This window comes from Aequorivita marina (genome assembly GCF_031631895.2).
GTDB lineage: Bacteria > Bacteroidota > Bacteroidia > Flavobacteriales > Flavobacteriaceae > Aequorivita > Aequorivita marina.
Genome location: NZ_JAVMBW020000003.1, coordinates 173,015 through 230,685 on the forward strand (window position 1 = coordinate 173,015; position 57,671 = coordinate 230,685).

The 57,671-nt window shown below is 38.2% G+C and carries 54 protein-coding genes (2 of these 54 running past the window's edge); 24 read left to right on the forward strand and 30 right to left on the reverse strand.

The annotated features are described in order from the left end of the window. The 4 genes from QPK98_RS06530 to QPK98_RS06545 all read right to left on the reverse strand — a co-directional run. Nucleotides 1–39, reverse strand: the start of a protein-coding gene (locus tag QPK98_RS06530) for a glycosyltransferase family 4 protein (RefSeq protein WP_310992292.1). The gene continues 1,077 nt to the left of window position 1, outside the view; the window shows 39 of its 1,116 coding nt (coding positions 1–39); its start codon is at nt 37–39; its stop codon lies beyond the left edge, outside the window. A 45-nt stretch (nt 40–84) separates the two neighbouring features. After that, the gene (locus QPK98_RS06535; protein WP_310992293.1) at nt 85–1,011 is read right to left on the reverse strand and encodes a glycosyltransferase family 2 protein; all 927 of its coding nucleotides are present in this window, start codon (nt 1,009–1,011) and stop codon (nt 85–87) included. A gap of 25 nt (nt 1,012–1,036) precedes the next feature. Continuing rightward, nucleotides 1,037–2,020 (reverse strand): glycosyltransferase family 2 protein, encoded by a 984-nt coding sequence (locus tag QPK98_RS06540; protein ID WP_310992294.1) that lies wholly within the window; start codon nt 2,018–2,020, stop codon nt 1,037–1,039. Nucleotides 2,021–2,098: 78 nt separating this feature from the next. Next, nucleotides 2,099–3,031, reverse strand: a complete 933-nt coding sequence (locus QPK98_RS06545; RefSeq protein ID WP_310992295.1) for a glycosyltransferase family 2 protein — start codon at nt 3,029–3,031, stop codon at nt 2,099–2,101. 702 nt (nt 3,032–3,733) lie between these two features. On the opposite strand from QPK98_RS06545, the gene QPK98_RS06550 reads away from it, so the two are divergent. Then, nucleotides 3,734–4,375, forward strand: a complete 642-nt coding sequence (locus QPK98_RS06550) for a DUF6266 family protein (protein ID WP_310992296.1) — start codon at nt 3,734–3,736, stop codon at nt 4,373–4,375. Between the two features lie 570 nt (nt 4,376–4,945). Here the strand turns inward: QPK98_RS06550 and QPK98_RS06555 are convergent. The 15 genes from QPK98_RS06555 to QPK98_RS06625 form a co-directional block, all read right to left on the reverse strand. Next, on the reverse strand, nt 4,946–5,425 hold the full coding sequence (locus QPK98_RS06555) for a helix-turn-helix transcriptional regulator (protein ID WP_310992297.1): 480 nt from the start codon (nt 5,423–5,425) through the stop codon (nt 4,946–4,948). A gap of 306 nt (nt 5,426–5,731) precedes the next feature. Then, nucleotides 5,732–6,979 carry a glycosyltransferase family 4 protein gene (locus QPK98_RS06560; protein ID WP_310992298.1) on the reverse strand — a complete coding sequence of 416 codons (1,248 nt, stop codon included), beginning with the start codon at nt 6,977–6,979 and terminating at the stop codon, nt 5,732–5,734. 8 nt (nt 6,980–6,987) lie between these two features. Then, nucleotides 6,988–7,671 (reverse strand): class I SAM-dependent methyltransferase, encoded by a 684-nt coding sequence (locus QPK98_RS06565; protein WP_310992299.1) that lies wholly within the window; start codon nt 7,669–7,671, stop codon nt 6,988–6,990. A gap of 12 nt (nt 7,672–7,683) precedes the next feature. Beyond that, nucleotides 7,684–8,394 carry a sulfotransferase domain-containing protein gene (locus QPK98_RS06570; protein ID WP_310992300.1) on the reverse strand — a complete coding sequence of 237 codons (711 nt, stop codon included), beginning with the start codon at nt 8,392–8,394 and terminating at the stop codon, nt 7,684–7,686. Between the two features lie 12 nt (nt 8,395–8,406). Then, complete coding sequence (locus tag QPK98_RS06575) at nt 8,407–9,096, reverse strand: sulfotransferase family 2 domain-containing protein (RefSeq protein WP_310992301.1); 690 nt, start codon at nt 9,094–9,096, stop codon at nt 8,407–8,409. 2 nt (nt 9,097–9,098) lie between these two features. Beyond that, nucleotides 9,099–10,373 carry an ABC transporter ATP-binding protein gene (locus tag QPK98_RS06580; protein WP_435373091.1) on the reverse strand — a complete coding sequence of 425 codons (1,275 nt, stop codon included), beginning with the start codon at nt 10,371–10,373 and terminating at the stop codon, nt 9,099–9,101. A gap of 256 nt (nt 10,374–10,629) precedes the next feature. Further along, complete coding sequence (locus tag QPK98_RS06585; RefSeq protein WP_310992302.1) at nt 10,630–11,496, reverse strand: ABC transporter permease; 867 nt, start codon at nt 11,494–11,496, stop codon at nt 10,630–10,632. Nucleotides 11,497–11,912: 416 nt separating this feature from the next. Next, complete coding sequence (locus tag QPK98_RS06590) at nt 11,913–12,215, reverse strand: hypothetical protein (protein ID WP_310992303.1); 303 nt, start codon at nt 12,213–12,215, stop codon at nt 11,913–11,915. A gap of 14 nt (nt 12,216–12,229) precedes the next feature. Further along, entirely contained in the window at nt 12,230–12,961 is a 732-nt protein-coding gene (locus tag QPK98_RS06595) for a phage tail-like protein (RefSeq protein ID WP_310992305.1), read from the reverse strand. 28 nt (nt 12,962–12,989) lie between these two features. Continuing rightward, nucleotides 12,990–13,754, reverse strand: coding sequence for a phage tail-like protein (locus QPK98_RS06600; protein WP_310992306.1), 765 nt, complete (start codon nt 13,752–13,754; stop codon nt 12,990–12,992). A gap of 892 nt (nt 13,755–14,646) precedes the next feature. Then, complete coding sequence (locus QPK98_RS06605) at nt 14,647–15,378, reverse strand: hypothetical protein (RefSeq protein ID WP_310992308.1); 732 nt, start codon at nt 15,376–15,378, stop codon at nt 14,647–14,649. A 34-nt stretch (nt 15,379–15,412) separates the two neighbouring features. Further along, entirely contained in the window at nt 15,413–15,763 is a 351-nt protein-coding gene (locus QPK98_RS06610; protein ID WP_310992309.1) for a hypothetical protein, read from the reverse strand. 18 nt (nt 15,764–15,781) lie between these two features. Continuing rightward, nucleotides 15,782–16,504, reverse strand: coding sequence for a hypothetical protein (locus QPK98_RS06615; protein WP_310992310.1), 723 nt, complete (start codon nt 16,502–16,504; stop codon nt 15,782–15,784). A 666-nt stretch (nt 16,505–17,170) separates the two neighbouring features. Beyond that, the gene (locus QPK98_RS06620; protein WP_310992311.1) at nt 17,171–19,618 is read right to left on the reverse strand and encodes a GumC family protein; all 2,448 of its coding nucleotides are present in this window, start codon (nt 19,616–19,618) and stop codon (nt 17,171–17,173) included. Between the two features lie 4 nt (nt 19,619–19,622). Continuing rightward, the gene (locus QPK98_RS06625; RefSeq protein WP_310992312.1) at nt 19,623–20,417 is read right to left on the reverse strand and encodes a polysaccharide biosynthesis/export family protein; all 795 of its coding nucleotides are present in this window, start codon (nt 20,415–20,417) and stop codon (nt 19,623–19,625) included. A gap of 1,378 nt (nt 20,418–21,795) precedes the next feature. Here QPK98_RS06625 and QPK98_RS06630 point away from each other — a divergent pair. From QPK98_RS06630 to QPK98_RS06660, 7 genes are all read left to right on the forward strand, one after another. After that, complete coding sequence (locus QPK98_RS06630; RefSeq protein ID WP_310992439.1) at nt 21,796–23,664, forward strand: ABC-F family ATP-binding cassette domain-containing protein; 1,869 nt, start codon at nt 21,796–21,798, stop codon at nt 23,662–23,664. A 768-nt stretch (nt 23,665–24,432) separates the two neighbouring features. Continuing rightward, on the forward strand, nt 24,433–25,632 hold the full coding sequence (locus QPK98_RS06635) for an aspartate aminotransferase family protein (protein ID WP_310992313.1): 1,200 nt from the start codon (nt 24,433–24,435) through the stop codon (nt 25,630–25,632). A gap of 126 nt (nt 25,633–25,758) precedes the next feature. Then, complete coding sequence (locus tag QPK98_RS06640) at nt 25,759–27,159, forward strand: tetratricopeptide repeat protein (RefSeq protein ID WP_310992314.1); 1,401 nt, start codon at nt 25,759–25,761, stop codon at nt 27,157–27,159. Nucleotides 27,160–27,194: 35 nt separating this feature from the next. Further along, nucleotides 27,195–28,178: a DUF368 domain-containing protein gene (locus QPK98_RS06645; protein ID WP_310992315.1), complete on the forward strand. Its 984-nt coding sequence runs from the start codon at nt 27,195–27,197 to the stop codon at nt 28,176–28,178. A gap of 24 nt (nt 28,179–28,202) precedes the next feature. After that, nucleotides 28,203–29,228 (forward strand): DUF368 domain-containing protein, encoded by a 1,026-nt coding sequence (locus QPK98_RS06650; RefSeq protein WP_310992316.1) that lies wholly within the window; start codon nt 28,203–28,205, stop codon nt 29,226–29,228. Beyond that, nucleotides 29,221–29,952 (forward strand): shikimate dehydrogenase family protein, encoded by a 732-nt coding sequence (locus tag QPK98_RS06655; protein ID WP_310992317.1) that lies wholly within the window; start codon nt 29,221–29,223, stop codon nt 29,950–29,952. The genes QPK98_RS06650 and QPK98_RS06655 overlap by 8 nt, the downstream gene beginning before the upstream one ends. 102 nt (nt 29,953–30,054) lie before the next feature. Next, nucleotides 30,055–32,169, forward strand: coding sequence for a DUF349 domain-containing protein (locus tag QPK98_RS06660; protein ID WP_310992318.1), 2,115 nt, complete (start codon nt 30,055–30,057; stop codon nt 32,167–32,169). A gap of 850 nt (nt 32,170–33,019) precedes the next feature. Here the strand turns inward: QPK98_RS06660 and mazG are convergent. The 4 genes from mazG to ruvX form a co-directional block, all read right to left on the reverse strand. Beyond that, a complete protein-coding gene (gene mazG / locus QPK98_RS06665) occupies nt 33,020–33,796 on the reverse strand; it encodes a nucleoside triphosphate pyrophosphohydrolase (RefSeq protein WP_310992319.1) in 777 nt (258 codons plus the stop codon). A gap of 225 nt (nt 33,797–34,021) precedes the next feature. Beyond that, complete coding sequence (locus tag QPK98_RS06670; RefSeq protein ID WP_310992321.1) at nt 34,022–34,477, reverse strand: DUF5606 family protein; 456 nt, start codon at nt 34,475–34,477, stop codon at nt 34,022–34,024. A gap of 64 nt (nt 34,478–34,541) precedes the next feature. Continuing rightward, the gene (gene def / locus QPK98_RS06675) at nt 34,542–35,132 is read right to left on the reverse strand and encodes a peptide deformylase (protein ID WP_310992322.1); all 591 of its coding nucleotides are present in this window, start codon (nt 35,130–35,132) and stop codon (nt 34,542–34,544) included. A gap of 119 nt (nt 35,133–35,251) precedes the next feature. Next, the gene (gene ruvX, locus QPK98_RS06680; protein WP_310992323.1) at nt 35,252–35,662 is read right to left on the reverse strand and encodes a Holliday junction resolvase RuvX; all 411 of its coding nucleotides are present in this window, start codon (nt 35,660–35,662) and stop codon (nt 35,252–35,254) included. A gap of 170 nt (nt 35,663–35,832) precedes the next feature. On the opposite strand from ruvX, the gene QPK98_RS06685 reads away from it, so the two are divergent. Further along, nucleotides 35,833–36,663, forward strand: coding sequence for a 2,3,4,5-tetrahydropyridine-2,6-dicarboxylate N-succinyltransferase (locus QPK98_RS06685; protein ID WP_310992324.1), 831 nt, complete (start codon nt 35,833–35,835; stop codon nt 36,661–36,663). A gap of 57 nt (nt 36,664–36,720) precedes the next feature. Beyond that, nucleotides 36,721–37,236, forward strand: a complete 516-nt coding sequence (locus tag QPK98_RS06690; protein ID WP_310992325.1) for a hypothetical protein — start codon at nt 36,721–36,723, stop codon at nt 37,234–37,236. Nucleotides 37,237–37,309: 73 nt separating this feature from the next. Here the strand turns inward: QPK98_RS06690 and QPK98_RS06695 are convergent, their stop codons facing one another. Beyond that, nucleotides 37,310–38,059: a lipopolysaccharide kinase InaA family protein gene (locus QPK98_RS06695; RefSeq protein ID WP_310992326.1), complete on the reverse strand. Its 750-nt coding sequence runs from the start codon at nt 38,057–38,059 to the stop codon at nt 37,310–37,312. A gap of 127 nt (nt 38,060–38,186) precedes the next feature. Between QPK98_RS06695 and QPK98_RS06700 the strand changes: the two genes are divergently transcribed. Further along, a complete protein-coding gene (locus QPK98_RS06700) occupies nt 38,187–39,263 on the forward strand; it encodes a glycosyltransferase family 9 protein (protein WP_310992327.1) in 1,077 nt (358 codons plus the stop codon). An 89-nt stretch (nt 39,264–39,352) separates the two neighbouring features. Here QPK98_RS06700 and QPK98_RS06705 read toward each other — a convergent pair whose 3' ends face one another. Beyond that, a complete protein-coding gene (locus QPK98_RS06705) occupies nt 39,353–40,174 on the reverse strand; it encodes a glycosyltransferase family 2 protein (protein WP_310992328.1) in 822 nt (273 codons plus the stop codon). Between the two features lie 197 nt (nt 40,175–40,371). Here QPK98_RS06705 and QPK98_RS06710 point away from each other — a divergent pair, with 197 nt between their 5' ends. Then, the gene (locus QPK98_RS06710; RefSeq protein ID WP_310992330.1) at nt 40,372–41,109 is read left to right on the forward strand and encodes a glycosyltransferase family 2 protein; all 738 of its coding nucleotides are present in this window, start codon (nt 40,372–40,374) and stop codon (nt 41,107–41,109) included. A 42-nt stretch (nt 41,110–41,151) separates the two neighbouring features. Here QPK98_RS06710 and QPK98_RS06715 read toward each other — a convergent pair whose 3' ends face one another. After that, nucleotides 41,152–41,856 carry a polysaccharide deacetylase family protein gene (locus tag QPK98_RS06715; RefSeq protein ID WP_310992331.1) on the reverse strand — a complete coding sequence of 235 codons (705 nt, stop codon included), beginning with the start codon at nt 41,854–41,856 and terminating at the stop codon, nt 41,152–41,154. A gap of 54 nt (nt 41,857–41,910) precedes the next feature. Between QPK98_RS06715 and QPK98_RS06720 the strand changes: the two genes are divergently transcribed. Next, on the forward strand, nt 41,911–42,672 hold the full coding sequence (locus QPK98_RS06720) for a glycosyltransferase family 2 protein (protein ID WP_310992332.1): 762 nt from the start codon (nt 41,911–41,913) through the stop codon (nt 42,670–42,672). Between the two features lie 9 nt (nt 42,673–42,681). Here the strand turns inward: QPK98_RS06720 and QPK98_RS06725 are convergent, their stop codons facing one another. Both QPK98_RS06725 and QPK98_RS06730 read right to left on the reverse strand, forming a co-directional pair. After that, on the reverse strand, nt 42,682–43,467 hold the full coding sequence (locus QPK98_RS06725; protein ID WP_310992333.1) for a glycosyltransferase family 2 protein: 786 nt from the start codon (nt 43,465–43,467) through the stop codon (nt 42,682–42,684). Then, nucleotides 43,464–44,330 (reverse strand): hypothetical protein, encoded by an 867-nt coding sequence (locus tag QPK98_RS06730; protein WP_310992334.1) that lies wholly within the window; start codon nt 44,328–44,330, stop codon nt 43,464–43,466. The genes QPK98_RS06725 and QPK98_RS06730 overlap by 4 nt, the downstream gene beginning before the upstream one ends. 109 nt (nt 44,331–44,439) lie before the next feature. Here QPK98_RS06730 and QPK98_RS06735 point away from each other — a divergent pair, with 109 nt between their 5' ends. Beyond that, nucleotides 44,440–45,399 carry a WaaS/CpsH family glycosyltransferase gene (locus QPK98_RS06735; RefSeq protein WP_310992335.1) on the forward strand — a complete coding sequence of 320 codons (960 nt, stop codon included), beginning with the start codon at nt 44,440–44,442 and terminating at the stop codon, nt 45,397–45,399. Nucleotides 45,400–45,412: 13 nt separating this feature from the next. Here QPK98_RS06735 and QPK98_RS06740 read toward each other — a convergent pair whose 3' ends face one another. Continuing rightward, the gene (locus QPK98_RS06740) at nt 45,413–46,633 is read right to left on the reverse strand and encodes a glycosyltransferase (RefSeq protein WP_310992336.1); all 1,221 of its coding nucleotides are present in this window, start codon (nt 46,631–46,633) and stop codon (nt 45,413–45,415) included. A gap of 236 nt (nt 46,634–46,869) precedes the next feature. Here QPK98_RS06740 and QPK98_RS06745 point away from each other — a divergent pair, with 236 nt between their 5' ends. The 6 genes from QPK98_RS06745 (at nt 46,870) to QPK98_RS06770 (ending at nt 52,629) form a co-directional block, all read left to right on the forward strand. Beyond that, entirely contained in the window at nt 46,870–47,430 is a 561-nt protein-coding gene (locus tag QPK98_RS06745) for an L-threonylcarbamoyladenylate synthase (protein ID WP_310992337.1), read from the forward strand. Between the two features lie 151 nt (nt 47,431–47,581). Beyond that, nucleotides 47,582–47,719 (forward strand): GxxExxY protein, encoded by a 138-nt coding sequence (locus QPK98_RS06750; RefSeq protein WP_310992338.1) that lies wholly within the window; start codon nt 47,582–47,584, stop codon nt 47,717–47,719. Nucleotides 47,720–48,315: 596 nt separating this feature from the next. Beyond that, a complete protein-coding gene (locus QPK98_RS06755) occupies nt 48,316–49,746 on the forward strand; it encodes a CCA tRNA nucleotidyltransferase (protein WP_310992340.1) in 1,431 nt (476 codons plus the stop codon). A 127-nt stretch (nt 49,747–49,873) separates the two neighbouring features. Next, nucleotides 49,874–50,893, forward strand: a complete 1,020-nt coding sequence (locus QPK98_RS06760; protein ID WP_310992341.1) for a COX15/CtaA family protein — start codon at nt 49,874–49,876, stop codon at nt 50,891–50,893. Nucleotides 50,894–50,970: 77 nt separating this feature from the next. Further along, on the forward strand, nt 50,971–51,495 hold the full coding sequence (locus QPK98_RS06765; protein WP_310992342.1) for an IS1096 element passenger TnpR family protein: 525 nt from the start codon (nt 50,971–50,973) through the stop codon (nt 51,493–51,495). A 75-nt stretch (nt 51,496–51,570) separates the two neighbouring features. Beyond that, nucleotides 51,571–52,629 (forward strand): nucleoid-associated protein, encoded by a 1,059-nt coding sequence (locus QPK98_RS06770; RefSeq protein WP_310992343.1) that lies wholly within the window; start codon nt 51,571–51,573, stop codon nt 52,627–52,629. A 91-nt stretch (nt 52,630–52,720) separates the two neighbouring features. Here QPK98_RS06770 and recQ read toward each other — a convergent pair whose 3' ends face one another. After that, the gene (recQ, locus tag QPK98_RS06775) at nt 52,721–54,913 is read right to left on the reverse strand and encodes a DNA helicase RecQ (protein ID WP_310992345.1); all 2,193 of its coding nucleotides are present in this window, start codon (nt 54,911–54,913) and stop codon (nt 52,721–52,723) included. Nucleotides 54,914–55,114: 201 nt separating this feature from the next. Here recQ and QPK98_RS06780 point away from each other — a divergent pair, with 201 nt between their 5' ends. The 4 genes from QPK98_RS06780 to lptB form a co-directional block, all read left to right on the forward strand. Further along, nucleotides 55,115–56,080, forward strand: a complete 966-nt coding sequence (locus QPK98_RS06780; protein ID WP_310992346.1) for a KpsF/GutQ family sugar-phosphate isomerase — start codon at nt 55,115–55,117, stop codon at nt 56,078–56,080. Then, entirely contained in the window at nt 56,080–56,916 is an 837-nt protein-coding gene (tatC, locus tag QPK98_RS06785) for a twin-arginine translocase subunit TatC (protein ID WP_310992348.1), read from the forward strand. The genes QPK98_RS06780 and tatC overlap by 1 nt, the downstream gene beginning before the upstream one ends. A 52-nt stretch (nt 56,917–56,968) precedes the next feature. Next, a complete protein-coding gene (locus QPK98_RS06790) occupies nt 56,969–57,322 on the forward strand; it encodes a carboxymuconolactone decarboxylase family protein (RefSeq protein ID WP_310992350.1) in 354 nt (117 codons plus the stop codon). A gap of 85 nt (nt 57,323–57,407) precedes the next feature. Further along, nucleotides 57,408–57,671, forward strand: the start of a protein-coding gene (gene lptB / locus QPK98_RS06795) for an LPS export ABC transporter ATP-binding protein (protein WP_310992351.1). The gene runs 477 nt beyond the window's last position; 264 of the gene's 741 nt are visible here — the first part of the coding sequence; its start codon is at nt 57,408–57,410; the stop codon falls past the right edge of the window.

A 57,671-nucleotide genomic window follows, 5' to 3' on the forward strand; every position in this document is an offset into this window, starting at 1 on the left:
GAATAAAGGATAAGAATCAAAAACTTGATAAATTTTCATTGGTTAAAGCTTATATACTGAATAAATCATTACTATTTATAAGTTTTATGACTTAAGTTTTAAATAGAAAAAATAATATTTACCTAATAAAAAGTAGGTAGAAAATGCTGCGTAATAATATATTGTTTTCCATCCAAAAGATTTTACAATAGCGGCATTAAATCCTTTTGGTAACCTCCCTTGTTTTCCACTTTGAAAATAGGCAGACAAGCAAACTAATAGCGTGTATTTCTCGAATTGATTACTACGAGTTATTTTTATAACATCCTTATAATTAACCCAATATATTTCAAGCCTTGATTTAAAATAATTAAAATTATTCTCTCTTCTTTCGAAGCCTATGGAACTATCGTGATAACGACACATTGTTAACACTTTATCTATTTTTTTCAAGGAATTTGTTTCTAATAACAGCTTACACGAAAAATTGTATTCTTGACCCGCCTTTAAATTCTCATTAAATGAAACTTTTTCTGCTATGTTTCTTTTTAGAAAAAGATCAGGAGTAAACCAACTAATATGAGTAGTTGAATAAGAAAGAAAATTTACTTCCTCCTCTTTATAATTATACTGATATTCTTTAAAATTGTCTCTATTAAAATACTGAGTCTGACTAATTACGAAATCAACTTTATAGTCCAAGATCGTTTTTATTTTTATTGCCAATTTCTCTGGATGCATCAAATCATCACTATCAAACCACTGCACATACTCCCCTTTACTCATCTCAAACCCATAATTCCGAGCGGCATTGCCACCTGGCAATCTGTCTTTGGGTCTGTGGTGAAATTGAAACCGAGCATCTTTAGCTATGTATGCTGCCATCAGCTCTTCGGTATTGTCCGTACTGCCATCGTCCACCACAAGACACTCCCAGTTTTGGTAGGTTTGTGCCAACACCGAATCCAGCGTTTCACCGATTAAGTGAGCGCGGTTGTAGGTGGGGATGATGATGGAGATTAATGGGGTCATTTTTAATTGCTTTATTTCATTTTCATTAAACTTTATGTACTAGAAACGATTTAAACGTTTTCCTTTTCTTGGATGCTAAAAAGCTTAGAACTCGCATATTTCCAGAAATCTGATAAATAAAGAATCCCAGTTGTAGAAGTACTGTATTTTTTGTGGAAGAGCTTATTTTTAAGAATTCATTTTTCATTTTTTTAGCCATATCGACTTGATTATTTTGGAGCGAAATATACATCTGTTTAACCATTCTTCTCATAAGATCAGCTTTAGCTTCAGCACTGGCAAAGTTTTGAACTAACCTCAAAGAGTTAAAAGAGGCTTTGAAAGCAGAATAGGACTTTAATGGCTCATAGTTATCGTTTGATATTCTATCGGTATGAGTTCTTAAATACACGAGTGGCTTATTGGTATAAGCATAGTCGGAACTAATGTTTAACACCCTAATAAAGAATTCATATTCTTGAGCTTTCAATAGATTCTCATCAAATTTTAATTGGTTTTTATTTAAAAACGATTTTAAAAATATAGGCGCTTGAGTTAGCCACGTTATTTTAGATCGTATAAAATCATTTAAAGGATCGTCTGAAAATATATGTTTCTTTCTAAGACCTACTATATTTTCTAGCTTCTCATTAAAAACTAGGGTTTGGCATACACAGAACACCTTTTTGGATTGAACCAAAAGCTCAACTTGAAGTTTGAGTTTTTCCGGGTGCATCACATCATCACTATCAAACCAATTTACATACGCTCCCTTACTCATCTCAAACCCATAATTCCGAGCGGCATTGCCACCTGGTAATCGGTCTTTGGGTCTGTGGTGAAATTGAAATCGAGCATCTTTGGCTATGTATTCCGCCATTAGTTTTTCGGTATTGTCCGTACTGCCATCGTCCACCACAAGACACTCCCAGTTTTGGTAGGTTTGTGCCAAAACAGAATCCAACGTCTCCCCTATTAAATGGGCGCGGTTGTAGGTGGGGATAATGATGGAGATTAATGGTGTTTCCATTTTTGAGGATATATTGACAGTATTATGACATCTAAGATACTTTGATTTTTTGGAAGTCAAAAAAGCTTCAGAAAAATCTTATCCCGATCTAATCTGCTTTCTATAAATCTGGGATAAAAACTCCAAGAATCTCAACCGTTGGGATTCGGGCAGCTGTAAGACCGCTTTCCACATCCACCTCCCCAACAAACCATTCCAACGGATAAAAATTTTAGATACTAATTGTTTGTTATCTCGATTAGAACACGCTAAGAAATTCATCAGCAACACATAATGCATTGCCTTTTTAGTTTTGGCATTCCTCCGCCATTTGCGAGCATACAAGGCATCGGAAATATGCTGGAGGGATATTATTTTTTGTGCCATAAGATCTTCGGAAGTGGTTTCGGATAGTTTGTCTTTTCCTGAAATGTCGTAATACACTAATTTTTTCTCCAATCCGACTATGGAATTGTTTCCAATTGCCACATCAATATCAAAGGCATAATCTTCCCAAGTGCGAGAAGCAATCCATCGGATGTTTTGAATGTCTTTTTTACGCCACAGACAACCGCCTGTTCCCCAATGTCTGTTCACACTTAGAATTTCGGGCAAAATAGCGTCAACCTGTTTTATTTTATTTCTACGAACTCCCTGTATTTCTCCGTTTGCATCTACCTCATAGCCATTGGCGTAGGCCATGGCAGCAGCAGGGTTTTGAACAAGCACCGCTACAGTAGCTTCTAAAAAGGCTGAATCCCAGTAGTCATCGGAATCTAAAAAGGCTATAAATTCGCCTTTAGCATGGTATAGCCCCACATTACGGGAAGGACCTGGCCCCAAGTTTTTAGCATTGCGAATAACCCGAACCCTTGCATCTTTTGTGTATTCTAAAATATTGCTGGAGGCATCGTCTATCACTATAACCTCAATATGGGTATGGGTTTGCCCCAAAACCGATTGAAGACATCGCTGAAATTTCCTCGGACGGTTGTAGGTGGGGATAATAATGGAAACCAAAGGTGTTTTCAAAAGAATTGGGTATTTCTCAAAAATAGATAAAAATATTAGAAGCCGTTGAGATCAATAGTATTATTGTGGAGGTGAGAGGTGAGAGGTGAGAGGTGAGTGGGGAGTTAGTAGAGGGTAGTTTGGGCAGACTGCAAATCACTTCTCTGTGCCCTCTGTGCCTCTGTGGTGATTATTTATGAAGCAAGAACCAGGAGTCAAGAACCAGGACGGTTTGGGCTATTGGTTTATGTTTAGGTTGAGGATTTCAAATTTTTAATTCCAATTCAATTTTTAATTCCAATTCAATTTCAATTTCAATTTCGGTTTCGATTTCATGGGGTTCTCGCAGAGTAACGCGTTGTTTTTGAGATATTGTGAAAGTATGTGATTGGGATCGATTTCAATTTCAATTTCAATTTCGATTTCTCCAATCCCTGCCCGTCCAGTAGGTGGGTCTGTGATGCGTAGGGGCTTGTTGCAGATTTGTTCGGAAAAAATGTCTCCCCAAAAAAAGTATTGGATTTAAGCTGGTAGGAAACTGCTATGAAACTGCAAGAAAACCCCTGAAAAATCACTGGCTTGTTGCAGGAGGTTGCAATCACCTATCTTTTTGTTGTTCCTGGTATCAGTTGGTTTCCGTTGGTTGCATGTATTTGCCACACGTGGAAATAGCATTTATATTTAACCAAACAACTGAATATTAACATTTTAAACCTTATTATTATGGGAACATTTCAAAAAGGAATCTTAGGAGGATTCCGTGGAAAAGTGGGCAGCGTTGTAGGTGTCCGATGGAGAGATAAATACGTTATGCGTAGTTTACCAGAAACTAAAGATCGCCCTCCTACCGAGGAGCAAAGAAAGGTACGGGAAAGGTTTAGCCTTGTAGCCCGTTTTTTAAACCCAATGAAGCCTATTGTAGACAAGTATTTTGGGAAGAAACAAGGTGATAAATCACCATTTAACCTAGCTACTTCCTATCACATTCGTCAAGCTGTGCTAGAAGTAGGTCCAGACTTTGTAATGGACTATCAAAAGGTGCTCATTAGTAAAGGGGACCTTAGCGGATTGCAGTCTCCAGTTTTAACAGCGCCTGCTGCAAATACAATGCAGTTAGATTATGTGGACAATACCGGGCAAGGCTTTGCAAAAGCAGACGACCAATTACTGGTGGTGCTTTATGCAGCTGACCTCCATGAGTATCAGCTGTTCACCCCAGCAGGTATGCGCGATGAAACTGTTGTTAATTTACCCTTACCTCCATATTGGACGGGGCAAGCTATTAACGCTTGGGCTACCTTTGTGGATGCGGAAGAAAAACAGGTTGCAACTAGTTCATACCTAGGAGAGGTAACAGCCGTGTAAATGACGATTTGTGTTTATTAATCCAAAAAAGAAGACCCGCAGTTTTAAAATTGCGGGTTTTTAGTTATTAGTGGGGAGTAATTCAGTAATTCAGTAGTCAGTAGGCAGTAGTCAGTAGGCAGTAGTCAGTAATCAGTGGCCAAGTGGGCAGTATTCAGTAGCAAGTAGAATTAGTAAGCAACAAACCATTCCCCCTCGGGGGGTAAGGGGGACTTTTTTTCAGTAGTCAGTGAGTCAGTACGCAGTAGTCAGTAGTCAGTGGCCAAGTGGGCAGTATTCAGTAGCAAGTAGAATTAGTAAGCAACAAACCATTACCCCTCAGGGGGTTAGGGGGACTTTTTTTCAGTAGTCAGTAGTCCGTAGGCAGTAGTCAGTAGTCAGTAGTCAAACTGCAAACAACCCTCTGTGCCCTCTGTGCCTCTGTGGTGCTTAGTGATTAGTAACTAGAACAACCATAAACAACAAAAAAGACCTGTGAATTCGATAATCGCAGGTCTCGTAATGGGAGGTTAACGTAATTGTTATAATATAATGGGAAGTAATAAGTATTAGCTGCAAATGCATAAAAACTTAACCCGAATTAAAATAACCAGATTTAGTGAGTAATATATTGCAGATAACTCGTTTTAAATAAAATACACTCCGACCCATTTTTAAATGCGGAAGATGTTTTTTTTGTCGCCATCGGTATAAGGTTGCGCGACACACACAGAAAATCCGCATCATATCGGCTTCTGTTAAAAGTTCATTTTCATCTTCAAGCAATTTTGAATATAGTCTCAGACTCATATTCGTTATGTTTGCCTTTTGTTTCCTGTTAAAGCGGCTAGTTTTGCCTGCCTTTCCTTTCTTGATTAAATCTTCCATATAATATATATTTTTCGTTAACTTGTTAAATATAAGCATTTTATACAAATAATAAGCTAAAATCAACAGGAAAATGTATTCAATTGAGTTTTGTAAACAATCCTGTCCTAAATATTTAACCTGTTCATTTTTTCCATTGATGATTCCGATAGCTATCGGAACGAACCAAACCCCGATAGCCATCAGGGCTAGGCTTACGAAATTTTCTCTAAATTTTTTGTTCGTCCCCTAAATTTTAGGAACTCGCCTTTAAATCCAGTGCTTTGATGACTATCTTTGCTGGCTCAAACAGCCTAAAATTTTACGGGACCTTCACTTCAAATTTTACGATAAATTTTCGATAGGCCAAAAAACAAAAATTCTTAATTACAAACCCTTAAGCTACATACTATCTCTAAAGCCCCATTAAACAAAGGCATTCAAGGCTTGCCTTATAAACGTCAAGGCCGCTATTGTTTTGTAATACAATTGCATTAAAATAAACTGGTATTATTTAAGGATACGTTGGTAGATCTTCAAAAGCTTGAGGTACAAGACGGTGTTGTCATAATTAGCAACTACGTATTCACGTCCTTTTTGGCCCATTGACTTCCGTAGTTTCTCATTAACTAGTAGTGTTTCTATAGCATCGGCAAAGCCTTTTATATCATTTTCCGGCACTACAAACCCCGTTTCATTAGGTATCATCCCATATTTCATCCCACCTACATCTGATATAACCACTGGTAACTCCATGGCTTGAGCTTCTTGAATAACGAGGCCTTGAGTTTCTGCCCTTTTTGTTTTAGAATCATGGGTACCCGGCATTAATAAAACATTGGCCGCATCCATTTGGGCTTTTACGAACTCTTGCGAATGAGCGCCCTCTATACTTACAAAACGCTTCAAGTCCTCATCTTCAATTCTATTGGTAAGGGCATTTTTCAACTCTCCATCCCCTATTAAAGTAAGGTGAATGTGATTGTGCCCTCTATTCAAAAGCTCTACAAGAATATCAATGGCAATATCGGGGCCTTTCAGTTGTATAAGTCTTCCGCAAAAAAGTATATTGTAAGTAGGTTTTATCTCCCGCTGCCCTATTCTTTTAAAATAATCGGTATCAAGCCCCACAGGTAGGATATGAATATTCTTAGTTTTTAAATTGAGACGTTCCAAAATTCCTTTAAGATATTTGGAATTTACGGTAAAAGCGCTCGCTTCTTGTAATAAACTTTTATACCGAATGTTATAATCCATTTCATTATTAGGGATGAGATCAAAACCATGAAAAGTGACTATCAGCTTTCCATTTTTTAAAAAACCTTCAGATTTATGGTTTGCAATAGCAACGGCATTGGTAGCGAAGTGGACATGAATTATATCAAATTCCTTATTCAGAATAAAAAATTTACGTTTATAAAAAGCTTTAAGACTAATTGCTTTTTTCCCGTATTTTGAATAATTCAAGGACTTAAATAATAAGCGCCAATTAATTTGAAAGAAATTATTATAGATTAATTTCACAAAGCCATATAATCTTTTTGCCTTGTTGTAAACTGGTTTTTCTTTATACTCCACATAATCTAACAAGTTGTAGGCAGTAATCTTATTATGAACTATTGCTGTACTCCCCTTTTTTGAAGCCAATATTTTTACGGAATGACCTTCATCTATTAAAGAGGTTATTTGATTAACAATAAAGGTTTCGGAAACAGTAGGAAAAGCACCTACAACTATGGCGATGTTTAGTTTTTGCATGCCATGATTCATTTATTTTTTCTAAAAGCCAACATAATCTGCTTATCTGCCAATGGTTGATTAGAGTTATGGCCCAAATCCATTAACCGTCCAATTTCAATCATTTCAAGATTCGCATTTGCAGCTATTTTTTTATAAAATTTACGTGTTCTAAAAACTACAGGGAAGCCTTGCCAATTCCCTTCTTCATTGGACTCTATATTTACATTTGCATAAAAAAACCCTGAATTTGAGATATGTTTATTAACAAAATGAAAACACTCTTGCGCAATGGAATCTTCTAAATGAATCAGTACGGAAAACGCAAAAACAATATCAAAATCACCGTCAATTTCCAATGATGCAAAATCATTAAAAGAGATTAAATCAGGCATTTTCTCTTCCAAGCATTCCTGTTTTAATTCTTTACGAGCTTCTGCAAGAACATTTTCCCGGACATCAATACCACAATAATTACCTCTGTCCAGTTTCCGGATTATTGGTATTCCACCTCGTAAAGTACCACAACCAATATCTAAAAGTCTGTCTTCTCGCTTTAAACCCCGGCTATTCAAAAATAATATCTGAAAATCCTGTTTCATCTTCCACAAATTTGGAGGTCCAACAAGCTTATGACGCATTTCTTTTTGCGTCAAAATTTTCGTTTTTTTCGGTAAAGCAATTTTCTTTAGTTTTTTTAAGTATCTCTTCATCAAACATAATATTTAAACTTTGCGAAAATGAAGCTTTTCAGGAACTATACTAAAAAAATAAGCTTCATCCTCCTGACCAAACACTTCTCTCCAAGAGTCTTTTGTGCCTTTATTTGGCAAAAGTCCTAAAGGCTTCTTTACTTTATCTATTTTATCTTCTTTCAGTTTTTTACTTCTACTAAAAAACCTTGAATGTATTTTTAAATATTGTTCATATGGCAAATCTACTAAGTCCTCATAATGAATAACTAATAAATTAGTATCGGATTTAGCCAGTTTTAGCCAGCTTTCTGTATGTAAGACCCAATGTTCCAATATATTACAATCAGGTTCTACGGCATTTGAAGGAGAGCCTTTCCAATCAATTTTGGTTCTAAGAAAATCAGAAAACGATATCCCATCAAGGTCTTTATGAATAAAGTTATTTGTTTTCCACACAGAATAAGCTACGGCTCTAGCATCTCTAATTATATATATTTTAGGTTTGGTGTTTATATTTTGATTAGCAAAATAATGATTTCCAAAAAGTTTACCATAGGGATTTCCCTCTAACTTTTCTTTTCTATTAGACCAATGTCCCCACTTTACATTAGGAATATTTAAGTCTTTCTTCCTATAAAAATTTTGCGCTATAAAAGCTTCCAAGAAATGAGTGCCAGAACGCGGGTGAGAATATACCCTAACCAATTCAGGTTTTTTAATTAACTTTTTTAGAATCTCCAACTTCTTGAACCTTTAATATTTATAATCCATTAATTCACGCTCCCTCGCCCAGATTATATCAACCATTTGCCGATCTACAGGAGTTAAAATCTCTTTATAACTTCTTTTATCTTTTCTGAAGTTTGACTTCAACTTAACTTTTGGAAGCTCTAGTTTTGAGTCTAAGCTTAATTTGTTGGAAATAATGCTAAGTGCTCCATCTAAATTCTCTAATTTGAAAACATCATCTACCGCTACAACTTTATTGATTGTATATTGATCAAAACCCTTAATAATATTCAACTCTCCGGCTTTGATAAATGCTTCAATTGTGGGCCATTTTTTATATCCTCCTTGATGGTAAAACAATGAAATAAGCTTTTCGTACGGATTGCGCTCAAAGCAAAATTTATAGTAAGATCTAAATACTTTAGAGCCTACAAAGTTCTTTATTTCGGCACAAGACATATGGTTATACAATTCTTTTCTCTTTCCGCTTATCAAGAGTTCTAAATAATCGTGCTTTGTGTACTTACCAAATGGAATAACAAAATTAGTAGCAGTCTGAAACCCCAAAGACTTTCTATAATTCTCGTCATTGGTTGAAATGGGCGTGAGAATATCTGTTGCCGCGCATAATCCACTTAATGCAATCTCAATAGAAGTGCTAGCAGTTTTTTGCGTTTTTACAAATATAAATTTATGCTTATGGCAGATAATCATATTTATGGGTTTTGAAGTGTATATTCATAATCCACTAGTACGCCTTCTTTAGAGCGTTGTTCCCTTCCAGTTTTATAGAAGTCTCCGCCAACAACACTAAATTCAAAGGCGTCCTCTATATCGTCCTCTATCCCGTTTTCCGAAAAAGCACTCAATTGGATTGTATAAATTCCATTTGGCAACGGAAAATTGGGCACTGAGACGTCAATTAAATACCCTTCGTTTTTCTCAAGAGAGTAGTAATCATCAACAAAACAATTATTACATAAAAACCTAATTTTCCGATCTTTATCAATAAATCTAAGCCTAATGGAGACTTTCTCCAACTTCGATTTTATAGAAAAAAAAACTCTAAACACATAGTCCTCGCCAGATAGTATTTTTTGGAGGTTGCTTTTTGTTTGAGACCTTATCAAAATGTCAGTAAACCTAAAAAAACCTCCCCCTGCTCTGTCGTTTCGATCTTGTAATGATTTGTATTTTTCGCTTGTATTAGAAGCCAGATAATAATCTACAGCCACATCTACTTTTCCCTCAAATGCTGTTAATCCATTTTCCAATACAATAGCACGTGTACACAAACTTTTGACCGAGCCCATATTATGGCTCACAAACAACACCGTACGCCCCTGCCCTTTTGATATATCCTGCATTTTCCCAATGGCCTTTTTCTGAAATTCGGCATCGCCTACGGCAAGCACCTCATCTACCACCAAAATATCGGGTTCTAAATGGGCAGCTACAGCAAAGGCTAGACGTACTTTCATCCCGCTACTATAACGCTTTACGGGGGTATCTATATAGAGGTCGCAGCCTGAAAAACCAATAATTTCATCTAGTTTTGCGTTTATCTCGGTCTTGGTCATCCCTAGAATAGCACCATTAAGGTATATGTTTTCCCTACCCGTAAGCTCTGGGTGAAATCCTGTACCTACTTCTAATAAAGAAGCAATCCGTCCTTTTGTTTTAATAACACCAGTAGTTGGGCTAGTAACCCGAGAAAGTATTTTTAACAGGGTAGATTTTCCTGCGCCGTTCTTCCCGATAATCCCTAAAACCTCGCCCTGTTGCACTTCAAAATTGATATCGCGCAAGGCCCAAACGTATTCTTCTTTGGTCTTACTGCTTCTATCGTTTACCGCTCCTACTTTTAAATACGGATCTTCCTTCCCCCTGATTCTGTGCCAAAAACGGTTTAAATCATGCGAAAGCGTCCCCGTACCTACGTTGCCTAGGCGGTATTGTTTTGAGATGTTGGAGGCTTTTAGAATTGTCATCAGAGTCGTTTTTTAACCACAGAGACCACTAAGGGGGCACAAAGGCCGCAAAGAAAACTCTGTGATTTTTGTGCGTTCTCTGTGTACTTTTTGGTTAACCCATTCGAGTGGTAAATTAAACATTTTTATTATTTTAACCACGAAGAACGCAAAGAAAGCACAGAGTTCACAAAGAAAAACCTGTGTGCTTTGCGCCTTCTCCGTGTTCTTTGCGGTTAACCCGTTCTCATGTCTCAAATCTAACTTCTCACATCTATTACACCGTATCAATAAAACTCTTCTCCGTCCTATTAAAAATCACCAGTCCTGCTAAAAACATCACAATACTCACCACTAATGTATAGAAAAAACCCAACCAGCTAAAGCTACCTGTATTTAGCATCATAAACCGAAAGCCTTCAATAATCTGAGTCAACGGGTTATAAGCAACAAGATCAGCCACCCATCCTGGGAGTTTTTCCCGAGCTTCCGATAGCGGATATGGCACAGCGGAAACATACATCAATAAGGAAACAGCAAAGCCCACCAAGACTTTTAAATCGCGGTATTTTGTAGTCATGGAACTCACCGTCATTCCCAGTCCGAGGCCTAAAAGTGCCATCATAATTACATATACTGGAAAGAGCAATAGATGTAAGTTCGGACTCAGATCAAAACCCTGAAACAAAAAATAGCAATAGAAAATAACAAATATCAACAGTTGTATTCCAAACTTTAGCAAGTTAGAAATGGTAACAGACATGGGCATAATGACCCGCGGAAAATATACTTTTCCAAATATACCGGCATTGCTTCTAAAAGTATCGGAAGTACCGGTAAAGCAAGCTGTAAAATAGTTCCAAGCCGTGATTCCTGCCAAATTAAACAAAAATGGCGGAATACTTCCAGTACTAATGCTTCCTAAGTTATTAAACACCAAGGTAAATATTATAGAGGTAAAAAGCGGCTGAATAAAATACCATAGCGGCCCAAGAATCGTCTGTTTATAAACGGTAGTAATATCCCGCTTTACAAAAAGCACCAGCAGGTCGCGATAGCGCCAAACTTCTTTTAAATTAAGGTCTAAGGCTTTCTTTTCTGAGGATATCTCGTAGAGCCAGGTGTCGTTTTGATCGGGGGTCAATGAATTTAGGTTTAGGTAAGGGCTAATATAGGGAAAATTGAAATATTTAGAGTGGAAATTTGGTGTGGTTGTAAATTAACTAGTGTAGGATCCGCTTTGTCGCGTTTTGCCAGGCTTTGCCGCGCTTTACCTTTCATGCCATAAAGAGCGCAGGTGTTGACTAGGGTGAAAACTTTGGAGTCTCCATTCTCCCCTTTGGGGGTAGGGGAATGGCTGCATCTCTTGATTTAGAATTAACCGAAAATTGACAGTACCTCTAGACCACCAATTCTTCCAAAAACACGTAAAGTTATATATAATTCGGTTATTTGGATCCAAAGTAGTTTTAGAGTTTAAAGACTAAGACTGGACTCATACCGAAGAAGTCTAGAAATGTTATTAGCAGAAAGCCAAAGATTTAAAAGGCACCTAGTTTATTAATCCTGTTTATTTACATTGTCTTTCTTTAATAAATTCGTGCTATTTATTGAACTAGCACTATTATTTGTTGCTTTATAAAGTGAGTTTTCATTTATAGAAGTCGTATCTATTTTCAATTCTGTTTTTATCGACGATTTTTTTGAAAACATATTGCTTCGTAATTCGAGCTCGGCATTATTTGTCTTTTCAATTTTTGACATTAGAGTAGCTTTGGCTTCAGGAAGGTTATTAAAATCCTCACTTTGTGCAAACGAATTAAAGAAACTACTTAAAACCAGTATTAATGTTATTGTTCTCATTTCTAATTTTATTTTTAGTGAATCGCCGATAGAGTTAAATGACATGCTTCAGGCGTAGATGCAGCATCTATAACCATTGTACTACCATTATATATAGCTTCTGTACGAGCTCGCACCCTCAATCTATATTCTTGACCAATAGTTAACCCCGTTAACAATTTTGAAAAAGAAGCACTCCAAGTAGTTACCGTACCCCTTTGATCATCATAGTTTTGTATTTTAGTCATAGTACCCCCTATAAGCTCTCTCGGATTAACATCCCAATTTACAACTTGAAAATATACAGTCGACATTGAATTTGCAGATCCATAACCCGAACTAGTTAACAATAGATATACGGATGATTTTCTAGCTGTAAAAACTAAATCGTTCATTCCATTAGGTCTTCTGTAATTATTATTACTAAAAGTTAGGTCACCTACTAATGAAACACTATCAACAATATCAGAACCTTCAATACGTATCCATCTATTTCCATCATTATAGTACTTTCCTGGTTTTACGTCGTTTCTTGTTATAGTATTATATATGGTCATCCCTTGAATATGATCCGCTAATGGGGCAAAATTGGATGTGCGAACAAGTTCAACCCTCGGGGGCAACAATCCTCCATAGGTTTGAGATGCGTCTAATTCCAACAAGGCGTCATCATTAACGTCTGTAGTGCCAATACCCACTTGAGAAGCAATAACATTCAAATAGAACATGAAAAATGTTAAGACAAATAATTTTATATTAATTCTCATATAAAAGTTTCAATTAGTGCTTAAATATTTACTGAATGACAGATAGAGTTAAATGATTTCTAACAGGTTTTGAGGCAGCATTTATATTAGTACTATAAGTTCCAAGAATTCCGTCTACCATTCCATCCACTCGCAAAGTATATGTGGTGCCAATTGCTAAGCCTGTGTAAAGTTTTGAGAAAGAAGCACTCCATTCAGGAGATGTGTCACTAAAGGGAACACCTAGAAACGTAAATGTATCATAATTTTGAATTTTATTCATGGTACCTCCTATTAATTCAAATCCTCCCGGTGAGGTTTTTACAACTCTTAAATTAATATACGACATTGCGTCTTCTTCACCAAGACCCGAGCTGGTTAAAACTACTAAAACAGACGATTTTCTAGCGGTAAACTGTAAAGTCATCCCTGAAATTGGTGTAAAAGATGTATTAGAAATAGTTTGATCTGTGCTCAAAGAAACGCTCTCTACAGGGTCTGCTCCCGCAATTCGTATCCAGCGGCTTCCATTATTGTAATATTGCCCAGGTCTTACATCTCCGATTGTAGCTGTATTATATATCGTCATACCCTCGACATGAGCTGTTAAAGGAGAAGCGCTAATTGTAGATAATAATTTAACTCTAGGCAACAATAAACCACCAGGTTCAGCCACCGTAGAGGTAATATCTAGTTTTGCATTAGCATTGGGGTTGGTTGTCCCAATCCCAACTTGAGCAATAGCGCTATAAAAGAAGAATATAAAAAAGAGAGTAAAAAATAAAGCCCCACGATTGATGTAAAGGTTTTTCATAGTAATTGTTTATTAAGTATAGTTAAAATCGGGGATGGAACAATATTAACAATATTTTATAGAATTTCAAAGAAATACGTTAAAATAACAATTGATAGTATCGTTTTTTATTGGTGTACAGGTAATTAGTTGGTAGTGGGGAGTGGGGAGTGAGCAAAGCATTTTTACCAGTTAGGTTAAAGAAAACTCTCTGTGTCCTCTGTGGTGATTAGAGGTGAGAGGTGAGAGGTGAGTGGTGAGTGGGTAGAGGGTAGTTGGGTGTAACAAACCATTCCCCCTCGGGGGGCTAGGGGGACTCTTTTTCAGTGGTCGCTGAGTCAGTATGCAGTAGTCAGTGGTCAGTGGTCAGTAGTCAGTGAGTCAGTAGTCAGTGGTCAAACTGCAAAACACTTCTCTGTGTCCTCTGTGCCCCTGTGGTGATTAGAGGTGGGTGGGTAGAGGGTAGTTGGGTGTAACAAACATTCCCCCTCGGGGGGTTAGGGGGACTCTTTTTCAGTGGTCAGTGAGTCAGTAGTCAGTAGTCAGTGGTCAAACTGCAAAACACTTCTCTGTGTCCTCTGTGCCTCTGTGGTGATTATATTTGAGAAGCAGGACTAAAAGGAATCAAGAACCAGGAGCCAGGAAACAAAACGGCTTGGGCTGTTGGTTTAAGTTTAGACTAATAAATTTTTCATTTCGATTTCGTCCTCATGGTTCACGCAGAGAATCACAGAGTGAGTCGCAGCCTTACGCGGAGTGTTTTGGGGATGGTGTGAAAAGGATGTGATTGGGATCAAACCAGAAAACTCCCTATAGCTTTTGTATAAGAAACTATATTGAGCAACGTCGATTCTACTCCGAAGAGTTTATAAAGATATTTTTTGAAAGAAGAAATGCAATTTAAGAATCAACACTAATCGTTATAGAGCGTTATTGCAAATTGAACATAATAGTAGGAGGTAAATTTAGCATTATTCTTAACCCTGAAAATGAGCTGACCGCTTCTAGCCTCCTTGTACTCTATTGTGAGATCTTCGTCCATATCCCCTATCGAAGGCCCAGTAACGTTAATAGAAAATCCAGAATATTTAGTAACGTGTGGCAGCCCTCCCGTAAATGTTGTACTAGTGTTACTGTAAAGAGTTGATGGCGGGTAATACCATGTTTCCGCGTGGTTCAATTTATTTAAAAGAGACCATTTATTATTGTTTTTAGTATATTGAAAGGTTACGGAAGCATATTTACCTCTTACTATAAAATCCTTTACACCTGGCACAGTAATTCGATTAGGTCCTGCAGCACCAGGGCTTAAATGAATAATACTCATTACTTGATTAGTTGTATTTTGAAGTGTTACTATTTGACCATCTGGAACATCTACAGGCAATATTCCACCAATGGAGAAAGAACTCGTGGGTCCAATAATCCTGTAGAATGAATAAGGGTTGCTTCCTAGATTTATAGCATTGTTATTCCCATTTGTCAATGGGAGTGGAGTTCCTTCCCTTAGAGACAAAGCTGCATTTACATCTATTGTTGTTGTAGGGTCGTCGGTTTCTACACCCACCTGTGCTGAAATCTTTAATGAGATCATCAATAAAATGATGATGGACGGTATTATACGAGCCAGTTTACAAGTATTCATTCTGATAATTTATACATTTAGAAAAATAGGATAGTCAATTTCCAACCTTATAGTTCTCGGAACTCTTTTTCTCAACAATCTTGTTAGGTGTAGTTTCTATATCCTCGATAATGGTATCATTATTTTTATTTAAATAGTCAAATCCACGATTTGGACCCATTTTTTTACTAGGGTTATCAATTTTGGAAGCATTTATATTATCTTCTTTATTGCTATGGCCGTCTTTGAAATTATTCTCTGTTATATTCGGAGAGATACGAGCTTGGGGTTTTTTATTGGAAATCTCCTTAGTTAAATTTACAGGTTCTGCATAAACATTTTTTATTCCTTCCTGGGCATTGACCCAAAAACCGGCTAAAAAGAATATTGAGGTAATTATTTTCATTTCTTTAGAGTTTGCTTTTTATATTTTGTTTATAGAAATTACAATTCCCACATTATTCACACTGGAACCACTATTCCGAATCCGATAAGCAACTGAACCATTTCGAGATTCTATATATTCAATAAAAAGGTTATCTGGATTGGAAATGTTACCGGAAAAATTAACATTAACACTTGAACTTGTAGTTGCTCCTGCAATTGAAGTCGTATAAAGGTTGCTTCCATTAGCTATAGTTTTTGTATCCCGGTGAGTCTCAATATGATTCAATTTATTTAAAAGAATCCATCGCTCCAATTCCATGCTATATTGAAGCGTGATAGCAGTATATCGCCCCCTTAATTGTAAGTCGTTTTCGCCAGGAACATAAATCCTCCTATTAGCTGATGAACCTCCAGTATTATGCTTTATTGTCATTGCGGCGTTCCGGGTGTTAATAAGTGTCAGAATTTGGCCATCTGCATCGGGTTCGGGAATAATACTCCTCAATTCAAAATCATTATTCGAACCAGTAATCCTGTAAAAAGAATAAGGAGTTGTTCCTAGGTCAACATTATCTAAGTTACCAGGATTGCTATTAAAATTTAACGCAGGACCTTCTCTTAATGATAAGCCTCCATTTACATCCAATCCCGTTTGAGGATTAGTAGTCCCTATGCCAACCTGTGCAAATCCATTAAAAGCTAAGAAAGTAAAAAAGAGTGTAAGAAATAAAGCCCCACGATTGATGTATAGGTTTTTCATAGTAATTGTTTTAAAAGTAAAACTCTAATCAGGGCATAACAATATTACCGTTTTTTTATCAATTTACAAAACAAAACGTTAAATTATTGAGGTGATTTCATTCACACTCAACAATGCTTGAGTAATTATTTGGTAGCTGGTAAAATTAGGGAGCAAGAAACCATTCCCCCTCGGGGGGCTAGGGGGACTCTTTTTCAGTGGTCAGTGAGTCAGTATGCAGTGGTCAGTAGTCAGTGTTCAGTAGTCAGTGTTCAGTAGTCAGTGTTCAGTAGTCAGTAGTCAGTAGTCAGTGGCCAAACCGCAAAACATTACTCTGTGTCCTCTGTGCCCCTGTGGTGATTAGTGGTGGGTGGTGAGTGGGTAGAGCGTAGTTGGCCGAAACAAACCATTCCCCCTCGGGGGTTTAGGTGGACTCGCTTTCAGTAGTCCAGTAGTCCAGTAGTCCAGTAGTCCAGTAGTCCAGTAGTCAACCAAAAAAAACAGAACCACAAAACATTATCTCAGGAGGGTTTTTAGCCCTATTACTATTTATATAGCATTTGCTCAACGAGCGACTCTAATCTGGCTATTCTTTCCTCTTGTGTGGTTATTATTTCTTGTTGCTCTTGAATGGCTTCGGTAAGAATAGGGGTTAAACTTAGGTACCTTAAAACGTATTTCGCATGTTTATTTCCGCTTAAACATGGTTTTAATCCTACTGAGTAAGTTGGTGGGCACCGTTTCTGCTTCGTGATAGCCGTAACCGTATCCATAGCCATAGCCATACCCGTAGCTGTAGCCTCTACCCGACTTTTCAACATAATCGTTTAGCACCAAGCTGATGTGTTTTACCTCCCCAGTTTTATACTTTTCGTTTACAAAATTGAGCATGTTTCTATGGGTGTAATTAAAACGAACCAAATAAAGCATGGCGTCAACGTGCTTGGTTAACTCTAGAGCATCAGAAACAAGCCCTAAAGGCGGAGAGTCTAAAACTATATAGTCATAACGTTCCTTTAGGCCTGCTATTAATTCGTCTAGTTTTTCATCTGTCAAGAGTTCAGCGGGATTGGGTGGTATGGGGCCAGAAGAAATAATATCTAGATGCTCCAAATCGGTTTTTTGGATTACAGCATCAAGGGGTGCTTTATCTACCAAAAAACTAACAACTCCTGTATCGTTATTTACATTAAAGTCGCCAAATATCTTTGGTTTCCGAAGGTCTAAGCCTACCAGAACGGTCTTTTTTCCACTAAGGGCAAAAACGGAAGCGAGGTTAATGGAGCAGAAGGTTTTTCCCTCGCCACTCACTGAGCTTGTAATAAGCACAGTCTTGGCGCCTTGTACGCCCTGCTTTTTATAGATAAACTGTAAGCTAGACCGCAAAGCTCTAAAAGATTCGGAAATTGGTGACTTTGGTTGGGTAAGCACCGCCAGGTTAGTATCTACGTGACTTCTACCTACCACCCCGAGCAAGGAGATTGGAGTAATGCGGTCTAAATCGCTAACGTTCCTAATTTTAGGGTCAAAAAACCCACGGATAAAAACAAAGAGCACTGGAAGGAACAGCCCTAGCAATCCTGCCATTACATAATTGAGTTCGGTATTCGGACCTATTTTTCCGCCGCCGGTATCCTTGGCGATATCTATAATCATTACATCACTAACATTAGCGGCTTTTACCAAGCCTGCCTCGTTTCGCTTTGCCAAAAACAGGTTGTAGTTGCCTTCACTTAAATTATACCTGCGTTCAATATTTAAAAGACCTTGTTGCTCCTTGGGAAGCTTTCGTATTTCGGCTTCCAAACCAGCTATATTGCGGTTTATAATACTTAACTCTTCGGTTTTTAAACTTTTAGAAGAGCGTATGTTTTCTAAGAGAACGGTTTTAACTGCATCAATTTGCCTATCGATATCGCTAAAAACAGGGGCGCCTTCCTTAAATGAATACTGTAGCTTGTTGCGCTCTTCGGCTAGGGCCACAATACGCCCCACACCTGCAATAACGCTAGATTCGGAAATTCCCGCTACCGAAGGAGCCGGTACGTTTCGGTAATCAGATCGGTTTTCTAAATAATCTTGAAGGGTGTTAAAATAGCTCAACTCCCTATTTACGGTTTCCCGTTGAAGATCAAGGCCGCTTAGCTTCGCGTTTATTTCAGAGCCTTCACTGGCAAGGTCGAAGATGGCATTTTTATTTCGGTAGGTATTGAGTTCGTCTTCAACCGTAGAGAGCTCTTTAGACTTCTGCGCCAAGCTGCTGTCTATAAACTTAATAGTTTTGGTGGCAAATAGGTTTTTGCGCGCCAACATGTCTTCACTTAAAACTGAAACCGAGGTGTTGAGGTAATCTACCAATTTGGCTTTATTCTCACCTATAAGTCGCAATTTTAACACGGACGACCCCCTACTTACGGCAACCACCCCAATGTTTAGGTATCTTTTTACTACGTTGTCAAAGTTTCTAAACCCGATGTAATAGGCCGTGCCTGGTTTTGAAATTACATTTGGATTGGGCATAAAGGTTCCGTTAAAAAACGGCAAGCTTATGCGATCTCCAATTTTAAAGTCTTCGGAAAAAACTCCCTGCTGAACAAACTTGCTTGTTCTTTCCTTGGTACTGTAATTTTGAAGGGCAATGTTTCCGGCTTCTTCAAAATCTATACTCAGGTTGAAGTTTACCGAATCTGTAAAGACTACTTTTAATTGCTTATTCAGAATTTGTGGTTTTGTAGTATCTATTTCTACAAAAAATGGGGTCTGTTTATAGGCGTCTATCTGGTGGTATTTACCATCTCTGCGGTAGTCCATATAATACTGCAAACGCTCAACAACTTTCTCGTTATGGGTTCGCGATTTTAATGAAATAACGGCAGTGTTCACCTTGTCAGTAGTACCACCCCAATTAAACGTTAGGCTAGTATTGGTAGTGAAAAATGGGTTTTGATCGTCTTTGATAGAAACCAAGTTTTCCATTTCGTAAACGGCAGGTTTCCGAACATTAATATAAAAAGCGATTGAAAATGCGACAATAATTGACACCAAAAACAGAGGCCAGTGATCTACAAGCCGAAACAAGAAGCCTTTAAAGTCAAAGATAGTAGGGGTTTCAGAAATTTCGAAGTCCTCGCTCATAGTTTTATAATCTTGTAAACAACAGTATTAAGGTTCCTGTAGCTGTGATAAGGGAAGCAATGGTAGTAAACGTCTGTAACCCGGTGGTTCCCGTACCCAATGATTTTTGAGGCAATGGGTTGATTAAAATTAAGTCGTTGGGCTTTACGTAGTAATACGGTGAGCTCATGGCTTCTATGCTTGTAAGGTCTATATGATGCACTTTTTGACCGGCCGGGTACTGCCTAATAATAACCACATCGGTTCTATCGCCTTCTGTTGTAATATCGCCGCTGTTGGCAATAGCCTCCATAATACTCACTTGGTCGCGGTAAATAATATTAGAACCCGGAGATCCTATTTCGCCATTGATAGTATAACGGATGCCAGCCAATTTTACTGTAACAAAAATATTGGCCTCTGCCTTAAAATAGTCGCGCAAGAGAATTTCCTCTAGTTTTTCACGCACCTCATCTACGGTATATCCCAATACATTGAGTTCGCCCAAACTGGGAATGCGAATATTTCCGTGGTCGTCCACCACAAAGCCGTCATAGTATAAACGCTCCTCCCCTGTAGCATTTGGATTGGCATCGCTTATAGGGTTGAAGATACCTACCGTTTCCTGGTCAAGCGCCTTTACGCGTATGCTCAACAGGTCGTTTATCTGTAACCTGTAGGGCAGCTGTCTTTTTTTTAGTACGGTTGTAGTGTCATTTTCTGTAAGGCCTTCCTGTAAATAGGTAAGCTGCTTGGTAGATACGCAAGAAGTTGCAGATACTACAAGAATTAAGAAAAATATTACATAGGGAAACTTCATAAATACCAAAAGCTTAGCAAACAAATATATAGTTTCATAATTAATAATGAAACTAATTTTAATTGACTGTTACTTTGATTCGTGAACCAAGACCGCTTTGTTAAAGGAGTCAAGAACCCATACAAAAGGCTAACTGACTGAAAAACCGAAGCTTGGATTTATGTTGAATTATATTGAGTTATGCTGATTTATGGAAATAACTTTTTATTAGGGTTTTGAAATTCCTGCTGTTGTTTTAAATACGCTACGTGCGGGAAATTTGGGATTTGATGAACAAACTACAATCAATATAGAATCAAATATATAGTTTCGCTATTAATAAAGCTTGTTTTAATTGACTCTTGCTTTGATTAGTGAACTAAGACCGTTTTGCTAAAGAGGTCAAGAAACAGAACGGCTTAGGCTGTTGGTTTAGGTTGAGGATTTTAAATTCAATGCCAATTCAATTTCGATTTCAATTTCGCTTTCGATTTTATGGGGTTCACGCAGAGTTACGCGGAGTGAGTCGCAGAGTTACGCAGAGTGTTTTTTGGGATGATGATTAGAGGGTAGTTGGTAGTATTAATAAGCAACAAACCATTCCCCCTCGGGGAGTTAGGGGGTCTCGCTTTCAGTAGTCAGTAGTCAGTAGTCAGTAGTCAGACTACAAAAAACCCTCTGCGCCCTCTGTGCCTCTGTGGTGATTAACGGTCAGTAGTCAAACTACAAAACACTTCTCTGCGCCCTCTGTGCCTCTGTGGTGATTTTCTAAGAACCAGGAAACAGGATGGCTTGGGCTATTGATTTATGTTTAGGTTGAGGATTTCAAATTTTTAATTCCATTTCAATTTCAATTTCAATTTCGGTTTCGATTTCTCCCAACCCACCCCGTCCGTCGTGATTAAACTTTTGGCTGAAAGAGACAAACCCTTCCACGACGTCCACCCTTTGCATTCCTTTCGTTCGTGCCTCACTCGTCGGATGCAAGGAAAAAAGGAGGGGAGCACACACGGATTTTTGTTTTAATTTAGGCTGGGGTGTTCTATTTGTAACACAAAACTCTCTGTGCCCTCTGCGCCTCTGTGGTGATTAGCGGTCAGTAGTCAAACTACAAAACACTCTCTGTGCCCTCTGTGCCTCTGTGGTGAGTAGAATTGAGCAGTCAAACTACAAAACACTTCTCTGTGCCCTCTGTGCCTCTGTGGTGATTAGAGGTGAGTATTCAAACTACAAAAAACCCTCCGTGTCCTCTGTGCCTCTGTGGTGATTAATTAATAGTTGACAGCATTAGAAAGCAACAAACCATTCCCCTCAGAAAGCTAAAAGGTCTTCCCAGTTACAGCTAACAATTAACAGAGCAAGAAACTCCAAATTGACTACATTTGCCAAAAACACCAACGTGAATTACCTTTCAGTAGAAAATATATCCAAGTCTTTTGGGATGCGGGTTTTGTTTGAAGATATTTCCTTCGGAATAAACGAAGGACAAAAGATTGGCTTTGTAGCTAAAAATGGTACTGGGAAAACCTCTTTGCTTAATATTATTGCGGGAAATGACAAAGCCGATACCGGCAACGTAGTCTTTAGAAAAGGCCTTAAAATCGCCTATCTTCCCCAAGAACCAGACCTAGACCCAAAACTAAGTGTGGAGCAGGCTATTTTTTCGGCAGATAATCCAATTCTGAAAATTATAGCGAACTATGAACGCGCGCTTGAAAATCCTGAGGACACTGAAGCATTTCAAAAAGCCTTTGATGCAGTGGATGCGCATAACGCCTGGGATTTTGAAACCCGCTACAAGCAGATTCTTTTTAAGCTAAAGCTGGAAGACCTACACGCCAAGGTGTCTAGCCTTAGTGGCGGGCAGAAAAAGCGACTGGCCCTTGCCAACGCCCTGCTTACCACTCCAGATTTGCTAATTATGGATGAGCCTACCAACCATTTAGATTTAGAAATGATTGAATGGCTGGAAAATCTATTTGCCAAGGAAAACTTTACGCTGTTTATGGTAACGCACGACCGTTATTTTCTAGAGCGTGTTTGCAACGAAATTGTAGAGCTAGACGAAGGAATACTCTATAATTATAAGGGAAACTACAGCTATTACCTTGAAAAACGCGATGCACGCATAGAGAACGAAATTGCCGAAACGGGAAAGGCAAAGCAATTGTTTAAAAAAGAGCTGGACTGGATGCGACGCCAACCAAAAGCCCGAACAACAAAAAGCAAAAGCCGAATTGACGACTTTCACGAAATAAAAAGCCGCGCCAGCAAGCGAAGAAATGACCACGAAGTGCAGCTGGAACTCAACATGGAACGAATGGGCACCAAAGTGGTGGAGCTTCATAAAATCTCTAAATCATTTGGCGACAAACAAATGCTCGATAACTTTGAGTACAACTTTAACCGTGGAGAACGCATTGGAATTATCGGTAAAAACGGTACGGGAAAATCTACTTTCCTAAACATACTTACCGGCGCACTCCAGCCGGATTCTGGGAAAGTGGTTGTTGGTGAAACCGTACAGTTTGGCTACTATACCCAAGGAGGAATTAAAATAAAGGAAGGGCAGAAAGTAATTGAAGTTATTCGCGAATACGGCGACTATATTCCGCTAAAAAAAGGACGGCAGATTTCGGCTTCACAACTCTTGGAACGCTTTCTATTTGACCCAAAGAAGCAATACGATTTTGTAGAAAAACTGAGTGGTGGCGAACGAAAAAGGCTATACTTATGTACCGTTCTTATCAAAAACCCCAACTTTTTAATACTTGATGAACCCACTAACGATCTGGATATTGTAACCCTAAATGTGCTGGAAAGTTTTTTATTAGACTTCCCTGGATGCCTATTGGTAGTATCGCACGATCGGTATTTTATGGATAAGATTGTAGATCATCTTTTTGTGTTTCGGGGCAATGCTGAAGTTGAAGATTTTCCAGGAAACTACAGCGACTTTAGAAGCTATGAAGATAGCCAACCCGCAGTAAAAAAGGAAGTTGAAACCTCCTCAAAGGCCAAAAAGGAATGGAAGGAAGACAAGCCACAGGCAAAACTGAGCTACAACGAACAGAAAGAGTACGGGAAACTGGAAAAAGAAATTGCAAAGTTGGAAAAACGCAGGGAAGAACTTCAGAATAAATTCGCAACAGAAGATTGGGACGGCACCGAAATCGACAAGCAATCCATCAAGCTCCAAGATATCATGGACCAGATAGACGCTAAAACCGAACGATGGTTTGAGCTTTCCGGAAAGATGGAAGAATGAGTGTTATGAGTGTTGAGAGGGTAGTCAGTGGTCAAACTACAAAAAAACCTCTGTGCCCTCTGTGCCTCTGTGGTGATTAGAGGATAGTTGGTAGCATTAGAAAATAACAAACAATTCCCCCTTCGGGGGGCTAGGGGGACTCGCTTTCAGTAGTCAGTGGTCAGTAGTCAGTAGTCAATGGTCAGTAGTCAGTGGTCAGTAGTCAGTGGTCAGTAGTCAGTAATCAGTAGTCAGTGGTCAGTAGTCAGTAGTCAGTAGTCAAACTGCAAAAAACCCTCTGTGTCCTCTGTGCCTCTGCGGTGATTAGAGGTGAGTATTCAAACTGCAAAAAACCCTCTGCGCCTCTGTGGTGATTAGAGGGTAGTTGGCAGTATTAGAAAATAACAAACAATTCCCCCTCGGGGGGCTAGGGCGACTCGCTTTCAGTAGTCAGTAGTCAGTAGTCAGTCGTCAGTAGTCAAACTGCAAAAAACCCTCTGTGTCCTCTGTGCCTCTGTGGTGATTAGAGGTGAGTATTCAAACTGCAAAAAACCCTCTGCGCCCTCTGCGCCTCTGTGGTGATTAAAGGTGAGTATTCAAACTACAAAACACTTCTCTGTGCCCTCTGTGCCTTTGTGGTGATTAAAATTGAGTACTCAAACAACAAAACACTTCTCCGTGCCCTCTGTGCCTCTGTGGTGATTAAAGGTGAGTCAGTAGTTGATAGGGGGTGTTCATTATAAAAAATCTTTGCACCTTTGTGCGCTACTTTCACCATACAAGAAAACAATGAAAGCAGATTTCTACAAATATCAAGCACAAACAACACCGCATCCTTTGGCAATGGAAATATCGCATGCCCAAGGCAGTTATATTTATGACGCCGCTGGCAACAAACACTTAGATTTTGTAGCAGGTGTTTCGGCCTGTACCTTAGGGCATTGTCACCCACGGGTGGTTTCGGCCATAAAATCGCAGACCGAAAAATACTTGCATGTAATGGTTTATGGGGAGTACGTACAGGAACCTACCGTAAACCTTGTAAAACTGCTTGCCAAAAACCTTCCGAAGAACCTAAATACCACCTACCTAGTAAACAGCGGCACCGAAGCTATTGAAGGCGCATTAAAACTGGCACGCCGGGCAACGGGAAGAAGTCAGCTGCTATACGCGAACAACGCCTACCACGGCAATACCATGGGTTCCATGAGCGTGATGGGATTTGAAGAACGCAAAAACGCTTTTAAACCCCTACTCCCCGATTGCTCCCCCATTCGCTTTAACAACAATGCCGATCTTGAAAAGATAAGCTCAAAGACCGCAGCCGTTATACTGGAAACTATTCAAGGCGGGGCAGGATTTATTGAACCGCAGAACGACTACCTAAAAAAGGTCAGGGAGCGTTGTAACGAAACTGGAGCGCTTTTAATTTTAGACGAAATACAACCGGGGTTTGGCCGTACTGGGAAGCTTTTCGCCTTTTCGCATTACGGCATTGTACCCGATATTTTGGTAATGGGCAAGGGAATGGGTGGCGGATTGCCGATTGGTGCCTTTACGGCTTCGCATGAAGTAATGGCATTGCTTCAAAACAATCCAAAACTTGGGCATATTACCACTTTTGGCGGGAACCCAGTAATTGCAGCTGCCGCTTTGGCAACACTTCAAGAATTAACGGAATCAGAGCTTATTCAAGATACCCTTCAGAAGGAAGAACGCTTTAAAAGCCGCTTAAAACACCCGTTAATTAAAGAAGTACGCGGTAGAGGCCTGATGCTTGCGGTAATAATGGAGTCTGCTGAAGTTGCATCGCAAGTTATTTTAGCCTGTAAAGACCGCGGATTGATACTTTTTTGGCTACTTTTTGAGGCTCGCGCCATCCGTATTACACCGCCATTAACCATAAGCAATGCCGAAATTGAAGCAGGTTGCAAAATACTGACAACTGTTTTAGATGATATTCTTAAACAACAAAGTCTTCGCAAATAGCTGATTATTAATTTCTTACAAACAATAAGCCTGTTAATAAGTCCGTTAACAATAAACACGGCATAACAATTGAACTTAAGTTTTGATTCTTATCTTTAAATTAAGAAGAAACGTTAAAACCTGTACATGCAATTAAGCTCAAACGATCATAACAATTTCCCACTGGAAAAATTTGAATCTATGTTGAAAACCAACAGTGTTCTGTTTTTTGATTCAGATGAATTTGAAGTGATAGTACACCACTATCTGGAAAATGGAAAGATGGCTTTGGCAAAAAAAGCTACCAAGTTAGGTTTGGAGCAACACCCTGCCTCCATAAACCTAAAGCTTTACAGGATAGAGATTTACATTTTTGAAGATAAGCTAGAGGTTGCCGAGTCTCTTTTAGACGAATTGGAACTTTTAGAGCCAAATAATGAGGAAATTTATATTCAAAAAGCCAATATTTATTCGCGTCGCAATGCTCATACAGAAGCCATTCGTCTCCTTGAAAAAGCTTTAGAAACAACAACCAACCACGCAGATGTATATTCACTCCTTGGAATGGAATATCTTTTTATGGAAGATCACGGGCATGCAAAACATTGGTTTATGCGGTGTTTAGAGGAAGATGAAAAAGACTACTCTGCGCTTTTCAACATTATTTATTGTTTTGAATATTTAGAAGAACACGAGGCTGCCATAGATTACCTAAACGATTTTTTAAATAAAGATCCGTATTGTGAAGTTGCTTGGCACCAGGTGGGGAAGCAGTATTACAAACTTAAAAAGTACAAAAAGGCCCTTGCGGCCTATGATTTTGCAATTATAAGCGACGATCGTTTTATTGGCGCCTATCTTGAAAAAGGGAGAGTGCTTGAAAAAATGAAAAAATACCATGAAGCTATAGAAAGCTACTCCATTACCCTAGGGCTAGACGATCCTACCTCGTACGCCCTATTGCGAATGGGTAAATGTTATGAGAAGTTAGGGAATGTAGAAATGGCGCTTCAGTTCTATACAAAATGTGTTGAAGAAGACACCTTGCTAGATAAGGGTTGGATAGCAATTACTGACTTCTATATTAAAAACAAGCAGTTTCAAAAAGCCCTTTACTATATTGAAAAAGCCATCAATATTGATGCACAGAACGTACATTATTGGAAGCGCTTTGCAAAAATAAACAACAAACTAGACCTTTATGAGGAGGCCGAAGTGGGCTATAGAAAAACCTTAGAACTGGGGAACTACGAGTTGGAAACCTGGATTACCCGTGGCGATATCCTTATCAACCTAGGCGAATTTGAAGCAGCAGTAAACAACTTTAACCAAGCTTTGGAGTTTTATTCCCAAAATGCTGAGTTAACATACCGGTTAGCAGGGCTTCACTACACCTTAGGTGAAACCGCAAAAGGTGCTTTTTTCCTAAAGGATGCGTTAAAAGCTGAGCCTGAGTTTTCAATGATTATTGAAGAGCTTTTTCCGCAGGTGTTCCAAATGAAAGCCGTTGTTGAAATAATTAAACAACACAAAAATCCTTCGCTTTAATTTGCGTATTTTTGAGGTTTTAGCAAATTACATCTATGCCTCAAAGAAATTTTCTCCAGTATTTAACTGTAACTGCCAAAGGTCTCGCAATGGGCGCTGCCGATGTGGTCCCAGGGGTATCGGGCGGAACAATCGCCTTTATATCTGGTATTTATGAAGAACTAATCGAGACCATCCACAAGGTTGACCTCGGGTTTTTTAAAACCTGGAAAAGGCAAGGGTTTTCAACTGCATGGAAAGATTACAACCTCTCCTTTTTGCTAGCGCTTTTTTTGGGCGTTTTTATAAGCATCCTCTCCCTAGCTAAATTAATTACTTGGCTATTGGTGGCCTATCCAATTATGGTTTGGTCGTTCTTCTTTGGTTTGGTAATTGCCAGTATTTTATACGTAGGGAAACAAGTTAGCAGCTGGCGCCCCAGCGTTATAGTGGTGCTCGTTCTTGCCGCATTGGTTTCGTATGCTATTACTATTGCAGACCCTATTGGATCTCCTGACAGCACGTGGTTTCTGTTTCTTGCAGGGTTTGTTGCCATCATTGCAATGATACTTCCGGGGATTTCTGGAGCGTTTATTTTGTTACTATTAGGAGCCTACACCGCAGTTATAGGGATTGTAACGCAACTCACCGAAGGCCTAACCAGCCTAAATAGCACTATGGTTTTAGAAGCCATGGGCAAACTGCTTATCTTTGCCGTGGGAGCTATTATAGGTTTAAAGGTTTTTTCCAAAGCCCTTAACTGGATGTTTAAGCACTATAAAAACCTAACCCTAGCCGTTCTTACAGGGTTTATGGTTGGGGCACTCAACAAAATATGGCCATGGAAAGAGGTTTTACAATATAGAATAAACCATGCTGGGGAAGAAATTCCTTTTATAGAAAAAAGTATTCTTCCTACTAATTACAGTGACAACCCACAAATAGTATATGCCATAATCTTTGCAATTATAGGCTTCTTGACCATTTTTCTTTTAGAGCGATTTGCAGCAAAGGACAAAGCAAAAAACAATACCCAATAACCCAACAAACACAAAAGTTAACCCGTGTACGAAAATCGTTCCTTTTCCGATAAACTTTGGCTCGTCCTCAAGGGCTTGGGCATGGGTGCGGCAAATAAGGTTCCAGGAATTTCGGGCGGAGTGGTTGCCTTTGTGGCAGGTTTTTATGAAGAATTTATTTACTCGCTTCAAAAAATAAACAAAAAGGCTTTTAAGCTCCTTATCGGCGGACGGTTTAAAAGTTTGTACCAATATACCAACGGTCAGTTTTTAAGCTTGTTGATTACCGGAATGGTTATTAGCTATTTTAGTATTTCTAAAATTCTGGACTACCTGATTATCCACTACGAGCTTTATGTTTGGAGTGCATTCTTCGGAATGATTATAGGCTCAATTTACTTTATTGCAAAAGATTTCGGCAGTTGGAATCGCAAGTATTTAGCCTATCTATTCTGCGGTATCATTGCTGGTGTGGCCATTAGCTTTCTAGAACCTGCCAAGGAAAACAGCAACCTTTTATTTGTATTTTTCTGCGGAATTATTAGCGTCTCCGGAATGACCTTGCCGGGGCTTTCCGGTTCGTTTATTCTTATACTCTTTGGAAATTACGTCTTGCTACTTGTTGATTCGGTCAACGCGCTTTTTGATACTTTTGCCAATGTTATTCAGTGGGATTTCAGTTGGATATACGATCCAGAACGCATCAAGCTTTTAAAGGTGCTCGCTGTTTTTTCACTGGGCTCCTTAGTGGGGTTGGTTTCCCTTTCGCATCTATTGGCATACGTTCTAAAACGCTTTAAAAAGGCTACTTATGCGGTAATAATTGGTTTTATAGCCGGTTCCTTAGGAATGGTCTGGCCATGGAAAGATGAGATATACGAAGGTTTTGATAAATATGGCTCCCCTTTAAAAGATGCCAACGGCAGGGATATTATTAGAGGCTACACCCGATATTTCCCCGAAGAATTTAGCACCGAAACCATTTTGGCAATCGCATTTATGATTATTGGTGTTGCCATAGTTTTAAGCCTAGATTGGTACGACAACCATAAAAAGAAACATCATGCTTAAATATGGATTAGTGGGAAAGAATATTAGTTATTCTTTTTCAAAAGCATACTTTACTGAAAAGTTTAAAAATGAAGGCTTACCCCATTCGTATGAAAATTTTGACCTCCCTAGCATCAATGCATTTCCACAGGTTATTGCTGAAACGGAGCAGCTAAAAGGTTTAAACGTAACCATTCCATATAAAGAAGCCGTGCTTGAGTTTTTAGATGAATTGGATGTTGACGCCGCAGCAATTGGAGCCGTAAACACAATAAAAATTACTAAAAACAATAAACTTAAGGGATATAACACAGACCATTATGGGTTTCAAAAATCCTTAGAGCCTTTTTTGCCACTTCAGAAAAAATCGGCCTTGATACTGGGTACTGGTGGCGCTTCAAAAGCCATTGCATTTGCCCTTAAATGCTTGGGCTTTACCTATACGTTTGTTAGCCGGAAAGCTCGTCCAGGGGTAATTACCTATTCCAGCTTAGATGAAAAAACAATCAAACAACATTTCTTAATTGTAAATTGCACCCCTTTAGGCACTTTCCCAAATATCGCGGATTGCCCACCACTTCCCTATTCCTATTTAACTGCAGACCACTTGCTTTATGACCTTATTTATAACCCTTCAGAAACGACGTTTCTAAAGCATGGTAAATTACAAGAAGCCCAGACGGTTAATGGTCTCGAGATGTTAAAAATGCAAGCCGAAAGAGCTTGGCAGATTTGGAATTCATAAAAACAGTAGAAATACAACCGAAATAACGGGCTGTACTTTGTCAATTCAGCAGTTGTTAGTATATTGACACTTTAAGAAAAATGAACCTAAACATTGAAACAAATGTCTGACGAAAAATTGCAGCCAGCGGAAAACGAAAAAGAAACTTCCACTACCAACCCTGCCCAGGAATCACAAGCTACTTCAGAAACTAACGAAACCCCAAAAGATGAAGCTTCAGGAAAGCCTGAGGATAAATCTGCTACTCAGGAAACTGCCAAAAATCAGGAGGAAAGTGATGTAGCCGAAGCTATGGTAGCCGAAAAGGAATCGGTTGAAGATAAAGAAACCGCAGAAGTTAGTGCGAAAGAAAAGATTGAAACTTCAGAAGAAGATTCCGAAGCTAAACCTAAAGAAGAAACTGATTCCGCTACCGATGAAGCTTCCGAAGATGAGGAGGAAGAAGTGAAATCTTCTGAAGACGACGACGAAGATGAGGAAGAGCACGAGGAAAAATCTCAGAAAGATTACAGTACGCTTTCCAAAAAGGAGTTGATTGCTGCATTGGACAATCTTCTAAAGACAAAAAAGATTCAGGAAATAAAACACGATGTTGAAGAAATTAGATCAGAGTTCAACGCGCAGTTTAATGATGAGTTAGAGCAAAAGAAAGAAGAGTTTCTTGCTGATGGTGGAAACATTATAGACTTTCATTATACCACTCCCCTAAAAAAAGAGTTTAATTCACTTTATTTTGATTACAAGGAAAAGCGCAACAAGCACTATAAAAACCTTAAAAAAGACCTTCAGGCCAACCTGGATAAGCGTTGGAAGTTGATTGAGGAGTTGAAAAGCCTTCTGGGTACAGAGGAAAACATCAACACCACCTATAAGCACTTTAAAGAAATTCAAGAAAAGTGGCATATGGCAGGAGCTATCCCGCGCGATAAATACAATACCGTTTGGAATACCTACCACCACCACGTTGAGAATTTTTACGATTTCTTGCACCTAAACCGCGAATTCCGCGACTTAGATTTTAAGCATAACCTAGACGCCAAGCTCAAGCTGATTACCCGTGCCGAAGAACTTGCACAGCAGGAAAACATAAACAAAGCTTTCCGCGAATTGCAGATGCTTCACAAAATGTGGAAAGAAGAAGTAGGACCGGTTGCTAAAGAGTATCGCGATGAAGTATGGGATAAGTTTAGCGCTGCTACAAAAGTGATCCACGATAAGCGTCAAGCCCACTTGGCCGAAATGGAGAAAGACTTTGAGGTAAATCTAGAGAAGAAAAACGAAATAATTGAAGCCATAAAAAAAGCTACGGAAGACGCTAAACCAAGTCACCAAGGCTGGCAAAACGCTATAAAAAAGGTTCAGGAACTTCGCGACGCCTTCTTTAATACGGGGCGTGTACCACGAGCTAATAATAAGGAAACCTGGAAAAACTTTAAGGCTGCTACAGGTAAATTCAACCATCAAAAAAACAGTTTTTATAAAAACCAGAAAAAGGAGCAATACACTAATTTAGAAAAGAAACGCGAGTTAATAAAGATTGCCGAAGAGAATAAAGACAGTGAAGATTTTGAGGCTACCACACCGTTGATGAAGAAAATTCAAAGCGATTGGAAAAACATTGGCCATGTACCTCGCCGCGACAGCGATAAGGTGTGGAAGCAGTTTAAAAAAGCCTGTAATCATTACTTTGACCGTATTCACGCACAAAAAAATAAAGCCAATAAGGAGGAGATGGTGCATTTTGAAGCCAAACAGAAAATGCTAGATCAAATGGATTCCTTTGAGTTAAGTGGTGATCATAAAACAGATTTACAAGGCATTAAAGATAAAATTACCGCCTGGAAAGAATTAGGGCGCGTGCCGTATAACAAACGCAAGATTGAGCAAAAGTTCAATAAAGCGCTAGACGGTCTTTTTGCCAAGTTGGATATGGGTAAAAAAGAAGCCGAACTTATTAAGTTTGACAACAAGCTAAACACCCTTGTAAATAGAGAGGACGAACGCAAATTAAAGAACGAACATTTCTTTATTTCGAAAAAGATTGACGAGACCAAAGACGAAATTAGACAGTTGGAAAACAACCTCGGCTTTTTCCGTCATGTTGACGATGACAACCCAATGGTTGTAGAGGTAAATAAAAATATTGAAAGACATAAGGAGCAACTTGAAGTCTGGAAAGCAAAACTTTCAAAAATCAGGAAAGTACGCGAAGATTAAAACTGGATAAAGCCAAGCCCTAACCCCCGAAGGGGGAATGGTTTGTCGTTTCTTAATGCTACAAACTACCCACTCACCACTACCCACTAATCACCACGGAGGCACAGAGGGCACAGAGGGTTTTTTGTTATAAAAGTAAGTCTGCGTGAACCCCATGAAATCGAAATTGAATAGGCATTGAAATTTAAAATCCTAAACATAAATCAATAGCCCGAACTGTTTTGTTTCCTGGTTCCTGGTTCTTGATTCCCTTTAGTCCTGTTTCTCAAATAATCACCACGGAGGCACAGAGGGCACAGAGGGTTGTTTGTAAGTAAGGGGTGAAAAAATATAATGGCAACTGTTTACTGATTTATTGAATTACTAAAAAAGAGAACCCCTAGCCCCCGAAGGGGGAGTGGTTTGTTGCAGCCAACTACGCTCTACCCACTAATCACCACAGGGGCACAGAGGGCACAGAGAGATATTGGTAAGCAGGTGGTGAAAAATATAATGGCAACTGTTTACTGATTTACTGAATTACTAAAAAAGAGAACCCCTAGCCCCGAAGGGGGAATGGTTTGTTTCAGCCAACTACGCTCTACCCACTAATCACCACAGGGGCACAGAGGGCACAGAGGGCTGTTTGTAAGTAAGGGGTGAAAAAATATAATGGCAACGGCTTACTGATTTATTGAATTACTAAAAAAGAGAACCCCTAGCCCCCGAAGGGGAATGGTTTGTTTCAGCCAACTACGCTCTACCCACTAATTACCACAGAGGCACAGAGGGCACAGAGGGTTGTTTGTAAGTAAGGGGTGAAAAAATATAATGGCAACTGTTTACTGATTTACTGAACGCTGAAGCCTCTCTACAAAAGTTTTGCTTCATTCCAATAAACATCCATCTCTTCCAAGGTCATTTCTTGTAAAGATTTGTTCATTTCTTTTGCTTTCCCTTCTAAGTACTGAAAGCGATTTATAAACTTTTTATTGGTTCGTTCTAAGGCATTTTCGGGATTCACATTGAGAAATCTGGCATAATTTATCATTGAAAACAAAACATCGCCAAATTCGGCCTCTATCTTGTCTTGGTTGTTTGCAGTAACCTCATGCTGTAACTCGCCCAGCTCTTCTTGCAACTTTTCAAAAACCTGCTGCGGTTCTTCCCAGTCAAAGCCTACCCCTGCAACCTTCTCTTGAATTCTACTCGCTTTTACCAAAGCCGGTAGGGATTTTGGCACCCCTTCTAAAACGCTTTTTTTACCTTCTTTTAGCTTTAGGTTTTCCCAGTTTCGTTTTACTTCTTCCTCGTCGGCAACCTCAACATCGGCATAGATATGGGGATGGCGGGAGATTAGTTTCTCGCAAATAGAATTACATACATCGGCTATATCAAAATCATCCGTCTCACTGCCAATTTTTGCGTAAAAAACAATGTGTAAAAGCACGTCGCCAAGTTCCTTTTTAACTTCTTCAAGGTCATTATCTAAAATAGCATCGCCCAGTTCATAGGTTTCTTCAATGGTTAAATGCCTAAGACTTTCCATGGTTTGCTTCCTGTCCCATGGGCATTGCTCTCGCAACTCGTCCATAATGGTTAACAATCTATCAAAGGCTTTTAATTGGTGTTCTCGGGAGGTTTTCATTGTTGGTATTTTCAAATTTATAATGACAATTTAAACTTTTTATACACATCTATAGTGCTACATAACACATAGATCAAAAAAAATCCCAGAATCCAAATTGGATTAAGGGATTTTTCAGTATAAATATAACTAAGTAGTTCCGTACCAAATTACTTATTTCGGGAAGCCGTACTTTTTGCAACTTCTTTTAACAAGAATTATCTTTGGTATTGTATCGCTTTCGGCTTATGCTTCATCTTTGACTTCGGCCGCTTCACCTGCTTCTTCTGCTTCTTCTGCAGGTTCTTCGGTTGGTTCGGAAAAATCTGTCAGTCCATTTTTCACGAGCAGGTTGTACCATTGCACGACCTTTTTTATATCGCTTACATAAACTCTATCTTCATCGTAATCTGGCATAACCTCAAAGAAAAATTCTTCGAGCTCCTCTTTAGCTACTTTGTGGTTGATTGTTTCCTTACCGTCTTCTTTTTCAGAAATCTTACTAAAAACTTCTCTAAGCGGCACTTCTTCCGTCAAGGTGTAAATAGCAATCTCAGAAAGCAAGCTAACATTATGGCGTCCGCTTACGTTAATGGTTTTGCCATCTAATAACGATTCTGCAAGAAAGCCGGCACGGGTCTGCGTTTTAAGTTTGTAGAGACCGGGTTTCCCGGCAATTGAAAGCACTTTTTCTAAGCTCATAAAGTTTATTTATTTTTTTTCAAGGTTGCAAATATCTTTGGTTTCATCCATATACACAAGCCTGTTAACGTTTCTTTTTTGCTTTTGGGAATTTCATTCTATAATCAATATTTACTTTTCCCTTTGAAATGTTTGTCAACTTGCTTTTTATCAATCGTTTCTTTAAAGGCGAAAGTTTATCGGTAAAAAGAACGCCTTCAATATGATCGTATTCATGCTGAATTATTCTGGCGACAATCCCCTTATACGTGTCTTTTTGTTTTTTAAAGTTTTCGTCTAGATATTCAATTACAATTTCCGGCTGCCTAAAAACATCTTCACGCACATCAGGGATACTCAAGCATCCTTCATTAAAGGCCCATTCGTCTCCGGTTTCCTCCACAATTTGTGCGTTGATAAACACTTTTTTAAAACTTCCCAAAAAACTGCGCTCTTCCTCGGTAAGGTCTTCATCGTCCTTAAATGGGGTTGCATCAACAATAAATAACCGCAGCGGCATATTAATTTGTGGTGCTGCAAGGCCAATACCGTGCGCCTCGTACATGGTTTCAAACATGTTTTCTATAAGCGCATCCAGTTTTGGATAATCTTTCGTAATTTCTTTGGTCTCTTTTCTTAAAACGGGATCGCCGTAAGCAACTATTGGTAAAATCATTTTTGTGTTGTCTAATTTTTAATGAAGAATAAGTATCGTTCCAAGCTCTTGATGCTTTAAAACCAGAAGTCAATTTGTTACTCTTTATGTTCTACTCTTTCCTCCTTATTCGGTATTCGTTAATTGTTATAAAGATATTCTTGTAAAATTATTGTGGCGCTAATTTCATCAACTAGGGCTTTATTGCGTCGTTTCTTCTTTTTTAAGCCACTGTCTATCATGGTCTGGAAGGCCATTTTACTCGTGTACCGCTCATCAACTCGTTTTACTTCCAGGTTGGGAAAAAGTTTGGTAAATTTTTTTAAGAACTTTTGAATTTCAGGCTCAATGCTGGAATGAGTACCGTCTTTTTGTTTGGGTTCGCCCACCAAGACCAATTCTACTTTTTCCGAAGCGATATAATTCTTCAAAAAATCCATTAATTCAGCAGTAGGTACGGTTGTTAAACCTGAAGCTATCAGCTTCATTTCGTCTGTAATGGCAACACCTGTGCGCTTACTACCGTAATCTAAAGCTAAAATTCTTCCCATATTATGCGCAAAAATAAGGGTTTCGGAAATAGTATGCTAAAAATCCCTAGTTAATTGGTTTGGAGGTTTTATATTTGTGGAAATTGGAAACTAGACTGAGAACCATAATTTAGATACCTGTTGCATATTAATTTTGGTGCTCTGCTTCACATAAAATATTTTAATATACCATGACCGAACTTCGAAATACTATAGAAAAAGCCTGGGAAGACCGTTCCTTACTTACCGAAACCGAAACAATTGTAGCCATACGCCAAGTGGTTAACTTGTGTGATAATGGCGAACTGCGCTGTGCAGAACCAATCACTGCCGAAGATGGCACCGAAGGCTGGCAGGTTAACGAATGGGTGAAAAAGGCCATTGTTATGTATTTCCCCATCCAAAAAATGAAGACTTTAGAGGTGGGCATTTTTGAATACCACGATAAGATACCCTTAAAATCGGGATATGAAACAAAAGGCATTCGCGTAGTACCGCATGCGGTTGCACGTTACGGCGCCTATATTTCAAAAGGCGTAATCCTTATGCCAAGCTATGTAAATATTGGGGCTTATGTAGAAGAAGGAACCATGGTAGATACATGGGCCACTGTAGGCAGTTGCGCGCAAATTGGTAAAAATGTACATCTTAGTGGAGGCGTTGGCATTGGTGGTGTTTTAGAACCGTTGCAGGCCGCTCCAGTAATTGTAGAGGACAATGCTTTTATAGGCTCAAGGTGTATTGTGGTAGAAGGGGTTCGCGTTGGAAAGGAAGCTGTTCTTGGCGCTAACGTTGTGCTTACCGCCTCAACAAAAATTATTGATGTAACCGGAGATACGCCAAAAGAAATTAAAGGCTATGTGCCAGCGCGTTCGGTGGTTATTCCGGGGAGTTATACTAAAAAATTTCCAGCTGGAGATTATCAAGTACCCTGTGCGTTAATTATTGGTAAGCGGAAGGCAAGCACCAACTTAAAAACATCTTTGAATGATGCGCTTCGCGAATACAATGTTGCCGTTTAATAGTATTAATTTGATCAATTTTAATTTATCTTAGCTAACTAATTATAAACATATACCATGAAAAAACTATCGACAATTTTTCTGCTTTTACTTACAGCTTCGCTTTGTGCCCAAAACAGCACTAAGGCAACAGACAGTTTTATGGTACAGGGAGCAATAAAGAACGAGCTGAACTTCAATTTGGACTTTCTTAAAAAGTTTGAGTCTAAAGAAATCAACCAGGCTATTGTTACAAAATATCGCGCCGCCTCTGGAAGCACTGCTACACAGCTAAAAGGAGTTCTGCTAAAAGATTTATTAAAAGGTCAACGCTATAACGTAAATAATCCCAACGAGCTAAAAAAGCTAAGTTTTATCTTGAAAAACACAGCTGGCACCGAATTGGTTTACTCTTGGGATCAATTGTTTAATTCTGAAATTGGGAACACTACCTACATTGTTCTTTCCACTTTTGGAAAGCAATTTGAAGCCATGAATGAGCGCATTTTAGTGGTCGTGGGGTCCGATTCAGCTTCGGGGCGTAGCTATCTTGAGAATTTAAGTGAAATTGATGTGCAAAAGGTAAATAAATAGCGCTTTAGACAAGACTTTTAATAAGCGAAAACTTTTGGCAAAAACCAATACTGCTTTACAGTATAAGTTTTAATCACCTTTTTCGGCGTCGGAGTTTTTTGCTGTTTACTTTTTTTTGAAACTGGCGGCTATATTGCAACATTAACGCATGGGTTTCGTCATAACGCTTGCCGTAAAGCTTAGCGTATTCGGTTGCCATTACCTTAACCATGGTTTTTGAAAGCCAAAGCCGCCTAAAGTTGTGCATTCGTTTTTTAAAGTCCATAGACTCAAATCGCATCCGGTTTAAATCTATCAGGTAGAAGTCGTAAACATCATTTCCCTTGTTTAAGATTAGGGTATTTCCCGGAGAGTGATCCAAGAAATTCACACCGTTTTCATGCAGCTTAAAGGTGAAGTTGGTAAACTGCTTTAAAATGTCATTTCTGTTTTTAAAGCTTGGATTATGAATTAATTCGCGAAAATCAAAATCGTAATCCACGTGTTCGCTTACATAATAACTTTCCTTGAGTCCGCCAGAGAATACTTCTAGATAAGCAATAGGAAAGGGTGTTTTGATATTAAAACCGATTAGTTTTGAGGCATATTCAAAAGATCGTTTTGCCTTACTTTTCCGAAGAAATTGATACACAAAAGATTGAAAGCCATTGGGCGTTTTAAACTTCTTAATATTGACCGTAACACCTTCAATAGCTACTTTTTTAATTATATTTCGATCCCCTTGTGTCACATATTCTCCTTTTTCTGAAAAATTGTGAAGTACATCACTTAGCTTTGTAGCCAAGTGGGCATAATTAGGATGAATTACAAAATTCTCTCGCATTTGTAAAATAAAAGGTATTTTGCGAAGGTAATCCATTAAGATTCTTGCCCCAACCCTAAAAGGAAGAATTTTAAGGCAAATAATTTTTTCCGACGATAACGATTAGCGGTCTGGGGAGACAATGCGTATGAAGAAAATACTCGTAATACAGAATAAAAGAATTGGCGACGTGCTAATAAGCTCGGTTATTGCCAACAATATTAAAAAGGTATTTCCGAATAGTGAGGTAACCTATTTTGTATATGAATACACTGCGGGCGTATTGGAAAATAACCCGAATATTGACCGTGTTATTGCGGTTAATGAAAAAAAGCTAAAGAGTTATTTAGCCCTACTGAAGACTATTTTAAGGATTAAAAAGGAAAAATACGACATTATTTTTGACCCGTATTCCAAGCTTCAAAGCAGGCTGATTTGCCTATTTTCCGGTGCTAGGTATAGAATAGGGCTCAAACGCGCCCACAAAGAATTAAAGCTTCCTTTTTATACGCATCCGGTTAGTTTTTTAGAGAATCGTTCCAAGACCTGCGGAAAGGCAATTGAAGACCGAATTAACATGATAACCTCTGTTTTTGAGCTGAAGGAACCCGAATACGCCCCAAAAATATTCTTGACAGCGGAAGAAAAAAACTACAGCAGAATTGACTCCTTACCCAAGCCTATAATCATGTTGGGCATTTTAGGCAGCACCCCTCAAAAATCGATGCCTTATGAATATATGGTCGAACTAATAAATTATATAACCGAGAATTACCACGGCACGATTCTCTTTAATTATATGCCAGACCAAAAAGCGGAAGCCTTAAAAGTGTACGAAATGTGCCGCGATAAAGACCTCATAAACCTAGATATTTATGAAGACAACATTCGTGGGTTTATAAAACTGGTAAATAAATGCGACCTATTGGTTTCCAACGAAGGGGGTAGCGTACACATTACAAAAGCCGTCAACATCCCTACGTTTACTATATATTCGCCTTATGTAAACAAGGAGCACTGGAGCAGTTTTGAAGACAAAAAACACCATGATTCAATCCATTTAATGGAAGAAAAGCCCAATCTCTTTAGCAGTTTTACCTTGGAGGAACGTCGCGGAATTGAAGAAGACCCACATTCGCTTTATAAGGAATTGACCCCAGAAATGATACTTTCAAAGTTAAGACCTTTTTTAGAGCATCACTTATTGACAGCTTCAAAGGTGTAGCGCTGTAAAGATTTCCTTTATTGTAAGATGAATTTACAGCATACAAAAGCAGAAATAAGCTTCAAGTTTATCCTCAAATAGTACGAATACTACTCTTTTACTATTCCAAAGGAAGTCCATTTCTTTTTTTCGTCTCTGGTTTGCTTCCGAATTGCCAAGTTCTTATTAATGGAGTCTTGGTTTTTATACCCGCGCGGATGATCAAGGTGCAACACGATGGCATTGTAGCGAATTTGCTTGCTTTTTACACCTAAATTTGTGAGTCGCTCTCCCAATTCACGATCTTGGCCACCGTATTGCATACGTTCGTCAAAACCATTTACAGCAATTATATCTTCTTTCCAACCTGAGGAATTGTGCCCATTCCAACTAGGATTAGTAGGCGTAAAAGAATTAAGCAATCTTGGATTGATAAAACCCGAATCCAGTTTATTGTTTCGAAAAGAAGATTTTAGGCCATGCGATTTCAACCAAGAAAGCTGAAAACATTTTTCTGTATAAATTTCGTCTTTCGTTATGGTTTCAGAAATATTCATAGGAAGCATAAAATAGCCACCAGAAAGAAAATAACCTTCTTCCCTGTATTTAACGTGCTGCTCCACAAAATCCTTACGCGGAATGCAGTCGCCATCGCTCATAATTATATATGGCGTATTGCAATGTAAAATAGCCTTATTAAGAATTTGTGATTTCTGGAAACCATTGTCCTCATGCCAAACATGCACGATAGGAAAAAACACCTCTTCCTGCATGATTTTGAGCAAGTCGCGCGTTTCATCGGTAGAACCGTCATCCGCAATTACAATTTCAAATTGCCTATAAGTTTGATTATTGTACCCGTACAGGACTTTTTCCAGCCAGTCGGTGGAATTATAAGTACTTATAATTATAGATGTATCTAGTCGTTTCATCTTTGCAAAGATAAAGTTATTTATCAAGTTGCCTTAGGTTTAAAAAAAGTTGTAATTTCGGAAAAAATAAAACCGCCACGAATTCACGAATAATTTTAGAAAGACCTATCAGTTATAAGAAACCTTATAAGTACACGAATATCCTGCAAGGTTTTTAAAACCTTGTAGGAGATTCGTGCATTCGTGGCCACAAAAATATGCCAAAACTCACAGTAATCATACCCACTTTTAATGAAGAAGCGTATCTGAAAGATGCACTATTCTCAGTTTCTTTTGCTGATGAAATTATTGTTGTAGATTCTTTCAGTACCGATAAAACACCTGAAATTGCCCAAACGCATGCTTCAAAATTCTTACAGCGGGAATTTGATAACTTCTCAAACCAGAAAAACTTCGCCTTAAAAGAAGCAACTGGAGATTGGGTACTTTTTATAGATGCCGATGAACGGGTTACGCATTCCTTGGAATCAGAAATTCTAGAAACTATTGCCAACCCCAAACACACTGGTTACCTTATTAATTTCCCTCATTTTTATATGAATCGGTTTCTCTACCATCACAGCGACGATGTTTTACGACTTGTAAAGCGAGAAGGCGCCCATTTTACGGGATCGGTTCACGAAAAATTACATTGTAGTGGTAGCGTTGGTAAGTTGGAAAACAAAATGCTCCACTTTACCTATAAAGGCCTGCGAAATTATATTACTAAAAAAGAGCGTTACGCATGGTTTCAAGCAACTAACCTTTTTAAAAAAGGTAAAAAGACTACCTGGCTTCACTTAATTTTCAAGCCGGGATACCGTTTTTTTAGCTCTTATATTCTAAAGGGTGGATTTAGAGATGGAGTTCCCGGACTTACCGTAGCCGCAGTCAATGCTTATGGCGTATTTCAGCGGTATGTAAAATTAATGCTTCTTCAGAAGGGAATGCGCTAAAACCTTAGATTACTGGCAATACCACCGCAACCTAAAGTTTCTCTAAAGGTATTTTCCGAATTTAATTTTACGCTTAAATTTTGATAGGGACCATTCGCCCTTTATATCTATTCTTTGAATTTGGTAGGGATTCTTAAAAGGGAAGTCATTTATCCTATTCCCGACTCTGAGTCCGTATTGGATTCCATTTTGAGCCAGTATTTTATTAAACGTCTTGTTTTCGGGATCTTTTCTAGGGAATTTCCCATACGGATACGCCAGTACAGGCGAAAACTTCAGATCATGTTCCTCAATAAATTCAATACATCGCCGTGTATCTGCCTCAACCTGGGCAGCAGAAAGTTCACTATACGCCAAATGCTGAAACGAATGAAACCCCAGCTCTATGGTTTCTCGATCCAAAGCTTTTAATTGGGCTACTGAGAGCATAGGTAGCTCACCTGTATTCCATCCGTCTTTGTTGCCAAGAAATTTCAACGGAGCAAAAAACGTGGCCTTTAAATTGTATTTTTGAAGCAAGGGTAAGGCAATTTCCTTATGGCTTAGGTAACAATCATCAAAAGTTATAACAATGTTCTTGCCCTTAGGTAAATCGGTTAAATCCATTAGATCGGCTAAATGGTGACTTTGGAATTCGTTTTCCGACAAGTATTTAAACTGCTCTTCAAGGTTCTTCACCGATATGGTCAAGCCCTCGCCTTCCCCAGAAATTACATGATGGTACATTAAAATGGGAAGCTTTGCCATATTGGGGTTTTTGTATTGCTAAAATTTATACTTTTACGCAAATTACAATTCTTTTTGGAAACCCCTACAAAAATCTCCGCGCTCGCCATTACGCTCAACGAAGCCCACAACATTGAAGCTTACCTTAAAGGGCTTTGGTTTGTGGATGAAATTGTGATTGTAGATTCTTTTAGTAGCGATGAAACGGTGGCATTGGCTTCAAAACACGAAAAAGTTAGGGTTTACCAACGTAAATTTGACAATTTTTCAGCACAAAAAAACTTTGCTATCTCCAAAGCAAACAACGATTGGGTTACCTTTTTTGATCTTGACGAAGAGGTAACCGAAGCAGTGGCAAAGGAAATTGTAGAAATCGCTAAAAACCCAAAAGCGATTGCTTATTTTGTTAAACGCGATTATAACTTTATGGGGAAGCGTATAAAATACAGCGGCTTTCAAACCGATTTTGTAATTCGTTTCTTTAATAAAAATTACTGCCGTTACAATTCAAACCTCGTTCATGAAACTATAGACGCCGATGGCAAAACCGAAAAACTAACCCATAGCGTTCCGCACCACACCTATAAATCTTTTGATCATTATACGGCAAAACTTCACCAATACAGTAAGCTTCAAGCAAAAATGCTTTATAAAAAAGGCAAGAAGCCAAACCTGTACCATTTTCTGTTTAGGCCGTGGTATCGGTTTTGGCACCAATATATAATTAGATTGGGGATACTTGATGGCAAGGAAGGGTTTATTTTGGCCTATGTAAGTGCGTTTTCGGTATTTAAGCGATATGTGAATCTTTGGCTGTTGTATCGTAAAATTGACTGAGTGTAAAAACTACAAATATTTATCAATCCCTTTTTCGCACCATTTACTTTTTTCAGCAAGCGCTTTTTCCTGTAAACTATCGTTGATTTCAAAACGGCTTTGGTCCTTTACCTTGTGCCAAATATGATAAACAATGCCACGGTAACGCAAGCGCCTTCCCAAAACGCCGTTATGCATCATCCGTATAATCAATTCGGAGTCTTCTCTGCCCCAGCCTTCAAATGCTTCGTTATACCCATTTACAGCAACTACATCTTTTTTCCAAAAGGAAACATTACAACCTCTCATTTTATGTGAAATTTCATCGGTAGTTTTATAAAGATTGCTCAAGGCTGGTACGCGAAGATTTCTGGTGCGTTTTTTAATTCCCTTGGCAAAGAAGCTGAAGGTTATCTTTTGTGAAGCAAATAACTTCGGAATAAATTGCTCCTGAATATTGACCCTACTGCCAAAAAGATAAACATTAGCAACTGCCATTGCCTTATGGTCGCGCACAAAATCTTTGTGCATTATACAATCGCCATCAACTTGAACAATGTAATCTCCTTTTGCCGCTGCAATCGCTTTATTCAAAATAATTGCCTTTCTAAACCCCTTGTCTTCATGCCAAAAATGCCGAATTGGAACCTCGTTTTTACTTTGAAAACTTCCAATTAATTGTTTGGTCGCTTCAGTAGAACCATCATCTGCAATCAAAACCTCATCTGGCTTGACGCTTTGGTTCTCCAAACTCAACAAAACTAATTCTAAGGCTTCCGGCCAGTTATAGGTGGAAATTAATAAGGAAGTTTTCATTTAAAAAGGTGTTTAAAGTATTGTCCAATGTTCTTTTTAAATAGAAACCAAGACGTTGGGTGTAATTCTGGCTTTGCATTTAGCTGCCGCTTTATTTCATCCATATCTTTGGTGTCTATATAATCCAAGGTTTTCCATCCTTCGGGCTGCAAATAGAAAAAATCTTGCATTTCCTTGTAATTGTCTTTGTTTACTGAACGCCACTTTTCAACGTATTGCTCAATATCAAAATCTTTAGAATGACCCCAATTTTTAAGTTTTGTCATTAAATCGGCTTCACTTCGAGAAATACATTCGTGCATCAACAAATTATCGGTATAGATAATTCGCTTTCGGTTTTGACGGGCAAAAGTGTATTCGGGATAATTGGTAGCAAGCAAAACCTTTGTAGGGTTGTCAACATAGAGCAAACCATCATCGGTGTATTTATACATATTGATAAGAAATCCAGCAATCTGAACCGGGGTCTTTTCGGGATTGTTTAAAAACGCATCATACTTGCGCAATGACTTAACAAAAGTTGAAAAATCTACAAAATACTCATCGGCATCTACTTGCACCAACCAATTGCCAAGGCCCATTTTCTCAGAAAGCATGGTGCGCTCGCGGGTATCGTTTTCAATGGCGGAAAGTTCGGGAATATAGAAGTCGTCTTTATAAATCTGTATTTTTTTCTCAGTATCAAATTCTTCAATCCATTCGTAAAAGCTAGGAGAGACCTCAAAGTTCTTACCAGACCAAGTTCTATACTCCTTATCTTCAGCAATAAAAATAGCATCGGCTTCCTTATAAACAGGAGGAATTGCTTTCTTTAGATTTTCATAATCGTAAGACAACAGAAAACCGACGTGAATCTTTTTCATTTCTTTAGCGTATTTGATTTATATGCTGCAAAGATCATTTCAAACTTTTTCCAAAGATACATTTTCGCTATTAATTCGAGAATATTTCTATTTTTACCAAAATCCTCTTATGAAAATATGCCTTATCAGTTTTGATTTTTGGAACTATGACCATCACATTGTTGATGCGCTTCGGGAAAAAGACATAGCTGCGCACCATATTAATCTTAGAAGTTATAAACACAGCTACCCTACTCCATTCCATCGTATTGGAAACTTTTTTGGCAAGCTCTTTTTAAAACGAAATATCAAAAAAATAAAGCGGGAAGAATATATTATAAACGAACTTGCTGCACTGGGCAAACAGGATCAAGTTCTTGTAATAAACCCAGAAGTAATCTCAATTGCTACGCACCAAAAGATAAAGTCTTTTACAAACCGATATATTGCGTATCTCTATGATAGTAGTAAACGAAACCCTATTTCGCATCTTTTAAACATCGATCTATTTAACGAGGTTTTTTCTTTCGATTCAGAAGACGTAGCCACTTACAACCTAAAACCACTTACAAATTATATTTATTTTGATAAAAAACCACTATTAGATAACCGTGAAATAAAATACGATTGTTTTACTATTACTTCCATCGACGAACGCCTTGCTGCTTTAAATAAAATTTCGGAATATTTTAGGGAGCAACAGCTGGTCTCCCGTTTTTTGTTGGTTGGAAAAAGAGAACCTGAAAGCTTACATGAGGATATTATTTTTTCGCAAGATAGAATGAATCAGGACGAGTTGCATGAAAACATCGCTAAATCAAGGGCTGTTCTAGATTTACTGCGAATAGACCAAACCGGAATAAGTTTTAGGGTTTTTGAAGCAATGGGGTTTCAGAAGAAAATCATTACTTCTAATAAATACATTCAGGATTTCGATTTCTACAATCCCGAAAACATTTTAATCATTGACCCCGAAAACCCACTAATTCCTGAAAGCTTTTTAAAAACCGCCTACGTACCGATTCCGCAAGAAGTTTACCGAAAATATACTTTGGAAGGTTGGGTGGAAAAAGTGTTTAACCTGAATTAGGTTTTAGTTAAGTTTAGGTGAGGATTTTCGTCACATTTTCTTCTATTTGGGCCAAAGAAAAAGGTTTCAATATCTTTTCAGAATTATTACTTACTTGCCGCCATAGTTTTTCATCATTATAAAGCGCTATTATCTTTTCAGCAAAATCTATTGGATCGTCCATTGATGCAATCATATGATCTTCATAAGGCGAAAAATCAAATCCTTCTGCACCAATTTCAGTAGTGATCAACGGAAGTCCAAACTCTAAACTTTGTCCGATTTTCCCTTTAATTCCAGCGCCAAAAGCTAGTGGCGCGACAAACAACTTCGCCTTATTGAAAAACTCCGAAATATCCTCAACAAAACCCAAGACTCTAAAGTTTTCTGAATTGAGATCCAAAATTTCTTGAGGGGCATAACTTCCTATGATGTCAATTTTCAGAGCAGGTAATTCCTTTAACAAGATTGGGAGGATCTTATCATGAAGAAATCTAACGGCTTCCAAGTTGGGCGCATGTATAAAACTTCCTATAAACAGGAGGTTTTCGCGTTGATCAAAATTTTGAAAACCTAAATTTTCATGTTTAAATTGATGGATATTTCCAACTATTGCCATATCCACTTTCTTCTTTAACAATGGCAGGAGTTCCCGTTTATCTTCTGCTGTAATTGGCACGACCACATCTGCCATTTCAGCATTGTGGAGTTCCATTTTTAAGTATTTCTTCATCTCCTGTTCTAACTCAGAGGCTTTGCTTAGCTCCCACTTCCGTTTTAATCGCAGATAATGAAAGTCTACCATGTCAAAAATCAACTTTGCGTTAGATTGTTTCTTGACTAATTCGTAATACTTATAAAAAATATCGGGCCGATGGAGCCAAGCAAAATCTATATGTGGCGCTATCAGCTGAATAGATTTTTCTCGGTCAATCAATTTATTATTGCCATCTAAGCCAGGCACATACACAACTGCCCCCATCTCTTTATATTTTTGACAATATTCATCCTTAAACCGATACTCATTGGTGTCCGCCATCAAAAAAACATTGAAATCGCGTTTTAGGACAATCTCAATTATGTGAAAAAGACGCCGAGATCCTGAATCCCTATCATATTCCGGCACCATAGAATCAACGATAAGCACGCCTTTTTTAGTTGAATCAAAGTCGGCTAAACTTAAATAATTTTCTTCCCTTCGAAATTTACGTTCAAGAGCCTTCTTTCTAAGCTTATGCTTTACTTTTTTGTACATCAGAATTTATTTGTTTCAAAAATACCAAAGAGGAGATAACTTTAATTAAATACATTGAAATTTATCGTGGTTCATCTTCTAATAAAATAAATAGGTGTAAACTAATTTACATTTACCTTTGCATAATAATCGCCAATGCATATTTATGGCTTGTCCAAAAAATGACTGGCAAAGCAAATGCATTTTACCTATAAGACAACATTTCAACCAAAAAAGAATTGAGAAAAACCCTTGTTATGAAAAACGAAATTGAAAACGCATTAACTGTTTTAAAAAAAGGAGGCCTCATTCTATACCCCACCGATACTGTTTGGGGCATTGGCTGCGATGCCACCAATGCAGATGCGGTAGAAAAAGTATTTCAGCTTAAAAAAAGAAGTGACAAAAAATCTTTGATCTGCCTGGTAAGCGATTTCAAAATGCTCAATGAATATATTCAAGACGTCCCCGAAGTAGCTTATGACATTCTGAAATATGCCAAAAAACCTACTACTATTATTTATGACGACCCCATTCGCGTAGCGGAAAATATAATAGCTGCAGACAACTCGCTTGCTATCAGGGTGGCAAAGGATGAATTTTGCAAAAAGCTAATTAGAAAGTTCCGAAGACCCATTGTTTCAACCTCAGCCAATTTTTCCGAAGCAAAAACACCGCGAAGTTATACCGAAATAGACCCTTTAATTTTGGGGGGCGTGGACTATGTTGTAAATTTGCAGCACGAAAAAAAATCTGGGAAACCGTCGGCAATTATCAAGTTGGGGAATAATGGAAGCGTCAAGGTTATTCGGAAATAAATAGTGCCACGAATGCACGAATGAAGTTGAAATATGAGAAAATAAAAATGTACACTAATGTTTGAGAATTAAATAAATTAAGATTGCGAAAAATAAGAATGAATAGTGATATTTTAAACGAGAATAATTAATCCTATAGAATTAAAATATTATGAATAACATAATCTACAAAGAAGAAAGTTATAATATAATAGGGTGCTTATTTGAGGTGCATAATAATCTTGGAGGTGGCTTTTCTGAAATAGTGTATAAAGATGCGCTAGAGTATGAATTATTTAAAAATATCTAGATGTAAACTTGCCCTTTTAATCAATTTTCATCGAGATGTTTTAAAGTATAAAAGAATCGTGTTTTAAGTTATTGAGTAATCCTAAACACAAAACAATTTTTTATGATAATTCACTTAATTTTAAAAAACACATCGAAAATAGGAAAATTACCCATCAATTTTAGTCTAAAAACCATTCATGACAATTCTCTTTTAGGATTAATATAAAAAATATTCGTGCATTAGTGGCAAACCAAATGACAAAACAAACTTATAAAAAGAAGTAATCATTCATCTATGTTGGTATAAAAAAGGATTCGTAACAATTCACTTTTTAAGAAACACAAAAAAATATTCGTGCATTAGTGGCAAACCAAATGACAAAACAAACTTATAAAAAGAAGTAATCATTCATCTATGTTGGTATAAAAAAGGATTCGTGACAATTCTCTTTTTAAGAAACACAAAAAAATATTCGTGCATTAGTGGCAAACCAAATGACAAAACAAACTTATAAAAAGAAATAATCATTCATCTATGTTAGTATAAAAAAGGATTCGTGACAATTCTCTTTTTAAGAAACACAAAAAAATATTCGTGCATTCGTGGCAAACCAAATGACAAAACAAACTTATATATCTGCTTTAGAAAACCCAATTTTTAGAACTATTTCTAAAGCGGCTTCAAACCTAAACCTTGAGAGCTATGTAATTGGCGGCTACGTTCGCGACTATATTTTAGATCGTGGCAAGGCCAAAGACATTGATATTGTTGCAGTGGGCAGCGGGATTGACCTAGCCAAGGAAGTTGCAAACCTCTTACCGGGAAAACCTAAAGTTTCCGTATTTAAAACCTACGGCACCGCCATGTTAAAAACTGGCGGCATTGAACTTGAGTTTGTAGGGGCACGAAAAGAATCGTATTCCGAAGAAAGCAGAAATCCCGCGGTGGAAAACGGCACTTTAGAAGACGATCAAAACCGAAGGGATTTTACTATAAATGCGCTAGCACTCAGTTTAAGCAGTGATAACTATGGAGAATTATTAGATCCGTTTAACGGAATTCAAGACCTTCAGAAAAAAATAATCCGAACCCCGTTAGATCCCGATATTACATACAGCGATGACCCTTTGCGGATGATGCGTGCCATTCGGTTTGCAACCCAGTTGGATTTTAAGATTGAAAATGAATCCTTAAAAGCTATTACGCGAAATTCAAAACGCATAAAGATTATTTCAAAAGAGCGAATTGTTGTTGAACTGAATAAAATATTGCTTTCAAACGTACCTTCCAAAGGCTTTGCACTGCTGCATAAAACTAGATTATTAGGATATATTTTACCCGAATTAGTTGCCTTACAAGGTGTTGACGAGAAAGAAGGACAAACTCATAAAGATAACTTTTGGCATACCTTGGAGGTGGTTGATAATATTTCAAAAACCACTGATAATCTTTGGTTGCGATGGGCAGCATTGCTTCACGATATAGGAAAAGCCCCAACAAAAAAGTTTGATAAAAAGTTGGGGTGGACGTTTCACACTCACGAATTTGTGGGCGCAAAAATGGTGTACAAGCTTTTTAAACGTCTTAAAATGCCACTAAACGACAAAATGAAATTTGTTCAAAAAATGGTATTGATGAGCTCCCGCCCTATTGTTTTGGCTAGTAATGTTACAGATAGTGCGGTACGAAGGTTAATTTTTGACGCTGGTGAATATGTAGAAGATCTAATGACGCTCTGTGAAGCAGATATCACAACAAAAAATCCAAAGAAATACAAAAGATACCACGCCAACTTTCAATTGGTTCGCAATAAGATTGTAGAGGTAGAAGAGCGCGACCAAGTTCGAAATTTCCAACCTCCAGTTTCGGGCGAGGAAATTATGAAAACCTTTAATTTAAAGCCTTCAAGAGAAATAGGCATCATTAAAGCTGCTATAAAGGAAGCAATTCTTGAAGGTGAAATCCCTAATGAATACGAAGCTGCAAAAGAGTTTATGTTGAAAAAAGGAAGCGAAATTGGATTAATAGCAGGGAATAGTGATTGAGGGTATTAAAAAAACTCAACCATAAAGGAAACAATGATTTACACAAAGAACACAAAGAGAAAATTTAAAAGCTTTGCGGACTTTGCCGTTAAAAATGTATAAGTATTAAAATTTAATTTGTGAAGCTGTGGCAAATAAAGACAACAAAAAAGTGATCTATTGGCTCTTAACTGGCTGTTTATTGATTTTTATTATGGTAGTGGTCGGCGGAATTACGCGGCTTACCCATTCGGGGCTTTCTATTTCCAGCTACAAATTGATTTCTGGGAGCATTCCGCCCTTAAATGAAGCCGAATGGATTGCCGAATTTGAGCATTATAAACAATTTCCTGAATATCAAAAACTTCATAATCATTTTGATTTAGAAGATTTTAAGGATATTTATTTCTGGGAATATATCCACAGGGTGCTGGGGAGGTTGTTAGGAATTATTTTTATTATTCCGTTTTTATATTTCCTTTTCAAAAAACAGCTTACCAAACCAACGGTTAAAAAAGCTATAATTTTACTATTCCTTGGAGGGTTTCAAGGCTTTCTGGGCTGGTATATGGTAAAAAGCGGGTTAATTGATAGGCCCAGTGTAAGTCATTATAGGCTTGCCATGCACTTAACTACTGCTTTTCTAACTTTTGCATATACGTTCTGGGTGGCTTTAGACTTGTGGTACCCTGTTAAGAAAGAGGTTGACAAACATTTTAGAAACATCATAAGAGTTGGTTTGGGCGTGCTTATTGTTCAAATTATTTGGGGTGCTTTTGTTGCCGGATTGGACGCCGGTTGGATTCACAACTTTTGGCCCATGATGAGCGACGGCAAATGGATACACGAAACGGTTACCACAGAACAAGTTCCCGTTTGGCGAAACTTTATAGAAGGAAAGAGCGGCGTACAATTTGTGCATCGCTACTTGGCGTATATTGTGGTAGCGGTAATCTTTTATATTTGGTACAAAGCGCGAAAAATGCAGCTAACGGTTCCGCAGAAAAACGGCATTAACCTATTATTGATTTTAGTGCTTGTACAATTTACCTTAGGGGTTTTTACACTTTTATACCAAGTACCTGTAACATTGGGCGTTTTACACCAAGTAACTGCGTTTTTTCTATTGGCAGGAATGACTTTTGTATTACACCGATTTTCTAAATAATACATTGGCAAAAGACAAAACTGACCCTAAAAACTGTTTCCTTTTTAATACCTTTGCAGTCCAAAATTTTTAAAAAAATGATTTACCGTTTTAGAGTAATACTTGATACGCACGAAGACGTTTTTCGCGACATAGAGATAAAAGCTTCCGATACTTTGGAGGATCTTCACAATGCTGTTATCCAGTCATTTGGTTTTGACGGGCAGGAAATGGCTTCCTTTTACCTGAGCAACGAACTTTGGGAAGAAGGAGAGGAAATATCATTGTTTGACGTAAGTGACGAGGAAGGAGGCATTCGCCTAATGAATGAAACCTCACTGGAAGATGTGGTTGACGAAAAGAATACACGCATGCTCTACGTTTACGATTTCTTAAACATGTGGACGTTTATGATAGAATTGGGCGATATTGTACAAGCTGAAGAAGGTGTTTTATATCCTAATTTAATGTATGTAGAAGGACAAGTGCCTGATGAGGCTCCGGAAAAAGAATTCATCTCAGAAAAAATTGACGGTGACGATGATGATGATGACTTAGATATAGATTACGATCTAGACCCAGAAGACTACGGCGATTTAGATTTTGATGAAAACTGGAACTAGATTCAGTAGTCAGTAGTCAGTGTCAGTGTCAGTAGTCAGTAAAAAACTCATAACTCTTAACTCATAATTATATAGATGATCAATCTTTTTTCTACCCAAATTGAGTCCCTTTCCATTCATAGAGTGGGAAATAAAAGTCGAAATGAAGCTATTTTCCTTTCGGAAGCACCTTATAAAATGGATGATGAAATTACGCCGTTATTAAAAGAGTTCTTTCTAAAGCCATTTCGAGAGAAAGAAGAAAACTATTTTCATTTTTCGCATGAAGCAGATTTAGAATTCCACGAGCTATACAACAGCGCCAACAATATTTTTGATGCCCCAGAAAACATTCATGAGGAAAGCAGAAAGATTGCCAGTTATCTGTTCAACCAATCTGAGCACCCACATATTAAAAGCGGTGAAGTTTATGTGGCATATCTAGAAGGCGTACAGTTAGACAATGTAAAAATGGACGCCATTGGAATATTCAAAAGTGAGGTAAAGCAGGATTTTCTTCAGTTTTCAGAAGAAGGCAATCAGCTTGATGCAATGCTTCAGCATGGGGTAAGTCTCAATAAACTGGATAAAGGTTGTCTAATTTTTAATTCGGAAAGAGAATTAGGCTATAAAATTCTTTCGGTAGACAGCAACCGTTATGATACGCGTTATTGGCTTGAAAGCTTTCTAGGTGTTGAGGCACTTGCCGATGACAATTTTCACACTAAAAAATACCTCAAGTTCTGCCAAGATTTTGCTAAAGACGTTGTTTTACCAGCGGAAGATAAAAAGGAAGAGGTTATGTTTATGAACCGAGCCGTAAACCACTTTGCCAAAAACGATACTTTTGAAGAGTCAGCGTTTATGAACGAGGTTATTGACAACCCAGACTTTTTACCGGAATTCCAGCATTATAAAACCGAAAAAGCGCCTAAATACAAGATTGAGGATCTAACTACTTTCCCAATTGCAAACACAGCTGTTACTGCCGCTAGAAAAAAGATTAAAAACATTATTAACCTTGACACCAACATCCAGATAAAAATGGATTTCATTAACCCGGAAAGCGCCGATAAGTTTGTTGAAAAAGGTTGGGATGAAGAAAAGCAAATGTATTACTATTTGGTATACTTCAATAAGGAGCAGAAAAGTTAGATGTTAATTTAATCGTTTGTGGTTTGTAGTTAGTCCATGCCTAAATAACATTGACAAACTACAAACCACTGATTAACCGGAACATCAAAAACTAATTACCTACTTCGCTAATAAACTTAATACGATAAAGCCGAAGTTCCTCTTCTTCATAGTCACCATCAAACTCTTCTAAAGCCTCTTCTATTTTATCGGTTTCGGCTTCTAAAAAATAATCGTGAACCTCCTCTTGCTGGTCTTCGTCTAACACCTCATCTACCCAATAGTCTATATTAAGTTTGGTACCACTATAAACAATAGCTTCCATTTCTTTTATAAACTCAGGCATTTCAAGACCTTTGGCATCAGCAATATCAGGGAGAGCAAGTTTTCTGTCAACATTCTGAATAATATACAGCTTTAAGGAGCTGTTGCTTCCTGTAGATTTTACCACAAAGTCTTCTGGTCTAATGATATCGTTTTCCTCAACATATTCTTGTATCAGCTTTAAGAAAGACTTACCATATTTTTTAGCTTTCCCCTCACCCACGCCGTGAACATTGGATAGTTCGTTCATTGTAATCGGGTATTTGAGTGCCATGTCTTCTAGGGAAGGTTCCTGAAAAATAACAAACGGCGGTAAATCTAAGTCGTGCGCTACCTTTTTTAGTTGTGCTTTTAGCAGTTTAAACAGTTTTTCATCGGCTACTTCACCACCTTTGCTGGGGCCTGCAACTACATCGTCATTGGCGTCTTTAAAGGAATGGTCTTCCGTCATCATAAATGATGTTGGCGATTTTATAAATTTTCTCCCTTTTTCCGTTAGATGGATTACACCGTAGGTTTCTATATCTTTTTTAAGGTAGCCTGCCACCAATAACTGGCGTAAAAGAGCCATCCAGTAGGCGGCGTCTTGTGAAGCTCCCGAACCAAAATAGGTTTGGGAATCTGTGCGGTGCGATTTAATTAGTGCGTTTGCTTTCCCGATCAAGACATTTACAACCTCCTTACTTTTATATTGTTCATTGGTTTTTTCAACTACGTCCAATAATTTTTTGGCACTGTCTTTTGCTTCGTGTTTTTTCTTCGGAAACCGCATATTATCATCCATCATTCCGCCCTCGCCAGTTTCCGTATCAAATTCTTCTCCAAAATAATGAAGAATAAATTTTCTACGCGAAATAGAGGTCTCTGCAAAAGCAACCACCTCTTGTAATAATGCGTGGCCAATTTCTTGTTCCGCGACTGGCTTCCCACTCATAAACTTTTCAAGTTTTTCTATATCCTTATAACTATAAAATGCAAGGCAATGCCCCTCGCCGCCATCTCTTCCCGCGCGTCCGGTTTCCTGGTAATAGCTCTCTATACTTTTAGGAATGTCATTATGAATAACAAAGCGAACATCTGGCTTATCTATTCCCATCCCGAAAGCGATGGTAGCCACGACCACATCGGTATCTTCCATCAAAAACATATCTTGATGTTTTACACGCGTCTTGCTATCCAGTCCAGCATGATACGGCACGGCTTTTATACCATTTACTTGTAAGGCTTGGGCAAGCTGCTCCACTCTCTTTCGGCTTAAGCAATAAATAATTCCACTTTTACCCTCATTTTGTTTTACAAAACGAATAATATCTGCATCTACGTTCTTAGTTTTCGGGCGTATTTCGTAATAGAGATTCGGGCGGTTAAAAGAAGCCTTGAAGGTATTGGCATCTGGCATTCCCAAGTTTTTAAGAATATCTTCCTGTACTTTTGGAGTAGCGGTAGCTGTTAATCCAATAATAGGAATATCATCACCAATTCTTTCAATAATACGTTTAAGGTTTCGGTATTCTGGCCTAAAGTCGTGCCCCCATTCGCTTATACAATGCGCTTCGTCTATGGCCATAAACGAAATTTTCTGGGTTTGCAGAAAATTAACGTATTCTTCCTTGGTAAGTGATTCGGGCGCTACATAAAGCAGTTTTGTTACGCCTGAGTCTATATCACTCTTCACTTTTTTAACCTCAGTTTTATTGAGTGATGAGTTTAACACGTGTGCAACTCCTTCTTCCGAAGAAAGAGCACGTAGTGCATCAACTTGGTTTTTCATTAATGCTATCAATGGCGAAACTACAATTGCAGTTCCTTCCTGCATAAGTGCGGGAAGTTGATAGCAGAGTGATTTTCCGCCTCCTGTAGGCATAACCACAAATGTATTATTACCCTCAAGAATGCTTTTTATAACCTCTTCTTGTAGGCCTTTAAAGCGAGTAAATCCAAAATGTTTTTTTAGAGCTGCGTAAATATCAATATCTCCCACGCGTTTAGAGTTTTTATGAGTTATTCAGTTTTAGCCAACAATATATTGTTTTACAAGTTAACAGTTGTAATTTTGCAACCTTATTAAGTTGTCCACATCTTAATTAGAGAATACCTAATAGTAAGATTCTGAATTGAATTAATTCCATTCTAAATATACTAATTTCTGAAACAGTTACAAACATTCAAAAGCAATTAAGTTTTGAACAAGCAAGATAGAATTATTTCGGTAGCGAAAAAAACCATAGAAACTGAGAGCAAAGCAATTGCAAGACTTGTCGATTTGGTAGATGAGGAATTTGCTGGCGCAGTTGATTGCATATACCATTCTAAAGGAAGGGTAATTGTTACCGGTATCGGCAAAAGTGCCAACATTGCCACCAAAATTGTAGCAACTTTAAACTCTACCGGAACACCTTCCATATTTATGCATGCCGCAGATGCAATTCATGGCGACTTAGGCACTATTCAAGAAAATGACACCGTAATCTGCATTTCAAAAAGCGGAAACACTCCAGAAATTAAGGTTCTTGTACCTTTAATTAAGGGGATGGAGATTAAATTGATTGCCATTACGGGCAATCGCGACTCCTTTTTAGGGCAGCAAGCAGATTTTGTTATGAACGCTCATGTAGAGAAAGAAGCCTGCCCCAATAATTTAGCACCAACAACCAGTACAACTGCACAATTGGTAATTGGCGATGCCTTGGCCATGTCACTTTTAGATCTACACGGCTTTTCAAGTAAAGATTTTGCACGTTTTCATCCAGGCGGATCCTTAGGAAAAAAGTTATATTTACGAGTCAGTAATTTAACTTCATTAAACGAAAAACCACAAGTAAGCCCTGACACCGATCTAAAGGACGTTATTATTGAAATTTCTGAAAAAATGTTGGGTGTAACGGCGGTAGTTGAAAACGAAACCATTGTAGGTATTATTACAGACGGCGATTTACGTAGAATGTTAACTAAATCTGATAGCTTTGCAGGCCTGACCGCTAAGGATATTATGACTCAAAATCCTAAGCGTATAGCAAATAACGCCATGGCTGTTGAAGCTATGGAAATGATGGATAAATACGGTATAACACAGGTTTTAGCTGAAGACAATGGTAAATATAGCGGTGTAGTCCATATTCATAATCTCACCAAAGAGGGAATTATTTAATGAAAAAAAAGAATCCGGAACCCGAAAAAGAAATGTCCTTCCTAGATCATCTGGAAGAATTGCGTTGGCATCTTGTGCGCGCCACGCTAGCCGTAGTAATTTTGGGCGTTATAGCCTTTATTTTTAAAGGCTTTATTTTTGACATTTTAATTTTTGGCCCTACACGGCCAGAATTTGCCACCTATGCAATATTTTGTGACATCTCTCGCGCCATGGGGATGGACGCTTTCTGCTTTCAGGAAATGCCGTTTAAAATTCAGAGCAGGACCATGGCAGGACAGTTTTCGGCGCACATGTGGACCTCTATTTATGCAGGGATAATCGTGGCATTTCCTTATATTCTTTACGAATTTTGGAGGTTTATCAGCCCCGGTTTAAGAGAGAACGAAAGAAAATCTAGTCGTGGCTTTATCGTGATTGCTTCATTTCTTTTCTTTACAGGAGTTTTGTTTGGATATTACCTAATTACCCCGTTAAGTATCAATTTTTTAGGAAATTACCGCGTAAGTGAAGATGTTATAAACCAATTTGATATCGGTAGCTATATTTCGCTGGTACGAACCTCTGTACTTGCTTGTGGTATTATATTTGAACTGCCAATCTTAATGTATATTCTAACTAAAATTGGTTTGGTAACTCCTGAAATCCTTCGAAAATACAGAAAATTCGCCTTAATAATTGTATTGGTGCTTTCCGCAGTTATTACTCCACCAGATATTGTAAGCCAAATAATAGTCGCTATTCCAATAATTATTCTATATGAAGTGAGTATTCGTATTTCAAAAGTTGTCATTAAGAATCAGGAGAAAGAGGAAAGAAAAAGAAAAGCGCAATAATACCGGGCAGCAATGAATCTTTTAAAGGGGTGATCTTAAAAACTAAGAACTTATGAAAAACAATCAGACGGAGGAATTTAACGTATATCGGGAAAAAATGAACAAGAAGATGCTTGCGGAGAACAACAAGATCATCAAGCGCATGTTTAATTTAGACACGAACGCATATATGGAAGGTGCGCTTTCCAAAAAAACCAAAGAGCTTCTCGGGCTGGGAAATTCATTGGTATTAAGATGTGATGATTGTGTGCGTTATCATTTAGAAGAATGCTATAAACTTGGTCTTTCCAAAGAAGAAGTTGTTGAAGGAATGAGCATCTCCTTATTAATTGGCGGCACGATTGTAATTCCGCATTTACGAAGAGCTTTTGAGTATTGGGAAGCATTAGAAGGTCAAAACCAATAAACACTTACGCGTACGAAGACGTTAATAATTAATATCTTCGTAATCTGAACAGTCATCGGGTGTTATCAAAACCATAAGTTGAAAAATGAAACTAAAAGCTGAAAATCTTATAAAATCCTATAAAGGCCGAAAGGTTGTAAAAGGCATCACCGTGGAAGTAAACCAAGGGGAAATCGTTGGTTTATTGGGCCCAAACGGAGCCGGTAAAACCACTTCATTCTATATGATCGTAGGCTTGATAAAACCAAACGGCGGCAGGATCTTTTTAGAGGGTACAGAAATTACCAAATACCCCATGTACAAGCGCGCCCAAAACGGAATTGGCTACTTGGCGCAGGAAGCTTCGGTA

What these genes read in the sequence shown, in the direction of transcription:
- QPK98_RS06635 (WP_310992313.1), top strand. Translation starts at nt 24,433, where the DNA reads ATGAAAGCAGATTTCTACAAATATCAAGCACAAACAACACCGCATCCT.
- QPK98_RS06555 (WP_310992297.1), bottom strand. Translation starts at nt 5,425, where the DNA reads ATGGCTATCGGGGTTTGGTTCGTTCCGATAGCTATCGGAATCATCAAT.
- QPK98_RS06600 (WP_310992306.1), bottom strand. Translation starts at nt 13,754, where the DNA reads ATGAAAAACCTTTACATCAATCGTGGGGCTTTATTTTTTACTCTCTTT.
- QPK98_RS06705 (WP_310992328.1), bottom strand. Translation starts at nt 40,174, where the DNA reads ATGAAACGACTAGATACATCTATAATTATAAGTACTTATAATTCCACC.
- QPK98_RS06560 (WP_310992298.1), bottom strand. Translation starts at nt 6,979, where the DNA reads ATGCAAAAACTAAACATCGCCATAGTTGTAGGTGCTTTTCCTACTGTT.
- QPK98_RS06660 (WP_310992318.1), top strand. Translation starts at nt 30,055, where the DNA reads ATGTCTGACGAAAAATTGCAGCCAGCGGAAAACGAAAAAGAAACTTCC.
- QPK98_RS06765 (WP_310992342.1), top strand. Translation starts at nt 50,971, where the DNA reads ATGATTTACCGTTTTAGAGTAATACTTGATACGCACGAAGACGTTTTT.
- QPK98_RS06565 (WP_310992299.1), bottom strand. Translation starts at nt 7,671, where the DNA reads ATGAAGAGATACTTAAAAAAACTAAAGAAAATTGCTTTACCGAAAAAA.
- QPK98_RS06715 (WP_310992331.1), bottom strand. Translation starts at nt 41,856, where the DNA reads ATGGCAAAGCTTCCCATTTTAATGTACCATCATGTAATTTCTGGGGAA.
- QPK98_RS06710 (WP_310992330.1), top strand. Translation starts at nt 40,372, where the DNA reads ATGCCAAAACTCACAGTAATCATACCCACTTTTAATGAAGAAGCGTAT.
- QPK98_RS06590 (WP_310992303.1), bottom strand. Translation starts at nt 12,215, where the DNA reads ATGAGAACAATAACATTAATACTGGTTTTAAGTAGTTTCTTTAATTCG.
- QPK98_RS06645 (WP_310992315.1), top strand. Translation starts at nt 27,195, where the DNA reads ATGCCTCAAAGAAATTTTCTCCAGTATTTAACTGTAACTGCCAAAGGT.
- QPK98_RS06610 (WP_310992309.1), bottom strand. Translation starts at nt 15,763, where the DNA reads ATGAAAATAATTACCTCAATATTCTTTTTAGCCGGTTTTTGGGTCAAT.
- QPK98_RS06740 (WP_310992336.1), bottom strand. Translation starts at nt 46,633, where the DNA reads ATGTACAAAAAAGTAAAGCATAAGCTTAGAAAGAAGGCTCTTGAACGT.
- QPK98_RS06735 (WP_310992335.1), top strand. Translation starts at nt 44,440, where the DNA reads ATGAAAATATGCCTTATCAGTTTTGATTTTTGGAACTATGACCATCAC.
- QPK98_RS06695 (WP_310992326.1), bottom strand. Translation starts at nt 38,059, where the DNA reads ATGCGAGAGAATTTTGTAATTCATCCTAATTATGCCCACTTGGCTACA.
- QPK98_RS06605 (WP_310992308.1), bottom strand. Translation starts at nt 15,378, where the DNA reads ATGAATACTTGTAAACTGGCTCGTATAATACCGTCCATCATCATTTTA.
- QPK98_RS06640 (WP_310992314.1), top strand. Translation starts at nt 25,759, where the DNA reads ATGCAATTAAGCTCAAACGATCATAACAATTTCCCACTGGAAAAATTT.
- QPK98_RS06790 (WP_310992350.1), top strand. Translation starts at nt 56,969, where the DNA reads ATGAAAAACAATCAGACGGAGGAATTTAACGTATATCGGGAAAAAATG.
- QPK98_RS06620 (WP_310992311.1), bottom strand. Translation starts at nt 19,618, where the DNA reads ATGAGCGAGGACTTCGAAATTTCTGAAACCCCTACTATCTTTGACTTT.
- QPK98_RS06745 (WP_310992337.1), top strand. Translation starts at nt 46,870, where the DNA reads ATGAAAAACGAAATTGAAAACGCATTAACTGTTTTAAAAAAAGGAGGC.
- QPK98_RS06725 (WP_310992333.1), bottom strand. Translation starts at nt 43,467, where the DNA reads ATGAAAACTTCCTTATTAATTTCCACCTATAACTGGCCGGAAGCCTTA.
- QPK98_RS06700 (WP_310992327.1), top strand. Translation starts at nt 38,187, where the DNA reads ATGAAGAAAATACTCGTAATACAGAATAAAAGAATTGGCGACGTGCTA.
- QPK98_RS06595 (WP_310992305.1), bottom strand. Translation starts at nt 12,961, where the DNA reads ATGAGAATTAATATAAAATTATTTGTCTTAACATTTTTCATGTTCTAT.
- QPK98_RS06750 (WP_310992338.1), top strand. Translation starts at nt 47,582, where the DNA reads ATGAATAACATAATCTACAAAGAAGAAAGTTATAATATAATAGGGTGC.
- QPK98_RS06755 (WP_310992340.1), top strand. Translation starts at nt 48,316, where the DNA reads ATGACAAAACAAACTTATATATCTGCTTTAGAAAACCCAATTTTTAGA.
- QPK98_RS06685 (WP_310992324.1), top strand. Translation starts at nt 35,833, where the DNA reads ATGACCGAACTTCGAAATACTATAGAAAAAGCCTGGGAAGACCGTTCC.
- QPK98_RS06625 (WP_310992312.1), bottom strand. Translation starts at nt 20,417, where the DNA reads ATGAAGTTTCCCTATGTAATATTTTTCTTAATTCTTGTAGTATCTGCA.
- QPK98_RS06655 (WP_310992317.1), top strand. Translation starts at nt 29,221, where the DNA reads ATGCTTAAATATGGATTAGTGGGAAAGAATATTAGTTATTCTTTTTCA.
- QPK98_RS06670 (WP_310992321.1), bottom strand. Translation starts at nt 34,477, where the DNA reads ATGAGCTTAGAAAAAGTGCTTTCAATTGCCGGGAAACCCGGTCTCTAC.
- ruvX (WP_310992323.1), bottom strand. Translation starts at nt 35,662, where the DNA reads ATGGGAAGAATTTTAGCTTTAGATTACGGTAGTAAGCGCACAGGTGTT.
- QPK98_RS06690 (WP_310992325.1), top strand. Translation starts at nt 36,721, where the DNA reads ATGAAAAAACTATCGACAATTTTTCTGCTTTTACTTACAGCTTCGCTT.
- QPK98_RS06535 (WP_310992293.1), bottom strand. Translation starts at nt 1,011, where the DNA reads ATGACCCCATTAATCTCCATCATCATCCCCACCTACAACCGCGCTCAC.
- mazG (WP_310992319.1), bottom strand. Translation starts at nt 33,796, where the DNA reads ATGAAAACCTCCCGAGAACACCAATTAAAAGCCTTTGATAGATTGTTA.
- QPK98_RS06540 (WP_310992294.1), bottom strand. Translation starts at nt 2,020, where the DNA reads ATGGAAACACCATTAATCTCCATCATTATCCCCACCTACAACCGCGCC.
- tatC (WP_310992348.1), top strand. Translation starts at nt 56,080, where the DNA reads ATGAAAAAAAAGAATCCGGAACCCGAAAAAGAAATGTCCTTCCTAGAT.
- QPK98_RS06550 (WP_310992296.1), top strand. Translation starts at nt 3,734, where the DNA reads ATGGGAACATTTCAAAAAGGAATCTTAGGAGGATTCCGTGGAAAAGTG.
- QPK98_RS06575 (WP_310992301.1), bottom strand. Translation starts at nt 9,096, where the DNA reads ATGATTATCTGCCATAAGCATAAATTTATATTTGTAAAAACGCAAAAA.
- QPK98_RS06770 (WP_310992343.1), top strand. Translation starts at nt 51,571, where the DNA reads ATGATCAATCTTTTTTCTACCCAAATTGAGTCCCTTTCCATTCATAGA.
- def (WP_310992322.1), bottom strand. Translation starts at nt 35,132, where the DNA reads ATGATTTTACCAATAGTTGCTTACGGCGATCCCGTTTTAAGAAAAGAG.
- QPK98_RS06730 (WP_310992334.1), bottom strand. Translation starts at nt 44,330, where the DNA reads ATGAAAAAGATTCACGTCGGTTTTCTGTTGTCTTACGATTATGAAAAT.
- QPK98_RS06615 (WP_310992310.1), bottom strand. Translation starts at nt 16,504, where the DNA reads ATGAAAAACCTATACATCAATCGTGGGGCTTTATTTCTTACACTCTTT.
- QPK98_RS06580 (WP_435373091.1), bottom strand. Translation starts at nt 10,373, where the DNA reads ATGACAATTCTAAAAGCCTCCAACATCTCAAAACAATACCGCCTAGGC.